The organism is Enterobacter sp. DN, from assembly GCF_046054285.1.
Taxonomy (GTDB): Bacteria; Pseudomonadota; Gammaproteobacteria; order Enterobacterales; family Enterobacteriaceae; genus Enterobacter; species Enterobacter hormaechei_C.
Genome location: NZ_JBJJTG010000005.1, coordinates 172010 through 229088 on the forward strand (window position 1 = coordinate 172010; position 57079 = coordinate 229088).

Genomic DNA, 57079 nt, shown 5'->3' on the forward strand with positions numbered 1-57079 from the left:
TGTAGCCACGCGCCGCCGCAACATAGGCCAGAGCGATACCGGTATTGCCGCTGGTGGGTTCAACCAGCTCAACACCAGGTTTCAGCACGCCACGCTTTTCAGCATCCCAAATCATATTCGCACCGATACGGCATTTAACGCTGAAGCTTGGGTTACGAGATTCGACCTTCGCCAGAATGCGTCCATTACCGATACGGTTCAGTCGAACCAGGGGCGTATGACCGATAGTCAGCGAGTTGTCTTCATAAATCTTACTCATGGCCTGTCCTTAACTGTATGAAATTGGGATACCGACCCAGCATACCTGTTGAACAGGTATGGGGAAGTAAGGAAATCGCATATCTATATGCTGCAAGGAAATAATGGGGATCAGTATGGAATAAGGGGCGGCATAAGCCACCCCTCTTTTACACATTTTTGCATTACTTCCATAACGCGTGCTTAGCACGGTAACAGTCCACCCACATCGCCGTCGCGCCGCAAACGGCAACGGGCATGATGAACAAATTCAGGAAAGGGATCATGGTGAACAGGCTGGTCAGCGCCCCAAACTGCATGTTGGCAACCTTCTGAGTGCGCAGGGCAGTGCGCATCTCTTTAAACGGCACTTTGTGGTTATCGAACGGATAATCACAGTACTGGATAGCGAGCATCCAGGCGCTGAACAGGAACCACAGCACGGGCGCGACCGTCTGGCCAATCCCGGGTACAAAATAAAGAATAAGCAGCACAATCGCCCGCGGCAGGTACCAGGCGAACTTCTGCCATTCACGCTTCATGATGCGGGGGAGATCTTTCACGATCCCCAGTACGCCCGTGTCAGGTGGCGTCGCACCGGTAAGGCGCGCTTCCAGCTGTTCGGCCAGCAGACCGTTGAACGGCGCGGCTATCCAGTTTGCTATCGTCGAAAAGAAATAACCGAAAACCAGCAGCACGGAGATAACCGCAATCGGCCAGAGCAGGTAGTCTAGCCACTGTAACCAGTCCGGCACATAGCTCATCAGGGAAGGGATCCAGCTTTCCAGTCTTGTGAATAGCCACCAGAAGGCCCCGCCCATCAGAATAATGTTGATCAGTAACGGCAAAATAACGAAGCGTCGAATGCCCGGCAGGGAGACCAGTTTCCAGCCCTGAGAAAAGTACCAGACCCCGCTGCGTGGGGCAGAAGAAGATGTTGAAACCATACCAGGCTGTACTCCTTTTTACACAACCAGTGGAATTGCCCGCCTATATTATCCAGTTACGGGCCAATGACCAGTTCGGAAATGTTCGAAAAACCAGCAAAAAGCACGATTTAGTTCATCTTTATGCTGTGAATGCTCTGCATACACTTGCACTTGACGTAAACGGCAAATACTCTTAGTGAGTAAATGTTTGCCGTGGTGGCAAGGTGTTAGAACAACAGAGAATATAATGATGCAGGATTTGCGTCTGATATTAATCATTGTTGGCGCGATCGCCATAATCGCTTTACTGGTACATGGTTTCTGGACCAGCCGTAAAGAGCGTTCCTCTATGTTTCGCGATCGTCCACTGAAGCGCATGAAGTCCAGTCGTGACGACGATGACGTTGAAGACGACATCGACGGTCCTGACGACGACGGCGTGGGTGAAGTTCGTGTTCATCGGGTCAATACTGCGCCCGGCGCAGCGCATGGAGAGCATGAAGCCCCCCGCGCTCCGCAGCACCAGTATCAACCACCGTATGCCTCTGCCCAGCCGCGCCAGCCAGCGCCGCCGCCAGTGGAAGAACCTGTTCGTCATCCGCCGCAGCAGCCTGTGCAACAGCAGCCCGTTGCGCCACAGCCTGTACAGCCGCAACCTGTGCAACAGCCTGCACAGCCAGTGCATCAGCCACAGCCTGTTCAGCAGCCGCAGCCGGTACAACAACCGCAGCCGCAGCCTGAACCGCCTGCGCCACAGCCCGCTCCGCGCGTTGAGCCAGAGCCGGCCGCAGAGCCAGAACCGGTTGTTGAAAAGCCGCAGCGTAAAGAAGCGGTGATCATCATGAACGTGGCTGCTCATCATGGCACCCATCTGAACGGTGACGTGCTGCTTAACAGCATCCAACAGGCAGGCTTCAAGTTCGGCGACATGAATATTTTCCATCGCCACCTGAGTCCTGACGGTAGCGGTCCGGCGCTGTTTAGTCTGGCCAATATGGTCAATCCAGGCACGTTTGACCCGGAAATGACCGGTGATTTCGTCACGCCGGGGGTTACGATCTTTATGCAGGTGCCGTCCTACGGTGACGAGCTGCAAAACTTTAAGCTGATGCTACAGTCCGCTCAGCACATCGCCGACGAAGTGGGCGGTGTGGTGCTCGACGATCAGCGTCGAATGATGACGCCGCAGAAACTGCGCGAGTATCAGGACCGCATCCGCGAAGTTAAGGAAGCGAACGCGTAATCGTCGCGTTAACTTCACCTCCTCCTCAACCCCCGCCTGTCGGGGGTTTTTCTCATTGATGGTGCGATATGGACTCAATCGAACAACAACTTACTGAACTGCGAACCACGCTTCGCCATCATGAATATCTCTATCATGTTATGGACGCACCGGAAGTGCCGGATGCGGAATATGACCGCCTGATGCGTGAACTGCGCGAGCTGGAAGCGCAGCACCCCGAACTGATTACGCCCGATTCCCCAACGCAGCGCGTCGGCGCGGAACCGCTGGGCGCTTTCAGCCAGGTGCGCCATGAAGTGCCGATGCTGTCGCTGGATAACGTGTTTGATGAAGAGAGTTTTCTGGCTTTCAACAAGCGTGTGCAGGATCGCCTGAAGAGCATCGACAATCTGAGCTGGTGCTGCGAGCTAAAGCTGGATGGTCTGGCCGTTAGCATTCTTTATGAGAACGGCGTGATGGTGCGTGCCGCAACGCGCGGCGACGGCACTACCGGGGAAGACATCACCACTAATGTGCGCACTATTCGTGCGATCCCGCTGAAACTGCGTGGCGATAACATTCCCGCCCGGCTGGAAGTGCGCGGGGAAGTGTTCCTTCCGCAGGCGGGCTTCGAGAAGATCAACGAAGAAGCGCGTCGTACCGGTGGGAAAGTGTTTGCAAACCCGCGTAACGCGGCGGCAGGTTCGCTGCGTCAGCTCGATCCACGAATCACCGCGAAGCGACCGCTTACTTTCTTCTGCTACGGCGTCGGGATCCTGGAAGGCGGTGACCTGCCAGATACTCACCTGGGTCGTTTAATGCAGTTCAAAGAGTGGGGGTTACCGGTTAGCAACCGCGTGCAGCTCTGCGACTCTCCGGAGGCGGTGCTGGCGTTCTATCACAAGGTTGAAGAGGATCGTCCCACGCTCGGGTTTGATATTGATGGCGTGGTGATCAAGGTTAACTCGCTGGCGTTGCAGGAACAGTTAGGATTTGTGGCCCGTGCGCCGCGCTGGGCGGTAGCCTTTAAGTTCCCGGCGCAGGAGCAGATGACCTTCGTTCGCGACGTGGAGTTTCAGGTAGGGCGTACGGGGGCGATTACGCCTGTGGCGCGTCTGGAGCCTGTGCAGGTGGCTGGCGTGCTGGTAAGTAACGCCACGCTGCATAACGCCGATGAAATTGCCCGCCTGGGCCTGCGCATTGGTGACAAAGTGGTGATTCGCCGCGCGGGCGACGTGATCCCACAGGTGGTTAACGTTGTTGAGTCTGAACGTCCTGCCGATACCCGTGCCATCGAGTTTCCAGCCCACTGTCCGGTATGTGGTTCGGACGTTGAGCGCGTGGAAGGTGAAGCGGTAACGCGCTGTACGGGCGGGTTAATCTGCGGCGCGCAGCGTAAAGAGTCCCTGAAGCACTTTGTCTCCCGCCGGGCGATGGACGTCGACGGAATGGGTGACAAGATTATCGACCAGTTAGTTGAGAAAGAGTACGTCCATACGCCAGCGGACCTCTTTACCCTGACGGCAGGTAAGCTGACCGGTCTTGATCGTATGGGGCCGAAATCTGCCCAGAACATCGTTAACGCGCTCGAGGCGGCCAAAAACACCACCTTTGCCCGTTTCCTTTACGCGCTTGGCATTCGTGAAGTCGGAGAGGCGACAGCGGCAGGGCTGGCGGCGTATTTCGGCACGCTGGACGCGCTGGAGAAAGCCACCATCGACGAGCTACAGAAAGTCCCTGATGTCGGCATTGTGGTCGCTACCCACGTTTTCAACTTCTTCGCCGAAGAGAGCAACCGTGAAGTGATCGGTAAATTATTGGAACAGGGCATTCACTGGCCTGCACCGGTAGTGGTTAATGCCGAAGAGATCGACAGCCCGTTTGCCGGTAAAACGGTGGTGCTGACCGGCAGCCTGAGCCAGCTCTCGCGCGATGACGCGAAAGCGCGCCTGGTGGCGTTGGGGGCAAAAGTGGCGGGCAGCGTATCGAAGAAAACCGACCTGGTGATTGCCGGGGAAGCGGCCGGTTCGAAGCTGGCAAAAGCGCAGGAGCTTGGCATCGAGGTAATCGACGAAGCGGAAATGATGCGCCTGTTAGGAGAGTGACGTGGAAAAAGAGCAGCTCGTTGAGATCGCCAATACGGAGATGCCGTTCGGTAAATATAAGGGTCGCAGGCTGATTGATTTACCGGAAGAGTATCTGCTGTGGTTTGCCCGTAAGGATGAGTTCCCCGCCGGGCGTCTGGGCGAGCTGATGGCTATCACGTTACTGATCAAAACAGAGGGGCTGACCCAGCTGGTTCAGCCCCTGAAACGTCCTTAAACTTTCGCGGCGCGGGTCTCTTCCTGCGCCAGCTTTTCTGTCTGCGCCTTGTAACGCCGCGCCAGTACCGCACACACCATCAGCTGGATCTGATGGAAAATCATCAGCGGTAACACCATCATCCCAATGACGGACGTCGGGAACAGAATATTGGCCATCGGGATCCCGTTGGCCAGGCTCTTTTTCGATCCGCAAAATACAATGGTGATTTCATCGGCCTTATTGAAGCCGCATTTGCGGGCCACAAAGACGTTAACCGCGATGACAATGGCCAGCAAAACGATGCTTACCACCACAATAAACAGCAGCGATCCAGCGCCCACCCTGTGCCAGATGCCGTTCACCACGGCTTCGCTGAAGGCCGTGTAAACCACCAGCAGAATTGAGCTTTGGTCCGTTTTCCCGATCCATTTTTTATGTTTTGCCACAAATGCCCCAATCCAGGGACGGGATAAGTGTCCGAGCACAAACGGCAGCAGCAGTTGCAGACAAATTTTACCCACCTGCTCCAGATTGCCTTCCGCCCCGTGCATGTTCATCAGCAGACCGACCAGTAGCGGTGAAACAAAGATCCCCAGCAGGCTGGAAGCGGAAGCAGAACAAACCGCCGCCGCGACGTTACCGCCCGCCAGCGAGGTAAAGGCAATAGCGGACTGCACGGTGGCCGGCAAAATGCACAGATAAAGGAAACCGGTATACAGCGCCGGATCGACATTCACCGGCGCCCACCAGGCGAACAGCACGCCCAAAACCGGGAAGAGGATAAAGGTGCTGCACATTACCCACAGGTGTAGTCGCCAGTGGCTACCGCCTGCAATAATGGCTTCCCGGGAGAGTTTGGCGCCATGCATAAAGAACAGCAGGGCAATGGCTGCCGTGGTCAGTCCTTCAATAACCGGAACGAAACTGCCCCGCGCCGGGAAGAACGAGGCCAGCAAGACGACACTAATCAGGGTCAGCGTAAACGGATCAAGGATACGAAAAAGTTTCATAATCACTCCTGAAAACAGATGCCGCTATTGTGCTTTCTTCCCTTTGAGAAATAAAATTGATTTATTGCATCCATTCATGAATTAAACAGATGAATTATTCGTTACGTCAGCTTCGCGTTTTCGTCACCGTCGCGCAGGCCCGCAGCTTTAGCCGGGCAGGGGAGATCATTGGCCTCAGCCAGTCGGCGGTGAGCCATAGCGTTAAGGAGCTTGAAACGCAAACGGGAGTGAAGCTGCTCGACCGTACGACGCGAGAAGTGGTACTCACCGAAGCGGGACAGCAGCTGGCAATGCGACTGGAAAGGCTGCTGGATGAACTGAACAGTACGCTCAGGGATGTTGGCCGGCTCGGACAACAGCTTTCCGGTACCGTGAGAGTGGCGGCGAGCCAGACGATTTCAGCGCATCTTATTCCCCAGTGCATCGCTGAAAGTAATCACCGCTATCCGGATATCGATTTTGTTTTGCACGACAGGCCGCAGCAGTGGGTACTGGAGAGTATCCGTCAGGGGGATGTGGATTTTGGCATCGTTATTGATCCCGGAGCGGTAAGCGACCTGGAATGTGAAGTGGTGCTCTCGGAGCCCTTTTTATTGCTCTGCCGCGATGATGATCCGCTGGCATCGCTGCCACACGTGGCCTGGCAGGCCTTGCAGGGGGCAAACCTGGTGTTACAGGATTATGCATCAGGCAGCCGTCCGCTGATAGATGCCGCTCTGGCCGCGCAGGGCGTTAAGGCAACCATTGTGCAGGAGATTGGGCATCCTGCCACGCTCTTCCCGATGGTCGAAGCGGGGATTGGCATCAGCGTTCTGCCGGCGCTGGCGCTGCCACTGCCGCAGGGGAGTCGTTTAACGGTGAAGCGTTTCGTACCCTGTGTCGAACGCCAGCTGATGCTGGTACGCCGTAAAAACAGGTCACTTTCCGGCGCGGCGCACGCCTGCTGGGATGTAGTACGTATGCAGGCCAGACGTTTGATGGAGGCCCGCACACGCGATCCACTCTTTAACGAAACCAATAATCAGATGTAGATATTAATCTGATGCTCCGCGGAGGGCTTATTGATGCCTTCCGCCACGGCCTGACCGTTTTCCTGCTTTGGCATCGCCTCTTCGGCCTGCTGACGCTGCAATTGCGCCAGCTGCGCCTGCAACATAGCCAGCTGAGATTCGAGTAATTCCTGCTGCTTTTGCTTCTCTTCTGCTGTGGCATCACCCATGGCCACTTCTTTGAGCTGCTGAGTGACTTTCGTTATCTGTTTGGTCAGACGGGTGATTTGAGAAGCAATGTCGTTTCCGCCGGAGCTGTTATCTACGCTGCCGATTTCCATCGCCGACAGAGAAACGGGCTTAAGAGTTGTCATATTGAGATCCTTTTCGCCATAAAATAGAGGTATCGGCAAAGAAGGCGTGAGCTTGAGTAAAACAAGCGGTCTGGCTGCAAGGGGGAATTGCTATATCGCAGATAGCAAAAAAGCGCCTTTAGGGCGCTTTTTTACATTGGTGGGTCGTGCAGGATTCGAACCTGCGACCAATTGATTAAAAGTCAACTGCTCTACCAACTGAGCTAACGACCCGAAATGGTGGGCGATGACGGGCTCGAACCGCCGACCCCCTCCGTGTAAAGGAGATGCTCTACCAACTGAGCTAATCGCCCATTTCGGAACTGCTGCGATAAGGTGAGAATGGTGGGCGATGACGGGCTCGAACCGCCGACCCCCTCCGTGTAAAGGAGATGCTCTACCAACTGAGCTAATCGCCCAATCTCAATGCTTATCTACACTGCGAGTCTACCGAAGTAGATGGTGGGTGATGACGGGCTCGAACCGCCGACCCCCTCCGTGTAAAGGAGATGCTCTACCAACTGAGCTAATCACCCCCGCTGTGTGGAGTCGCATTATAGGGAGAGTTGAAAATGAGTCAACGCATTTTCTAAAGTTTTTATTCGTTCGTCGTAAAATTAGTCAAAACGATCGCAAAACGGACTGTGGCGCATGATTTATAAACAAAAACAGCAATCTCGAACCGGATAAAGTGATCGACATTGAGGAATCGGCCCACAGTGATAGAATATTGCCCATTGTTTTCTTCCCGGAATTTGCCGATTACCGGCATCTTTATAACGTAAGGCCATTTCATGAAAATCAAAACTCGCTTCGCGCCGAGCCCGACAGGCTATCTGCATGTCGGTGGTGCACGTACCGCTCTCTACTCCTGGCTTTTCGCACGTCACAACAACGGTGAGTTTGTGCTGCGTATTGAAGACACCGATCTGGAGCGCTCAACGCCGGAAGCAATTGAAGCCATTATGGATGGGATGAACTGGCTGAATCTGGCGTGGGACGAAGGCCCATACTTCCAGACCAAACGTTTTGACCGCTATAACGCCGTAATTGACGAGATGCTGGTGGCAGGCACGGCCTATAAGTGCTACTGCTCCAGGGAGCGTCTGGATGCGCTGCGTGAAGAGCAAATGGCAAAAGGCGAAAAACCGCGTTATGACGGTCGTTGCCGCCATGACCACAGCGAGCATGCTGCGGATGAGCCTTGCGTAGTGCGTTTTGCTAACCCACAGGATGGCTCTGTCATCTTTGATGACCAGATCCGTGGCCCGATCGAATTCAGCAACCAGGAGCTGGATGACCTTATCATTCGTCGTACTGACGGATCGCCAACCTATAACTTCTGCGTAGTTGTGGACGACTGGGATATGGAAATCACTCACGTGATCCGTGGTGAAGACCATATCAATAACACCCCGCGTCAGATCAACATTCTGAAAGCGCTGAACGCGCCTGTACCGGTGTATGCGCACGTATCAATGATCAACGGTGACGACGGTAAAAAGCTGTCCAAACGTCATGGCGCGGTGAGCGTGATGCAGTACCGTGATGACGGCTATCTGCCGGAAGCGCTGCTGAACTACCTGGTGCGTCTGGGCTGGGCTCATGGTGACCAGGAGATCTTCAGCCGCGAAGAGATGATCGAGCTGTTCTCTCTGAACTCGGTCAGCAAATCAGCCAGCGCGTTCAACACTGATAAACTGCTGTGGCTGAACCATCACTACATCAATACCATGCAGCCAGAATATGTGGCGACTTATCTGCAATGGCACATTGAACAGGCAAACATCGATACCCGTACGGGCCCTGAACTGGCGGATCTGGTGAAGCTGCTTGGCGAGCGTTGCAAAACGCTGAAAGAAATTGCTGAAAGCTGCCGTTACTTCTATGAAGAGTTTGACGCGTTCGACGCCGACGCGGCCAAGAAACACCTGCGTCCGGTTGCGCGTCAGCCGCTGGAAGTGGTGCGTGATAAACTCGAAGCCATTACCGAATGGACTGCGGAAAATGTTCACCACGCGATTCAGGCTACCGCTGATGAGCTGGAAATTGGCATGGGTAAAGTCGGTATGCCGCTGCGCGTTGCGGTGACGGGGGCAGGCCAGTCTCCGGCGCTGGACGTGACCGTTCATGCCATCGGCAAATCACGTAGCGTTGCGCGTATCAACAAAGCGCTGGGCTTTATTGCTGAGCGTGAAAGCCAGCAGTAATACTCGTGTAATATAAAAAACGGCAGGTTACCCTGCCGTTTTTTATGCCTGTTATTCAGCAATACCAAGACGCGTGAGAAAACCCTGCAACCCTTCACGAGCGAGCAACTTGTGCAAACGTTCCTGTTCGACAGTCGTCATGTTTTCCAGCGAGTCGATAATTTGTGGAAGCAGGCTGGATGAGGTTGCCACGCCGTAGTGGGAAGGGCTTTCCGCCACATGGTAAACAGCCCGACGGTTACGAATGGCGGGAAGACTAATGATGTGCTCCTTAACGTGCGCATCAATACATATCACCCTCGCTCTTCCGCCTTTTACACCGTTGATACCCTCCGTTTTCCATCCCTTCTGTCGTATCCAGCGATTAACGGTTTGTCGGGCTACGCCCAGACTGTCCGCCAGCTCTTCCGTGGTCATTTTGCTGCGTAATCTTTTCATATCAGCGTTGGTCGCGAATCCCTAAACGTTGTAACAAGCCGGTAATCCCTTCCCGCAGTAACAGCGATGTCATCTGCTTTTGCTCTTCCGGCGTCATTTCATTCGCCAGCGTCAGAAGCAGGGCATGAAGCGAGCCCTCGTGGTACACCTTATCTGGCAGTTCCGGCGTCTCTGTTGCCCTGCGCGCGCTGCGAATAAAGTCGCGCACTTTTTCATTGACGTGTACCAGACGCGCTTTGCCACCCTGAACGCCTGGCTTTGGCGATGTAATCCAACCCTCTTTGCGTACCCATTTATTGATGGTCTGTCGGCTATAGCCAGTGAGCAGGGCTAACTCTTCTGGCGTCATTCGTTCCTTGATCATACAATTTCCTGAATATCTGTGGGGTTAATTAGTGGTTCATTTTATAGCACCGTTTTACGTGAAAACGTGACAAGCTTAACTCCTGGCTGCGAGCAGGCTCGCAAAGTGATTCATTTGCATGATTTTTCGGCGATTGAAAGGCGGAGGCTGAATTTGCCGTTGACACTCTGCGGCGGAATTCATATTATGCCGCCCGTCAACATGACAGCTTTACGACGGGGCTATAGCTCAGCTGGGAGAGCGCCTGCATGGCATGCAGGAGGTCAGCGGTTCGATCCCGCTTAGCTCCACCAAACTCTGAACCCAACAGAGTGCGGTAGGTAAAGTAACATGTGGGGCTATAGCTCAGCTGGGAGAGCGCTTGCATGGCATGCAAGAGGTCAGCGGTTCGATCCCGCTTAGCTCCACCAAAATTTAAACCCTCGTCGCAAGACGGGGGTTTTTTTATATCTTGTAAAATATTTTAGACTGTTTTTGTTGCAATTAACGTCGTTTTCTACACCTCACCTCAATCCAAATCAATAAACAAGTCTATAAATAGACCTGAACTTGATTCGTGTTATTAATAAACCTATTATCCATGCGGTCAATGAGACGATGGTAAAATAGATTATCCGGATTAATGAATAGAAAAATTTACAATAATGTAAAGATATTTATGATTGCCCTGGCGCTAAGCCTGATTGCGATTCCTTTTTCTCGTTATATCTCTCCACGGGCCATCGTCAGCGAAAATGATGTTTATCTGGCGTGGTTGCCCTTAAGCTCCATGCTCGCCATCGTGTTGTTATTTGGACGACGGGCAATCATTCCTTTGCTGTTAAGTTTTAGTATTACTAATATTTATAATCTTGATTTAGCACCACTACAATCTGCCGTATTATTATGTTGTCAGACGTTTACCGTCTTCGCCGCCTGTGGCGTCATCCGTCTGGTGCTGGGCAAGCGCTGGCGACACAGCATACCGAATAAGTACATTGGCATACGTATTTTCTGGCTCGGATTTATGGTGCCTGTGGGCATCAAATTATCGATGTATCTGGCGGGATATTTATTTGATTTCCCGGTGACAATCTCCTCCTATTTCGGCGAAGGCTCTGCAATTTATAACGTTATCGATATTCAGAGTCTGATTTGTGCCGCCCTGATTTTCACCATGATGTTCTATTATCCGTTAAGAATGATTATTAATCCTCGCTATGCCCGAACATTCTGGCGGCGAAGCGTGAAGCCCCTCTTTTGTCACAAAAAAGCGTTATTTATCGTTGTGTGGCTGATGCTGTTGATCTCGATGATCGCTATTTTATGCGCGCCTTTTGAGTCGCAGTTTATTGCGGGTTATTTGATGCCAATCGTTTTCATTCTTTTCACCCTGGGGATTGGTCGTCTGAGCTATGCGCTCATCTCTTTATTCTGGGCGGCCTCGGCGCTCATGCTGTTGACCTATAATTATAATTTTCTTAATGGCGTTGAATCGGGCCACTCGCTCTCCTTTATCCTGTCGGTGCTGATCTCTTTCGCCATCTGCCTGCTTTACATGTCGCGGATCTATCAGAAAAGTGAATGGCTGAAACAGGGGTGGCAGGAGAGGGCGCTTACCGATCCGCTCACCGGTCTGCCTAACATTCGTGCGCTGGAAGTGTTTTTACAGCACCATCCCGAGGCCAAAGTCTGCTGCCTGCGCCTGGATAATCTCGAATTCCTGAGCCGTCACTACGGCATCCTCATGCGTGTACATTGTAAAAAGATGATAACCGCGTCGCTGCAACCGTTATTGCAAAAAGACGAGAAGCTCTTCCAGTTGCCGGGCAGTGAGCTGGTAGTGGTCTTGCTGGGTCCGGGCACGGCTGAACGTCTGCAATATATGGTTGATCATCTGAACAGCCGTAAGATTATCTGGAACAAGACTGAGCTCGACATCGAGTTTGGCGCCTCCTGGGGTGAAGTGCCGGATGGAGAAAGCCTGCATCACACGCTGGGTCAGCTGAGCTGGCTCTCCGAGCAGTCCTGTGCCGGGCACAACGTCCTGGCGTTAACCAACAGTCTGGATGATGTCTCCGGTCAGACGACGGACAGAGTGCTGATGCTGGCCCGCATAAAACGCGCCCTTGATATCGGTGGGCTTCACCTTTACGCCCAGCCAATCCATAACGCGCGTGGGGAAGGGTACTTTGAAATCCTCTCAAGGCTTGAAAGCGAGGGTGAGATCATCACGCCTGATCGCTTTATTCCGCTGATTGCTCAGTTTAACCTGAGCCACCGATTTGACCTGAACGTGGTGGAAAAATTGCTGATGTGGATGCGCAGCCATCCGTCCGAACGGGCCGGAACGCGGTTCTCCGTAAATCTGATGCCGCTGACGCTGATGCAAAATGAGATTGCGGCTGAGATCATCGCGCTTTTTGAACGCTACGCCATTGCGCCGCAAGATATCGTCATTGAGATCACCGAGGAACAGGCTTTCTCTGACTCGGGAAGCAGCATCAACAATATCCAGCAGCTGCGGGATTACGGCTTCCGGATTGCTATTGATGACTTTGGTACCGGCTATGCCAACTTTGAGCGCCTGAAGCGGCTGGAGGCCGATATCATTAAGATCGATGGCTGCTTCGTGAAAGATATCTGCACCGACAGCATGGATGCGATGATCGTGCAGTCCATTTGCAACATGGCCAAAACGAAATCGCTTTGTGTGGTGGCTGAATATGTGGAATCGGCTGAACAACGCGAGATGTTGCTGCGATTTGGCGTGGACTATTTGCAGGGCTATTTGATTGGTAAACCACTGCCCCTGACGGCGCTGGAGGCATAAAAAAACCGGGAGCGAGGACTCCCGGTTTTTATTACGCGGTATGAATTACAGAACCAGTGCTGCGATAGAGGCAGACAGGACGCTCACCAGCGTTGAACCGTAAACCAGCTTCAGGCCAAAGCGAGAAACGACGTTACCTTGCTCTTCGTTCAGTCCTTTAATCGCACCAGCGATAATACCGATGGAAGAGAAGTTCGCGAAGGAGACCAGGAAGACGGACAGGATCCCTTCCGCACGAGGGGAGAGTGTGCTGGCAATCTTCTGGAGATCCATCATCGCCACGAACTCATTGGAAACCAGTTTCGTTGCCATGATACTGCCCACCTGCAACGCTTCGTGAGCGGGCACGCCCATCACCCAGGCAATCGGGTAGAAGATGTAGCCCAGAATACCCTGGAAGGAGATACCGAGTACGGCCGCAAACAGGGCGTTCAGCGCAGCGATCAGCGCGATAAAGCCAATCAGCATTGCGGCGACGATAATTGCAACCTTGAAACCCGCCAGAATGTATTCACCCAGCATTTCGAAGAAGCTCTGTCCCTCGTGCAGGTTTGACATCTGAATGTTCTCTTCGCTGGCATCCACGCGGTACGGGTTAATCAGCGAAAGCACGATAAAGGTGCTGAACATGTTCAGAACCAGCGCCGCAACTACATATTTTGGTTCCAGCATGGTCATATACGCGCCCACGATAGACATGGAAACGGTAGACATTGCGGTTGCCGCCATGGTGTACATGCGGTTACGGGACATCTTGCCGAGAATATCTTTATACGCAATGAAGTTCTCAGACTGACCCAGGATCAGCGAGCTGACTGCGTTAAAGGATTCCAGTTTGCCCATGCCGTTAACTTTCGATAACAGGAAGCCGATCGCACGGATAACCACCGGCAGAACGCGGATGTGCTGAAGGATACCGATCAGGGCAGAGATGAAGACGATAGGGCAGAGCACCTTCAGGAAGAAGAAGGCCAGACCCTGATCGTTCATGCTGCCAAAGACGAAGTTTGTCCCTTCGTTGGCAAATCCGAGCAGTTTTTCGAACATTTCGGAGAAGCCTTTCACGAAGCCCAGGCCTACGTTGGAGTTCAGGAAGAACCACGCAAGTAAAACTTCAATGACCAGCAGTTGGACAACATAGCGAATACGAATTTTTTTGCGGTCTGTGCTGACCAGCAATGCAAGTGCAGTAACGACAACGAGTGCCAGGACAAAATGAAGGACGCGGTCCATATTTGCTCCAAATATGAGGCAGGTTTAATTTCCGTGCACATTCTATGTAACAAGCACAAAGAAAACGAGATCAAGCCCACACTATAGTTACATCCTGTGACGAGTCTCAAAAATAGTGATCAACAAGACATTTTTGTTATGTTAGGTAAATGAGTGAAAAGTTAAGTTTGTGTGCTACGCTTCACAAATGTCTGCGCATTTTCACATTCTGTGACCTTGCTCCACCTGCCTGTCTATCGTTCCTGACTATCAGAGAAATCATGTTAACCGTTACAAATGAACTTGATAATCATTCTCATTTTGATAGCATAAAACATAGCAAAGGCTATATTTCCAGAGGCAGAAATGACGAATAGTCGCGTAGAGAGTAGCAGCGGCAGAGCGGCACGCAAGCTGCGGTTCGCATTAATGGGACCGGCATTCATTGCCGCGATTGGCTACATCGATCCGGGTAATTTTGCGACCAACATTCAGGCCGGGGCCAGTTTCGGCTATAAACTGCTGTGGGTTGTGGTATGGGCCAATCTGATGGCGATGCTGATTCAGATGCTCTCCGCGAAGCTGGGTATTGCTACCGGAAAAAACCTGGCGGAGCAAATCCGCGATCATTATCCACGTCCGGCAGTTTGGTTTTACTGGGTTCAGGCGGAAATTATCGCCATGGCCACCGATCTCGCCGAGTTTATCGGGGCGGCGATCGGCTTTAAGCTTATCCTGGGCGTCTCCCTGCTTCAGGGGGCGGTGCTGACCGGTATCGCCACTTTCCTGATTCTGATGCTCCAGCGGCGGGGGCAAAAACCGCTGGAGAAAGTCATCGGCGGCCTGCTGCTGTTCGTCGCTGCCGCCTATATTGTTGAGCTGATTTTCTCCCAGCCGAATCTGGCGCAGCTGACGAAAGGGATGGTGATCCCGTCGTTACCCACTTCTGAAGCCGTTTTTCTGGCTGCCGGGGTGCTGGGGGCGACCATCATGCCGCACGTCATTTATCTGCACTCTTCATTAACCCAGAATCTGCATGGCGGGACGAGTAAAGAGCGCTACTCCGCCTCGAAATGGGATGTGACTATCGCGATGACCATTGCCGGATTTGTGAATCTGGCGATGATGGCGACCGCCGCCGCTGCGTTCCACTTTAACGGGCATACCGGGGTTGCCGATCTCGACCAGGCTTACCTGACGCTGGAGCCGCTACTGAGCCATGCCGCTGCCACTATTTTTGGTTTAAGCCTGGTTGCTGCGGGTCTTTCATCTACGGTTGTGGGGACACTGGCCGGGCAGGTGGTGATGCAGGGGTTCGTACGTTTCCATATTCCGCTGTGGGTTCGCCGCTCGGTCACGATGCTGCCATCCTTTGTTGTGATCCTGATGGGGCTGGATCCGACCCGCATTCTGGTGATGAGTCAGGTATTGTTGAGTTTCGGAATTGCGCTGGCGCTGGTGCCGCTGCTGATCTTCACCAGTAATAAATCGCTGATGGGCGATCTGGTGAATTCGACGTGGGTGAAGCGCGCCGGGTGGGCCATTGTGGTCGTGGTGGTGGCGTTAAACTTGTGGTTGCTGATAGGCACAGCCGCAGGCCTGTAAAAGAAAAAGGAGCCGGAAGGCTCCTTTTTATTGTTAATGGTGATGGCCGTGACCGTGGCCTCTGCCTTTTCCGTGACCCCATCCGCCACGGCGGTCGTCACGATCGTTCCAGCCCTCGCGGTAGCCGCGTTCGTAAGCCTTACGCTTATCCCAGCCACGGTGATAGCCGTTATCGTGTTTCCACCAGCGGTTTTGACGCCATTCATAATGGCGGTGCCAGTAGTCACGGTCGCGCCAGTAGCCACCGTCCCAGTATCTGCCGTAGTCATCACGATCGCCAATTTGTAATTTAATCGATGGCAACAGGGTGATTTCGCCCGCACTGGCGACCAGCGGGGCCGAAGCCAGTAATACCGCTGCAAGAATCAGTGACCTGAACATACTCTTCTCCTTCACGATCGGGGCCGCTGTGCGACCTGTTAACGCAATTTTACGAGTTGGTAAACATTCGTTTCATCGCCTCAACTCCTAAATCATGAACGAGAGCACTTTTTGCTAAAAGTGTTTTTAATCTGAACTGGACAGGATCGTATCTATCGTCTTCAGCTCTTCTGCCGTGAACCGACAATTCTCAAGCACGCCTGCTGCATCTTCAATTTGTCCGGTCTTGCTTGCGCCGATGAGCACGGATGTCACCGCATCGTGGCGCAGGATCCAGGCCAGTGCCATTTGCGATAGCTTTTGCCCCCGGTTTTCCGCCAGCGCATTCAGCTTGCGTACCTTTTCCAGCTTTTTGTCGGTGATCTGCTCCGGGTTAAGGAACTTACTGCCGCTTGCTGCGCGAGAATCCGCCGGGATACCGTTCAGATAGCGATCGGTCAACTGTCCGCCCGCCAGGGGGGAGAAGGGGATACATCCCACCCCTTTTTGCTGCAACACGTCCAGCAACCCCTCTTCAGGCGCACGTTCAAACATGGAGTACTTCGGCTGGTGGATCAGACATGGCGTGCCCAGATCCTCCAGTATTTCAATCGCCTGCCTTGCCACTTCTGCCGGGTAGTTGGACAGACCGATGTACAGCGCCTTGCCCTGACGCACCACATGGTCAAGCGCTTTCATGGTTTCACGTAGCGGCGTTTGTGGATCCGGGCGGTGGTGATAGAAAATATCGACATACTCCAGCCCCATACGCCTGAGGCTCTGGTCCAGGCTGGCGATCAGATATTTACGTGAGCCCCAGTCGCCGTAAGGCCCGTCCCACATGGTGTAGCCCGCTTTGGTGGAGATGATTAGCTCATCGCGCCAGGGCAGGAAATCCTCCTGCAAAATGCGCCCGAAATTACGTTCGGCCGAACCAGGAGGCGGGCCGTAATTATTGGCAAGGTCAAAATGCGTAATACCCAAATCGAAAGCACGCTGTAAAAGTTGACGGCTGTTTTCGAGTAACGTCGCGTCGCCAAAATTATGCCAAAGCCCCAGCGAGATGGCGGGAAGCTTAAGGCCGCTTTGCCCACAGCGGCGATATTGCATTGTCTGATAACGATTTTTGTCAGGCTGATAACCCATTGGCGAGACCTCTGGCGCTGGAAAGAAACATCAGTGTATACGTTTACACTAACCTGAAGAAAATGAGCATAGCTCAGCTTTTTTCGTAAAGCATTCTTTCCAGACCCTGATTGTCGCCAATTCTGGACACGCTTCACGCTTATTTAATACTCAGAGTGAGGTCAACGTCAGAAGGACACTTATAATATGCGTACCCCCTATTGCGTCGCCGATTACCTGCTGGACCGACTAACAGATTGTGGTGCCGATCATCTGTTTGGCGTGCCAGGCGACTATAACCTGCAATTTCTCGATCACGTGATAGACAGCCCGGACATCTGCTGGGTGGGCTGTGCCAATGAACTGAACGCGTCTTACGCCGCAGACGGCTATGCCCGCTGTAAGGGCTTTGCCGCGCTCCTGACGACATTCGGCGTTGGGGAGTTAAGCGCCATGAACGGTGTGGCGGGCAGCTTTGCTGAACATGTTCCCGTCCTCCATATTGTGGGGGCCCCGGGTATGGCGGCGCAGCAGCGAGGAGAGTTATTGCACCATACGTTGGGCGACGGCGAGTTCCGCCATTTCTATCATATGAGCGAACCCATCACCGTTGCACAGGCGGTGCTTACCGAACAAAACGCCTGCTATGAAATTGACAGAGTCCTGACCACTATGCTGCGGGAGCGCCGTCCGGGCTACCTGATGCTGCCCGCTGATGTGGCGAAAAAAGCCGCTACGCCCCCTGTAAGCGCTCTCACTGTTAACCCCGCTCCAGCTGATTCAGCCTGCTTGCAGGCGTTCCGTGAGGCTGCCGAAAAGCGCTTGTCCACGAGCAAACGCACCGCGCTGTTAGCGGACTTCCTCGTACTCCGCCATGGTCTGCGCACGGCCCTTCAGACGTGGGTGAAAGAGGTGCCGATGGCACACGCCACCATGCTGATGGGTAAGGGCATTTTTGACGAACGACAGAGCGGTTTTTACGGCACCTACAGCGGATCGGCGAGCGCCGCGCCGGTCAAAGAGGCCATCGAGGGGGCTGATACGGTGCTGTGTATTGGCACGCGCTTTACCGATACGCTCACTGCCGGGTTTACCCACCAGCTGACGCCAGACCAGACGATAGAGGTTCAGCCACACGCGTCCCGCGTCGGCGACGTCTGGTTTACGGGTATCCCGATGAGGGAGGCCATTGAAACGCTGACAGCGCTGTGTAAAACCTATGTTCATGATACGCGAATGCCATTGGATCACAGCGGCTTTTCGTTCCCGACTATTGAAGGGGCGCTGACTCAGGAGAGCTTCTGGCGTACCCTGCAAACGTTTATCCGCCCCGGAGACATTATTCTGGCTGACCAGGGAACGTCTGCTTTCGGCGCTATCGATCTGCGTTTACCCGCGGACGTGAACTTTATCGTCCAGCCGTTGTGGGGATCGATTGGCTACACGCTGGCGGCAGCGTTTGGCGCGCAAACGGCGTGTCCGAACCGACGCGTGATTGTCCTGACGGGTGACGGCGCCGCGCAGTTGACCATTCAGGAGCTGGGATCGATGCTGCGCGACAAGCAGCGCCCGATTATTCTGGTGCTTAACAACGAAGGATACACGGTGGAAAGGGCCATCCACGGGCCGGAGCAGCGCTATAACGACATTGCCCTCTGGAACTGGACGCAGATCCCGCAGGCGCTGAGCCTGGCGCCTCAGGCAGAGTGCTGGCGCGTCAGCGAAGCGGAAGCGCTGGCGGAGGTGCTGGATAAAGTGGCACACCATGAGCGGCTTTCGCTGATCGAGGTGATGCTGCCGAAAGCCGATATTCCGCCGCTGCTGAGCGCGCTGACCAAAGCGCTGGAGGCGCGCAATAACGCCTGATTACCTGTCGTTTCGCCATCCCATCAGCATCGGTTTGCCCGCCAGCAGGAGCCAGGCGGGCAACATCACGATACAGAGCAGCGGCAGAAGCGTGGTATCCGGCACGACAACGGCCGCCATAAACAGGCTCAGCCACGCATCGCGCGTGACCACCAGTACCAGCCCCAGAATGGAACAGGAGACGGTAATCGCCGCAGGGACAGCGTCAACGTGCTCATGCAGCATCAGCCCCAGCGCGACGCCAACAAATACCGCCGGGAAGATACGACCTCCCCGGAAACCACAGGCCGCAGCGACCACCAGCGCCGCCAGTTTTACCAGCGCGAACAGCAGATAATCGGAGACGCTAAAGACCTGGCTGAAGGCCAGCTGCTGCATCTCGTCCAGACCCTTAAACAGCGTAACCGTCCCGCCGATGGCGCCTAAAACGCCCAGAATAAAACCCCCCATGCCCAGAATCAGCACCGGATGCTTCAGCCTGTGCATCAGGCGATGCAGGCGAGGGAGACACCACACCGCGACCATCCCCAGCGCAATGGCGATCGCGACGACGACGGCACCGCTGAAAATATCGGTGAGTTGCATCTGGCCGTAGTGGGGGATGGTGAGTGAAAAATGGGGATGGAAAAACAGGCTGGTGGTGAGGGCTCCCGCAGCGGCGGCCATTAGCGGCGCGAAGAGTTTATCCCACAGCGGTACTTCATGATCACTGCTGAGGGTTTGCGAAAAAATGAGCGCAGCCGCGACCGGAGTGCCAAACAGCGCCCCGATGGTGCCTGCTGACGCCAGGATCGTCCAGTCCAGCGCACCAACGCGCGGGAAAAGACGCGCCCCCAGAAAGACCGCCAGCGCGATATTAACCGCCATAATGGGATGTTCAGGCCCGAGGCTTACGCCGCCCGCAAGACCGATAATCAGCGCGATAATAAGCCCCGGCAGAGCAGAGGGAGAGACAGGGGCGCCAATCAAGGGTTCCAGTGCCGGGTCCGGCCCGGCATGACCCGGGCTATAGCGGATCACCAGCCCTACGGCAATCCCGGTCAGGGTCAGCATCATCATGATCCAGCCCGGCGAGTCAATGCTGATGCCGAGTTTTACCGGAAGCGCGGTCCATAAAATCGTTTGCAGCACCGCCGCCACTTTCATGGCGACGATGAGCACCAGGCTCGACGCCACGCCAATAATCAGCGCCGGGACAGCCAATAACAGCATGGTTCTGGCTCGCGGATGGAGCATGATGATTTCCTTGTACAAAACGGCTTAACGTTACTTTGCACAATCAGCATTGTGGCAATAGTGCAAAAGGTGCTGAAACGGTAAAGTTATAATGTGACGAAGATCGATAATCCATGGGCAGTCACCTTCTGGTCGTTGTTGTTATCACGCCTTGAATTTACAGTGTCCCAAAGATTTATTCTGACTTTAGCGGAGCAGTAGAAGAATGACAAAGTATGCTTTGGTAGGTGATGTAGGCGGCACCAACGCGCGCCTTGCCCTGTGCGATGTGAACAGCGGTGAAATTTCTCAGGCGAAAACCTATTCAGGGCTGGATTACCCAAGCCTGGAAGCGGTGGTTCGCGTCTATCTGGAAGAGCATAAAGTGAGCGTTGAAGACGGTTGTATCGCTATTGCCTGTCCGATCACCGGCGACTGGGTGGCGATGACCAACCACACGTGGGCCTTCTCAATTGCCGAAATGCGGAAAAACCTCGGCTTCTCGCACCTTGAGATTATCAATGACTTCACTGCGGTTTCCATGGCTATCCCAATGCTTAAACCAGAGCATCTGATTCAGTTCGGCGGTACGGCCCCGGTTGAAGGCAAACCGATTGCCGTTTACGGCGCGGGCACCGGTCTGGGGGTGGCGCACCTGGTTCACGTCGACAAACGCTGGGTCAGCCTGCCGGGCGAGGGCGGTCACGTGGATTTTGCGCCGAACAGCGAAGAAGAGGGCATTATTCTTGAGGAGCTACGTGCCGAGATTGGTCACGTGTCGGCCGAGCGGGTGCTTTCTGGCCCGGGCCTGGTGAACCTGTATCGGGCGATTGTAAAATCAGACGGTCGTCTGCCGGAAAATCTGCAACCTAAAGATGTGACCGAACGCGCGCTGGCCGACAGCTGTATTGACTGCCGCCGTGCTTTGTCGCTGTTCTGCGTCATCATGGGGCGTTTCGGCGGCAACCTGGCGCTGAACCTCGGCACCTTTGGCGGGGTCTATATTGCGGGCGGGATCGTGCCGCGCTTCCTCGATTTCTTTACCGCCTCCGGCTTCCGTGGCGGCTTCGAAGACAAAGGCCGCTTCAGAAGCTATGTCCAGGACATTCCTGTTTACCTGATTGTCCACGACAACCCAGGCTTACTGGGCTCCGGCGCGCATCTGCGTCAGGTACTCGGTCAGATCCTCTGATGCTCATTCCCCTCTCCTGCGGGAGAGGGAACGCGCTACAGGTGCATGAGCTGGCGGAACTCTTTCACCCTGCTGCGGCTTACCGGCACCTGGAAATCCAGATCCTTCAGCCGCAAAATATAGGTGTTATTAAACCAGGGTTCGATTTCGCGGATCTTGTTCAGGTTGACGCAGAACGATCGGTGGCAGCGGAAGAAGTGAGCGGCCGGGAGTTTATTGCAGAATTCGGTGATGTTCATCGCCATGACGTAGGATTCACGCCGCGTATAGACAAACGTCATTTTTTCATGCGCTTCGGCATAGTAAATATCGTCGACAGGCGTGACGATGATCCGTTCGTCCTTCACCAGATTAATCGTGTCGTTTTCCCGCGCTACCGGGCTGGCACTGGCGGGTAATGCTTGCTGCTGCCACGCGGCTTCCAGCTTATGCAGCATGCTGATAATACGCGACTCCTGGTACGGCTTGAGAATATAGTCAAACGCCTCAAGCTCGAAGGCCTCCACGGCATGCTCTTTCCACGCGGTGACAAACACAATAAACGGCTTGTGGGCGAACTGATTGATATTTTGCGCCAGCAGGACGCCGTCCAGCGACGGAATATTAATATCGAGGAATATCGCGTCGACCCGGTTATGCTGTAAAAATTTCAGCACGTCCAGACCATCCTCAAAACAGCCAACAATCTCCATCTGGCTGTGGGTTTTGATAAGCCAGCTCAACTCCTGTTGAGCCAGAATTTCATCTTCTACGATGATGACTTTCATCTGTTACTCCGGCCTACGGCAACAAGGATATGGGGGCATTCACGGGCGTTCGCTCATTCGGAACATAAAAGGCAATTTCGGTGCCCGGCTCAAGACGGTGAATATGCAGCCCGTCACCGTACAGCAGTTTGACCCGGTGATGCACATTCAGCAGTCCGATCTTGTTGCCCGGCATTTCGTTTGATTTGACGCGCTCGATGACTTTAGGATCGATGCCGTGCCCGGTATCGCGCACGGCGATACGCACGCGGTTACCGCTTTCCGTCACGCTAATCGTTACTACGCCTTTGCCTTTACACGGCTGAATACCGTGAACAATGGCGTTTTCCACCAGAGGCTGGATCAGCAGACTTGGGATCACGCAGCTGACCTCTTCATCAATATCGTAAATGACCGTGAGCTTATCGCCAAAGCGAGCCTGCTCGATGGCGATGTAATCCTTGATTTGATACAGCTCTTTTTTGATGTCGATCTGCTCGTCGTCTTTTAGCTCAATGTTGTAGCGCAGATAGCGCGACAGATTAAAGATCAGCTGCCGCGCGGTGTCCGGATTAAGTCGGATGGAAGAGGAGATAGCGTTCAGCGCGTTAAACAGGAAATGGGGATTGATCTTGCTTTGCAGGGCGCGCAGCTCTGCCTTATTTGCCATCTCGCGCAGCTGCTCTGCACGCGAAACCTCAAGTTGAGTGGAGATAATCTGCGACAGGCCAATCGCCATCTCCTGGAGCGAGGAGGTGATTTGGTGCGCATGGCAGTAGTAAATTTTCAGCGTCCCCGTGACCACGCCTTTTTCCCACAGCGGGATCACCAGCATTGAGTGGATCTCTGGCGTCCGGTGGGCTTCATCATTGTTTTTAATGATGATTTTTCCGTAGTTAATCGCCTGTCTGGTGGTCGGGCTGATGTTATCGTCGCTGTCGCGATAATTGTGCTCCCCGACGCCAACGTAAGCCAGCACGTGGTCAATATTGGTGATGGCGACCGCATCGGCGTGAATATCACGGCGGATGATATCGCAAACCTGACGTAAAGATTCGGCGTTAACGTGTCGGAAAAGCGGCAGCGTCTTGTTGGCGATATCCAGCGCCAGCTTGGCCTGACGCGCGGCGCTGGCCTCTTTTTCGCCCTCCACGCTTTGCACCAGCAGCACGATAAAACCGATACAGACGCTCCCGAGGATCATAGGAATACCGATCTTCGAGACGATATCCAGACCCAGCGCAACGGTTGGCGCCCAGACGATGACCAGGATCATGGTCAGCGTTTCGCAGACCATCCCCGCGATAATCCCTGCACGCCAGTGCTGCTTTTTCGGGATTTTGCGGTTAATCCAGCCCGAGAGCAGCCCGGCAATAATGCTGGTGATAAAGCAGGGGACTGCCGTCACGCCGCCAATATCAATCAGGTATCGATGGGTGCCGGCGATGATGCCTGTGATAATCCCAACCCAGGGACCAAAGAGGATCCCGCCCGACATGACGGCGATAATGCGCACGTTCACCAGCGAGCCTTCTACCGGCACGCCGGACCAGGTGCTGAACAGGGCAAACATCGAAAAGATAAACGTGACGGCCAGCAGCTCTTTTGGCGAATGGGCAGATTTATGCAACAGTTCGCGGAACAAGCGGATGCGGATAAGGAAAAAAAGACAGATCAGCATTAATGCCGCGCGGTCGAACACCGCCAGGAGCATATTGAAGATTTCGTGCACGGTCAGGCCTGGGAAAACGGGAAAAATCTATGATAGAAAACATAGGGCCTGATGACCAGCTATCCATCAGATTTATCAAATGGGGAAAAACCATAATTCTCAAAGGGGATTGCTGGCTTTTGACTGAAAGCCGGTGCTTTTCCGTTTGGGGAGAAACGTCAGGTAACGATACTGAAAATATTGTGTTAAATCGTAGCGCTTAAAACTGCCTGTTCGCGATAAGAGTTCCGCTTTTCACTGCAATCACATTCCCGTTTTAGCGCAAAATATTGTTTTGCCGTTATCCTCTCGACAGCGTCTTTTTCTTCAGGTTATTTTCTAAGCACGCCACACGGGTGGCAGCGTCGCTCGGACGGTCCGGGCGCTAACGTGACTCTGAGGAATCTATGGCTGAATTCAGTCCTGAACGCCGTTTTACGCGTATCGATCGTCTCCCCCCTTATGTTTTCAATATCACTGCTGAACTGAAAATGGCTGCGCGTCGGCGCGGCGAAGACATTATCGATTTCAGTATGGGTAACCCTGACGGCCCAACGCCGCCGCATATCGTTGAGAAACTCTGCACGGTTGCGCAGCGTCCTGATACCCATGGGTATTCCACCTCACGCGGCATTCCACGCTTACGTCGGGCGATCTCCCGCTGGTATCAGGATCGTTATCAGGTCGATATCGATCCTGAAAGTGAAGCGATTGTGACCATTGGCTCCAAAGAGGGGCTGGCCCACCTGATGCTGGCGACGCTGGATCACGGCGATACCGTACTGGTGCCGAATCCGAGCTACCCCATTCACATCTATGGGGCGGTGATTGCCGGCGCGCAGGTGCGTTCTGTCCCGCTGGTGGAAGGCGTCGACTTCTTTAACGAGCTGGAACGGGCGATTCGTGAAAGCTATCCGAAGCCGAAAATGATGATCCTCGGTTTCCCGTCAAACCCAACGGCACAATGCGTTGAACTCGAATTCTTCGAGAAAGTGGTCGCGCTGGCTAAGCGTTACGACGTGCTGGTGGTACACGATCTCGCCTACGCCGATATCGTTTATGATGGCTGGAAAGCGCCGTCAATTATGCAGGTACCGGGTGCCCGTGATGTGGCGGTTGAGTTTTTCACCCTGTCGAAAAGCTACAACATGGCGGGCTGGCGAATTGGTTTTATGGTGGGAAACAAAACGCTGGTGAGCGCCCTGGCGCGTATTAAAAGCTACCATGACTATGGCACCTTTACGCCGTTACAGGTCGCGGCCATCGCGGCGCTGGAAGGGGATCAGCAATGCGTGCTCGATATTGCCGCTCAGTATAAACGCCGCCGAGATGTGCTGGTAAAAGGGCTTCATGAAGCAGGCTGGATGGTGGAAATGCCTAAAGCCTCTATGTACGTCTGGGCGAAAATTCCTGAGCCGTATGCTGCGATGGGTTCTCTGGAATTTGCCAAAAAACTGCTTCAGGACGCGAAGGTTTGCGTCTCTCCAGGCATTGGCTTTGGTGACTACGGTGACACGCACGTGCGTTTCGCGCTGATTGAAAACAGCGACCGTATCCGTCAGGCAGTGCGGGGCATTAAAAGCATGTTCCGCGCGGATGGCCTGCTTGCAGCGAAGAGCGTTGCGGAACAACCCGAGTCGTAACGGACAACAAAAAAAACAGGCGCCAACGGCGCCTGTTTTTTTGACTGCATTTTCTTAACTAGATCATCAGAGCAAACGTTCCGGCCCAAACTAAAACAATAACCGAAATGCCCATAAAGAAATATTTCACGTTTCATCGCTCCGCGTATCTTCCGGTACGCATTAAAAAAACAGAGTCCAACTGAGTATAGAGAGTTGAAATCATGCGAAAGGGGAAATCGGAATTATCCCGTGACGTCGCTAACTTCAGCTCTGAATTCTGTGCTTTCCTGTCGCCAGACGGCGCTAATGTACGCCTAAATTTCAGGAGTGACAAGAGGCATTTTTTTAAATAATTTCCTACACTTACGAGTGTCGTGGAACGGCGACAGTTTGATTTCGGTACGCAATAAATGCCTGTTGAGCGACGGTCGAAAAAAGCCGTTACGCACTGCGATTACAGGTGTTTGAAAAGGTTAGTTTCTTAGCGAAACTAACCTTCGACAGGGGTCAGATATAGAGTGAGGCTTCGCCCAGGGGACGGGTTTTAAAGCGGCGGTGCATCCACAGATACTGCTCAGGTGCACGCATAATCTCAAACTCAATCACCTTATTGATAAAGGTCGCGGCTTCACTCTCATCTTCAGGATAGTTCGCCATCTCTGGGGAGATATGCAGACGATAGCCTGACTTATCCGCTTTTCTGACCATGGTCACCGTCAACATCGCGGCGCCTGAGAGACGTGAAATCACAAAGGTACCGTTCGTCGTAGCGACATCTTTAACCGCAAAGAAAGGGGCAAAACTGCTGCCTTTAGGACCGTAGTCCTGGTCCGGGGCAAACCAGACGGCTTCCCCTTTTTTCAGGGCGCCAACCATACCGCGCAGATTGTTACGGCTGATCATCGCCTTATTTGAACGCATGCGGCCCCGCGTTTGTACCCATTCCATCAGCGCGCTGTTATGCGGGCGATAGGTTGCCATCATTGGCTGACAAAGACCCATAACGCGGCCGCCCAGCTCAAGCGACATAAAATGCACACCCACAACCATCACGCCGCGGTTTTGCATCTGGGCACGTTTCAGGTTATCCAGGCCTTCCACGTCAAACCATTTACGGACACGCTCGTCTGGCCAGAACCAGGCCATACCGGTTTCAAGCAGCGCCATACCGATAGATTTAAAGTTTTCCGCAATCAGCGTTTCGCGCTGCTGGGCATTGTAATGCGGAAAGCAAAGTTCGAGATTTTTTCGGGCAATGGATTCACGACGCTTAAGAAAGTAACGCGATGCGCTGCCGAGCTTAGAACCCAGGAAACGGATCACGGGATATGGAAGTTGAACCAGCAGCCAAAGCACGCCAAGGCCGAACCATGTAAACCAGTAGCGCGGGTGCAGAAACGCCCGCTGAAATTTGGATTGAGACAAAATAGTGGAACCTATGTGAAGCCTGTGAAGGTAGCGCAGACTTCGCGATACCACGTGCCATTGAGACCGTAGGACGAGGTCATGGTTGCAGGCTTTACCGTTCTTTACGACGTTGCCTGGCCATTGCTGACTTGGGTGGGCGGCATAATGTAGCACCGTTATACATTATGAGCTATCACTCGTTTTTGTTTAAAAAAGCGGCAATTGCGGAGTGGTTTGATTTTGCTATTGTTAAATCTGCGTTCCCGCATGTCTCCTGAAGGTGCAGACCATGGAAACCTACCTGCAAACGGTGAAAGAAGAGTGGGTGAAGCTGATTAATGAAACCGATCCCGATGTGCATCGGCTTGCGACTGAGCTTGCCAGGGATAATGCAATGCCACTGGTCGCTGAATTCTATCGTGTTGTGCTGGCAGATCCGTCGGCAGCTGAATTCCTGACCACCGAACAGGTGGAGAGGCAGCTTCAGGAGGCGCTTCGTCGCTGGCTTATTGATGTGCTCTCATGCCGTGTGGAGCAGGTTGAAGAGCTGATGCGGGCGCAGCAGCGCGCTGCGGATGTTCATGCCCGTATTGGTATTTCGGTTGATTTAGTCGAAATGGGCTTCCGCGTTCTGAAAAAGCTGCTGTTGCCTGTCATTACTGCCAGCGCCCATTCGCCTGAGGTGAAGCTGCATATTTATCACTACGCGATAAACAGTATCGATCTGGCCATGGAAGTGATGTCGCGGGCCTATGTATTTAGCGAGAACAATGCGGCGAAAGAGGACGAAAATTATCGCATCTTTTCCTTAATGGAGAACGCAGAAGAGGAGAAGGAGAGACAGACCGCGGCGCTGCTGTCATGGGAAATGGTGCTTCTGTATAAGATCACGCTTAATTCCAGTATCGGCAACAGTCTGCCGCTGGGGCAGTCTGAATTTGGACTGTGGTTTAGCCATAAAGGTCGGCACTATTTCAGCGGCATCGCTGAGGCCGGTCATATCTCTCGTCTGATTCAGGAATTCGATGACCTTTTTAACGAGGTCCGTCTTACAGGGCAGGGTCTGAGTGATAAAGCGCAGCGGGATAAATTCTTGCAGCGAATGCGTAATACCCTCTCGCAAATCATCACGCTTTTGCGCGAACTGTTTGACGAAGTGTCGCGACACGAGGTGGGGGTTGATGTCCTGACCCGCCTGTTGAATCGCCGTTTCCTGCCAACCATCTTCAAACGCGAAATCCTGCACGCCACCCGGGCGGGAACAAAGCTCTCGACGCTGCTGATTGACGTCGACAAATTTAAACAAATCAACGATACCTGGGGGCACAATACCGGGGACGAGATCCTGCGAAAAGTCTCCGGCGCGTTCTACGACAACGTGCGAACCTGTGATTACGTTTTTCGCTACGGCGGCGATGAATTTCTGATTGTACTAACGGAAATCTCAGAGGTGGACGCGCTGCGAATTGCCGAGCGTATCCGCAGGCGGGTGGAAAAAATCAAGGTTAACTCCCCAACCGGCGATATTATCCCGCTCTCCCTCTCGATAGGCGTTGCGATGTTCAACGGGCATCCCGATTACGAGCGATTGATTCAGGCGGCGGATGAAGCCTTATACGGCGCGAAACGGCGTGGCCGAAACTGCGTGGAGCTTTGGAAGGGGGCGTAAGGAAAGACAGAAGTGTCCCCTGCAGGAATCGAACCTGCAACTAGCCCTTAGGAGGGGCTCGTTATATCCATTTAACTAAGGGGACGAAGCGGCAAGAGTATAGCGTTATTTACACTTTTCGTTAAGCGCATTGCCGCCTGACTGGTCAAAGAGTCACCGTTCACGCCGATTTTTCGGCAGTTTTATCCTTTTTTTCCTGAGCCTTAAGCTCGGCCTTACGCTTGTTGGACATGTCGTTACGGATTTGCGCATGGCTCAGCAGCGCAAAGATAAAGGTCCCGCCACAAATGTTGCCTGCGAGGGTTGGCAGGGCGAACGGCCAGAAAAAGTCGCTCCAGTGGAGTGTGCCGTTAAATACCAGATAAAGGATCTCCACGGTTCCGACAACAATGTGCGTGGTATCGGCGAGTGCGATAAGCCAGGTCATCAGGATAATTACCACGATTTTCGCGCTACCCGCTGACGGGAACATCCAGACCATAGTGGCGATGATCCAGCCGGAAATTATGGCATTAGAGAACATTTCAACCGGCGTGTTTTTCATCACATCCATGCCAATTTTCACAAATGCGTCGCGGGTCGGTTCATCAAATATTGGCATATACTCGAATGCCCAGGCGGCTATGCCCGTACCGATCAGGTTCCCCAGCAGCACGACGCTCCACAGGCGCATCAGTAAACCGAAATTACCGAGGGTCGGATTTTGCATGACGGGCAGTACGGCAGTGACGGTATTCTCCGTAAAAAGCTGCTGTCGCGCCATAATGACGATAATAAAGCCGAACGTGTAGCCTAAATTTTCCAGCAAAAACCCGCCCGGTACGCCTTCCAGCTGAACGTGAAATATCCCTTTGGCGAGCAGAGAGGCGCCCATCGACAGACCGGCTGCAATGGCTGACCACAGCAGGGCCATCGCGTCGCGCTCCATCTCTTTTTCCCCGTCCTGGCGAATATGCTCATGAATAGCCATGGCGCGCGACGGCAGGCGATCTTCATCGACTTCTATCTCTTCTCCCCGGTCTTTCTCCTCGCTTTCAATCTCATGTTCCTCTTTGCTTTCACCAATTTTCTCTTCGCTAATGTCTTTCATAACAGCTCCTTCGGGGTAATTGCTCATTTAAGCGTAGCGGCTTTTAGCGCTTTCCCCGTGGGGATGCTCTTAAATTGCTGAAAATGGCAATAAAGGTGAGACATCTCTTTCAAAGCCAATATAAAATTGCCAGCGAAACGAATTCCGAAAGACAGGCTATGCTGAAATTAGCGTGATGACGCGAGCGGGTCGTCATTGTCCTCGTAGACATCGGTAAGCGTGCTGTTACAATCACTTGCACGTTTCAGGCGGAGCATCTCAGGCTCCGTCACAGATGGCATTCAACGATAGCCATATTGAACAGGGAGAAATTTATGAAGCTTCGGCTGTCGGCGCTTGCGCTGGGCGTAACAATGCTTGTGGGCTGCGCCAGCTCTGGCGAGCAAACGGGACGCTCCGATCCTCTCGAAGGATTTAACCGTTCAATGTACAGCTTTAACTATAATGTGCTGGATCCATATCTGGTTCGTCCGGTTGCCGTGGCATGGCGTGACTATGTTCCGCAGCCGGCGCGTAACGGGCTGAGCAACTTTACCAGTAACCTGGAAGAGCCAGCGGTTATGGTCAACTACTTCCTTCAGGGCGACCCGTATCAGGGGATGGTGCATTTCACCCGCTTCTTCCTGAACTCCCTGCTGGGTATGGGCGGCTTAATTGATGTCGCAGGCATGGCGAACCCGAAATTACAGCGTGAACAGCCGCACCGTTTCGGCAGCACGCTGGGTCATTATGGCGTAGGTTATGGTCCGTATGTGCACCTGCCATTCTACGGCAGCTTTACCGTGCGTGATGATGGCGGCGACATGGTGGATACGCTGTATCCTGTACTGTCATGGCTCACCTGGCCGCTGTCGATTGGTAAATGGACCGTGGAAGGAATTGAAACGCGTGCGCAACTGCTGGATTCTGATGGTCTGCTGCGTCAGTCTTCCGATCCGTACATCATGGTCCGCGAGGCCTACTTCCAGAACCATGATTTTATTGCCAACGGCGGTAAGCTGAAGCCGGAAGATAATCCGAACGCGAAAGCCATCGAGAACGAATTAAAAGATATCGATTCGGAATAAATAAAAAAGGTGAGCAATGCTCACCTTTTTTAATCGTGTTGGGATTAGAACGCGTAGTTGAAGTTGGTACCAAACAGCCAGGCTTTACCTTCAGAGGAAAACTCGTACGGGCCTTCCTGGAAGGTCACCTTCTGGCCATGCATGTACGACACGCCCGCGTCGATAGAGGCATTCTCGTTGAACGCGTAGGTTGCCCCCGCACTCACCCAGAAACGGTCCTGATCCGGAATGGAGATAGAACGTTTATCGGCCGGTACCGGGCTGTCATCAAATGCCACGCCGGTACGGAACGTCCAGTTGTCATCCATATAATAGGTCGTACCAAGCGCGATACGGTAAGCATCGTGGAAGCTTTCGTCTTTATAGAACAGCGTCTGGCCGTTGCTGCCGGTGGCTTTAAGCTCCTCGAACTGGCTCCAGCTGGTATACGCGAGGCTGTAGTGAATTGCCCACTGCGGCGCAACGCGGTTATAACCTGACACTTCCCACATTTCTGGCAGATGCAGCGACAGTGAACCCGGTACGGTTTGATTCGAGGTACCCCATGGAATGGTGGTGCCCGCGCCTGGGACCATACCGTTGACTGGGCTCAGGATGCCGCTTTTGTAATCGCCATCGAAATCAATTTTCACTTCTGAGCGATAGGTCAGACCCCAGCGGTTGTTTTTATCCAGTTCATACAGGATACCGGCGTTCCAGCCGTAACCCCATTCATCACCTTTCAGGCTGGCAATTTTATTGCTGTTTTTCGGCAGTGCAGCAGTTTGCTCCCCGGAGTAACGCTCGATTTTTGCATCGGCGTAGACAGCATCAAAGCCCAGACCAAAGCTCCAGTTATCGTTCAGACGATATGCGCCGCTCAGGTTGAGGTTCAGGGTCGTCAGATCGGTTTTACCGCCGTATTCCCCGGCCGGATAGTTGTTATTGAACTCCGTTGCCAGGCCATAGTTAGAGGTGACAGAGGCACCCCAACCAAACTGTTCATTGATTGGCGCAACAAAGTGCAGGTTAGGCACCCACGCGGTCGGCGCAATGTTATCCGCCTTCAGATCTGCGCCGGTGAACTGAGATTTGCCAGAAATATTGACATCAGGATCGATGTAAACCGCACCGGCAGAGAAGGTAGGGCGATCAAACATCATGATCAGTGCCGGGTTACGACTCGCGTTGCCTGCGTCATCGGCAATCGCACCTTCCCCGGAATACGCACGGCCAAGGCCAGAGGAAGAAAATTCGTTTAACTGGAAGCCCGCTGACCAGGCGGACGTTGAGACGATTGCCACTGCAACTGCTAAAGCAGTTTGTTTGAACAGGGTTTTCTGGCTCATGACCATAACCTCATTGAGTTATTTTTATTCAATAATTGTTACATACCGTAACAGGAGCGCGAAGTGTAGGGTCTGAGGTATGACTTACAAATCAGACCAGTGGCGAGAGTATAGGTCTGACCAGCTGGGATGTTGCAAGTTTGTTTATTAATATTTTCAGATATGTTTCTTGAAACGAGATCTGGTTGGCAAAATTGTGACCAGTGCGATTCCTCTGAAAAGGGGAATTTTGTTTTAGATCATTTTTTAGTGTGATATTGCTCACTTATCCGATTTTGCGCCATTAACGGCTGGAGGGGGCTCGTTCGGGGGCGTAAAATAGACGCATCGTGTTTATCTCGCGCCCTGCGCGAATACAGAGGAAATTGAGCTATGAGTAAATGCAGTGCTGATGAAACCCCGGTTTGCTGCTGTATGGATGTTGGCACCATTATGGACAACACCGATTGCACCGCCTCTTACAGCCGCGTATTCCCTAACCGCGCTGAAGCGGAAGAGACGCTGGCCGCGCTGAGCCAGCGCGCGCGTGAAGTCGAATCCGATCCGTGTGAAATCAAATCCACCTTCACGGAAGTGGAAGGCGGCGTGCGGCTGGATATCGACTTTGTGTTCGCCTGCGAAGCAGAAACGCTGATCTTCCAGCTGGGCCTGCGTTAATACTTTTTGCACGGGCCTATGATCGTGTAGGCCGGTTAAGGCAACGCCGCAACCCGGCAACAAATCTCACAAATGCCTCTGCCATGCAGGGGCATTTTCTTTTTCTTCTCTGTGCCTTAGCTCGCAATTTTTCGCTTCCCCGATTGGCTCAATGTAAAAAAATAGTTAAGACTATTATCAGGTCAGACCACTTAATGTGTGCGCAAAATTTTTTTACAGGGGAGTGTTATGAGTCAGGCATTACCGCTTATCACCCGACACGGTGACCGCATTGCCATTGTCAGCGGGTTACGTACGCCGTTTGCGCGTCAGGCAACCGCGTTTCACGGTATACCGGCTGTCGATCTGGGAAAAATGGTGGTGGGGGAGATGCTGGCTCGCAGCGAGATCCCGCCACAGGTTATTGAGCAACTGGTTTTCGGCCAGGTGGTGCAAATGCCGGAAGCGCCCAATATCGCACGTGAAATCGTGCTGGGCACCGGCATGAATGTTCACACCGACGCATACAGCGTCAGCCGCGCCTGCGCCACCAGTTTCCAGGCGGTGGCGAACGTGGCGGAAAGCCTGATGGCGGGGACCATTCGCGCGGGGATCGCCGGCGGCGCGGATTCCTCATCCGTGCTGCCCATCGGTGTTAGCAAACAGCTGGCCCGCATCCTCGTGGATGCCAACAAAGCCCGGACCACCGGTGCGAAGCTCAAACTCTTCTCGCGTTTACGTCTGCGCGACCTCATGCCCGTGCCACCTGCCGTTGCTGAATACTCCACCGGCCTGCGTATGGGCGACACTGCCGAGCAGATGGCAAAAACCTACGGTATTACCCGCGAACAGCAGGATGCACTGGCGCATCGCTCGCATCAGCTCGCTGCGAAGGCGTGGTCGGAAGGCAAACTTGCCGACGAGGTGATGACGGCTTACATCCCGCCTTTCCGCGAACCGCTGGTGGAAGATAACAATATCCGTGGCACCTCGACGCTGGAGGATTACGCAAAACTGCGCCCGGCGTTTGATCGTAAACATGGCACCGTTACGGCGGCGAACAGTACGCCACTGACGGACGGTGCCGCCGCCGTGATCCTGATGACGGAATCCCGGGCGAAAGAGCTTGGCATAACACCGCTGGGCTATTTGCGTAGCTACGCCTTTACCGCCATTGATGTCTGGCAGGACATGCTGCTCGGTCCGGCCTGGTCCACGCCGCTGGCGCTGGAGCGTGCGGGGTTGACGCTGGCTGACTTAACCCTGATCGATATGCACGAAGCCTTTGCCGCACAAACCCTGGCAAACATTCAGCTGCTGGCAAGCGAGCGCTTCGCGCGCGATGTACTGGGCCGCGCCCACGCGACCGGCGAAGTGGATCAGAGTAAGTTTAACGTGCTTGGCGGATCCATCGCCTACGGCCATCCATTTGCGGCGACCGGCGCGAGAATGATAACCCAGACTTTGCACGAGCTGCGTCGCCGCGGCGGCGGTTTTGGTCTCGTTACCGCCTGTGCGGCGGGCGGCCTGGGTGCAGCAATGGTTCTGGAGGCTGAATAATGGAAACGACATCTGCATTTAATCTGGCTGTTCGCCTTGATAACGTGGCTGTTATCACCATTGATGTACCCGACGAAAAGATGAACACCCTGAAGGCCGAGTTCGGCGTTCAGGTGCGTGCGATGCTCAGACAGATCCGCGAAAACAAAGCGATACGTGGCCTGGTATTTATCTCGGCAAAGCCGCATAACTTTATTGCCGGGGCCGATATCAACATGATTGCCCGGGCGAAAAGCGCTCAGGAAGCAGAAGACCTGGCCCGTCAGGGGCAGCAGGTAATGGCGGAGATCCATGCGCTGTCGATACCCGTTGTCGCTGCGATCCACGGGGCCTGCCTGGGCGGTGGGCTTGAGCTGGCGCTGGCCTGTCACAGCCGAATTTGTACCGACGATGCGAAAACCGTACTCGGACTGCCGGAGGTACAGCTTGGATTGCTGCCCGGTTCAGGTGGCACGCAGCGCCTGCCGCGTCTGGTGGGCGTCAGTACGGCGCTGGAGATGATTTTAACCGGTAAACAGCTGCGCGCCCGTCAGGCGTTAAAGGCGGGTCTGGTTGATGAGGTCGTTCCGCACGCCATCTTGCTTGAGGCCGCCGTTGAGCGGGCGCTGAAAGGTCGTCAGGCGAAACGCCCTCTGCCGGTGCGCGAGCGTATCCTCGCCGGGCCGCTGGGGCGCACGCTGCTGTTCAATATGGTGGGTAAAAAAACCGAGCAAAAAACCAAAGGGAACTATCCGGCAGCGACGCGCATTCTGAAGGTGATTGAAACCGGTTTATCGCAGGGCAGCAGCAGCGGTTATGCTGCGGAAGCGAAAGCCTTTGGCGAGCTGGCGATGACGCCGCAGTCGCAGGCGCTGCGCGGCATTTTCTTTGCCAGCACGGAGGTTAAAAAAGATCCGGGCAGTGAAGCTGAACCGGCTCCGCTGCGTGCCGTTGGCGTTCTGGGTGGTGGGCTGATGGGCGGCGGCATCGCATTTGTCACCGCCAGCAAAGGCAAATTGCCCGTACGTATCAAAGATATCAACCCTAGGGGTATCAACCACGCGTTGCAGTACAGCTGGCAGAACCTTGATCGCAAAGTGAAGCGCCGCCATATCAAGGCCAGTGAGCGTGATAAAACCCTCTCGATGATCACTGGCGCCACCGACTACAGTGGGTTTGCACACCGCGATCTGGTGATTGAAGCCGTGTTCGAAGATCTCGCCCTTAAGCAGCAGATGGTGGCGGACGTTGAACAGCATTGCGCGCCGCACACTATTTTCGCGTCAAACACCTCGTCTTTGCCGATCGGCGACATCGCGGCGAAAGCCGTGCGCCCGGAGCAGGTGATAGGGCTGCACTATTTCAGCCCTGTCGAAAAAATGCCGCTGGTGGAGGTTATCCCGCATGCCACAACCAGCCCGCAAACTATTGCCACCGTGGTGAAACTGGCGAAAAAACAGGGCAAAACCCCGATTGTGGTCGCGGACAAAGCCGGCTTCTACGTCAACCGCATTCTGGCGCCGTACATTAACGAAGCGATGCGGTTGCTGACGGAAGGGGAGAAAATTGAGCACGTCGATGACGCCCTGGTGAAGTTTGGCTTCCCCGTCGGCCCAATCCAACTTTTGGATGAGGTAGGAATTGATACGGGGACTAAAATTATCCCTGTGCTGGAAGCGGCTTATGGCGATCGTTTTGCGCCGCCTGCAAACTTTGTTTCCGCAATTTTGAAGGACGATCGCAAAGGCAGAAAAAATGAACGCGGTTTCTATCTTTACGCCGCGAAAGGGCGTAAAAGCAAGAAACAGGTCGACCCTTCGGTTTATGCGCTTATTCCTGTCACGGGTCAGGGAAAACTGTCGGCGGTTCAGTGTGCTGAGCGCTGCGTGATGATGATGCTCAATGAAGCGGCGCGCTGCTTTGGTGAGCAGGTGATCAAAAGCGCGCGCGACGGCGATATCGGCGCCGTGTTTGGTATCGGTTTTCCGCCATTTCTTGGCGGTCCGTTCCGGTATATGGATACCCTCGGGGCGGGTGAAGTGGTTGCGATCCTGCAACGTCTGGCCTCGCAATATGGTCCACGGTTTACACCTTGTGACGAATTATTGCAGATGGCGGAACGGGGTCAGACATTCTGGCCCGCAAGGGAAACTGATTGCGTAAACTGAAGTCAAAGAAGGGTAAATCCTGAGGTGATGGAACCTGTTCTGGCGAAATTGTAAACAGAGATTGACTATACTTACGCCATTGAGGTAAAAAACAGCGTTTCATTCACCGAATGGATCAGGCACAATGCCCGGCCATCGGGTTTTCTACCTCAGAGCATTAATCGCGGGTAGTTAACGCCGGTGATTCTGGTTAACAAAAGCGGTGCAATATGCAAGTTTTTATCATGCGTCACGGCGACGCGGCACTCGATGCCGCCAGTGACTCAGTACGTCCTTTAACCGTCTGTGGCTGCGACGAATCCCGTCAGATGGCGACATGGCTTAAAGGTCAAAAAGTGGACATTGAACGCGTTCTGGTGAGTCCGTTCCTGCGGGCAGAACAGACGCTGGATGTGGTAGGGGAGTGTATGAACCTGCCATCCAGTGTGGATGTTCTCCCTGAACTCACGCCGTGTGGCGATGTTGGCCTTGTCAGTGCTTACCTTCAGGCGCTGTGCAATGAAGGTGTCGCTTCCGCACTGGTCATTTCCCACCTGCCGCTGGTCGGCTATCTGGTATCTGAGCTGTGCCCGGGCGAAACGCCACCGATGTTCACAACGTCCGCCATTGCCAACGTCACCCTCGACGAAACCGGCAAAGGGGTCTTTAACTGGCAAATGAGTCCGTGCAACCTGAAGATGGCAAAAGCCATCTGACGTGACGTGCGATATGGCGGGGTGCAGCGTGCCTCCCGCCATCCTGTCAGGGCAATTCTGGCGGCTGCCACTCCTCGACCTCAATCAATACCAGCAATGCGGCATCTCCGCCGTACTCTTTTGGCGCTTGATGAAAAGCCATCACGTGTGGATGCTGAGCCAGCCACAGCGGTGTCTGTTGCTTAAGAATATGTTTGCCGTGGCCGTGCATCACGCAGGCGCAAAAAACATGCTCGCGACGACATGCCGCGATCAACGCCCCCAGCTCCTGTTTCGCCTGCATCTGGGTCAACCCATGCAGATCGAGGAACAGCTCCGGCGAGTAATCTCCCCGGCGTAATTTTTTCAGTTCAAAATGGCTGACGTCTTCGCGCACGTATTTCACCGCACCCTGCGTATTTAGCAGCGGCTGAAACTCATCTGAAAAATAGTGGCTGTTATCGGCCTGCTCCTGGAGCAACCGTTTGACCGGTACCTCGCTGACTTTTTTACGCTGCGGGCGATGGACAATGGTGTCGTGCGTGATTTGACGCGTCCCGGTCATCAGCTGGCGGAATAGAGCCTGATCCTCCTCGCTGAGCGATGTTTTCTTTTTCATTCGTCATTCTCATCTCGTATTTCCGATAGTGTACCCGACTAAACGCATTTTTTAACCTCAAGCGGTACGCGTCATTGCTGATTTATCGCCGTCTTCATGGCAAACTAGCCGCCGAAAATTATGCGAGCATGCCCTGGAGGAAAGAGTGGATAAAATTTTTGTCGATGAAGCAGTAAACGAGCTGCATACCATACAGGACATGTTGCGCTGGTCGGTTAGCCGCTTCAGCGCCGCCAATATCTGGTACGGACACGGTACCGACAATCCGTGGGATGAGGCCGTGCAGCTGGTGCTGCCGTCTCTCTACCTGCCGCTGGATATTCCGGAAGACATGCGCACCGCGCGCCTGACCTCCAGTGAAAAACACCGCATCGTTGAGCGCGTGATCCGTCGCGTAAACGAGCGCATTCCGGTGGCTTACCTGACCAACAAAGCCTGGTTCTGCGGCCACGAATTCTACGTTGATGAGCGCGTGCTGGTGCCGCGTTCGCCGATTGGCGAGCTGATCAACAACCATTTTGACGGCCTGATTAACCATCAGCCGCAGCACATTCTTGATATGTGCACCGGCAGCGGCTGCATCGCCATTGCCTGCGCGTACGCCTTCCCGGAAGCGGAAGTGGACGCCGTCGATATCTCCACCGACGCGCTGGCCGTCACCGAACACAACATTGAAGAGCACGGGCTGATTCATCACGTCACGCCTATCCGCTCTGACCTGTTCCGCGACCTGCCGACGCTGCAATACGACCTGATCGTCACCAATCCGCCGTACGTGGATGCAGAAGATATGTCCGATCTGCCGAACGAGTATCGTCACGAGCCGGAGCTGGGCCTGGCGTCAGGTTCTGACGGGCTGAAGCTGACCCGCCGCATCCTGGCCTGCGCGCCGGATTATCTGACCGACGACGGCGTTCTGATTTGTGAAGTAGGCAACAGCATGGTACATCTGATAGAGCAGTACCCGGATGTGCCGTTCACCTGGCTTGAGTTCGACAACGGCGGTGACGGCGTCTTTATGCTGACTAAAGCGCAACTGCTTGATGCACGTGAATACTTCAGCATTTACAAAGATTAATCCAGCGGGCTTCGGCCCGTTTCACAACGCTCAAACACAAACAACAACATCGGAGCCGTGATGGCAGGAAACAGTATTGGACAGGTATTCCGTGTGACCACCTTTGGCGAGTCGCACGGTCTGGCACTGGGTTGTATCGTTGATGGCGTCCCGCCAGGCATCGAACTGACCGAAGCCGATTTACAGCATGACCTTGACCGTCGTCGTCCGGGTACCTCTCGCTACACCACGCAGCGTCGCGAGCCGGACCAGGTCAAAATTCTCTCCGGCGTATTTGAAGGCCGTACCACAGGAACCAGCATTGGCCTGCTGATTGAAAACACCGATCAGCGTTCTCAGGACTACGGCGCGATTAAGGACGTTTTCCGTCCTGGTCACGCCGACTATACCTACGAACAAAAATATGGCTTTCGCGACTATCGCGGCGGTGGACGTTCTTCCGCGCGTGAAACCGCGATGCGCGTGGCGGCAGGCGCAATTGCCAAAAAATATCTCCAGCAGAAATTCGGCATCGTTATCCGCGGCTGTCTGTCCCAGATGGGCGACATTCCGCTGGCAATCAAAGACTGGGATCAGGTAGAGCTCAACCCGTTCTTCTGCGCCGATGCCGACAAGCTGGACGCGCTGGATGAGCTGATGCGTGGCCTGAAAAAAGAGGGCGACTCCATTGGTGCGAAAGTCACCGTGGTGGCCGACGGCGTGCCGGCTGGCTGGGGCGAGCCGGTATTTGACCGCCTTGACGCCGACATCGCCCACGCGCTGATGAGCATCAACGCGGTGAAAGGCGTTGAAATCGGCGACGGTTTTGACGTGGTCAAGCTTCGCGGCAGCCAGAACCGCGACGAAATCACGAAGGCGGGTTTCCAGAGCAACCATGCGGGCGGCATTCTGGGCGGCATCAGCAGCGGGCAGCAAATTATTGCCAATATCGCGCTGAAACCAACATCCAGCATTACCGTCCCGGGCCACACGATTAACCGCGCTGGCGATGAAGTTGAGATGATCACCAAAGGGCGTCACGATCCGTGCGTGGGGATCCGCGCGGTGCCGATCGCAGAAGCGATGCTGGCGATCGTGCTGATGGATCACTTCCTGCGCCAGCGCGCGCAGAATGCGGATGTGACGACCACCATTCCACGCTGGTAACTATGAAAAAAACCGCAATCGCTCTGCTGGCGCTGCTGGCCAGTGGAGCAAGCCTGGCCGCTACGCCGTGGCAGAAAATCACCCACCCGGTAGCGGGGAGCGCGCAGTCCATTGGCGCTTTTTCCAACGGGTGTATCGTCGGTGCGCAGGCGCTGCCGTTGCAGTCGGATACTTATCAGGTGATGCGTACCGATCAGCGCCGTTATTTCGGCCATCCTGACCTGCTGCTGTTTATTCAGCGTCTTGGCAACCAGGTGCATAACCTGGGGCTGGGGACGGTGCTGATTGGCGATATGGGGATGCCTGCCGGTGGTCGCTTCAACGGCGGTCACGCCAGCCACCAGACCGGACTGGATGTGGATATCTTCCTGCAATTGCCGAAAACGCGCTGGAGCTCAGCGCAGCTGCTGAAACCGCAGGCGCTGGATCTGGTCTCGGCCGACGGTAAACGGGTCGTCGCCTCGCGCTGGTCGCCGGAAATTTCCAGCATGATTAAGCTGGCGGCAGAGGATAACGACGTCACGCGGATCTTTGTTAATCCGGCCATCAAGCAGCAGCTTTGCCTGGATGCGGGAACGGATCGCGACTGGTTGCGTAAAGTGCGCCCGTGGTTCCAGCACCGGGCGCATATGCATGTTCGCCTGCGCTGTCCGGCGAACAGCCTGGAATGTGAAGATCAGCCGCTGCCACCGCCTGGCGATGGTTGTGGTTACGAACTGCAAAGCTGGTTTGAACCAGCCAAGCCTGGAACCTCTAAGCCTGAGAAGAAGACACCGCCTCCGTTGCCGCCTTCCTGCCAGGCGCTACTGGATGAGCATGTACTTTAATGGATAATTTCGTCGATCTGTTCATGGTGTCACCGCTGCTGCTGGCGGTGCTCTTTTTTGTTGCGATGTTAGCCGGATTTATCGATGCCCTGGCAGGCGGCGGCGGGTTGCTCACCGTTCCGGCGCTGCTGGCGGCAGGCATGAGCCCTGCCCAAGCGCTTGCCACCAACAAACTCCAGGCATGCGGCGGTTCGCTCTCCTCGTCGCTCTATTTCATCCGGCGCAAAGTGGTGAATCTCGCCGATCAGAAGCTCAATATCCTGATGACGTTTATTGGCTCAACGGCGGGTGCGCTGCTGGTCCAGCACGTACAGTCCGACATTCTGCGCCAGATCCTGCCGCTGCTGGTTATCTGTATCGGCCTCTATTTCCTGCTGATGCCAAAGCTCGGGGAAGAAGATCGACAGCGTCGTCTTCACGGCCTGCCGTTTGCGCTGATTGCCGGTGGCTGCGTCGGTTTTTACGATGGCTTCTTTGGCCCGGGGGCAGGTTCGTTTTATGCGCTGGCATTCGTGACGCTGGCCGGATTCAACCTCGCCAAATCCACCGCCCACGCCAAAGTCCTCAACGCGACCTCCAACGTTGGCGGTCTGCTGCTGTTTATCATTGGCGGCAAGGTTATCTGGGCAACCGGGTTTGTGATGATGGCAGGGCAGTTTTTGGGCGCGCGCGCAGGCTCGCGTCTGGTATTAAGCAAAGGACAAAAGCTGATCCGCCCGATGATTGTTGTCGTCTCGGCGGTGATGAGCGCCAAACTTCTTTATGACAGCCATGGACAGGAGATCCTCACCTGGTTGGGGATGAACTAATGAACAGTACGCATAACTACGAACAGCTGATTGAGATCTTCGATGGCTGTTTTGCTGATGATTTTAATACCCGTCTGATTAAAGGCGACGACGAACCGATCTATCTTCCTGCTGATGACGAGGTTCCGTATAACCGCATCACCTTTGCCCACGGCTTTTACGCCAGCGGTTTGCACGAAATTTCGCACTGGTGTATCGCCGGGAAAGCGCGTCGCGAGCTGGTGGACTTTGGTTACTGGTACTGCCCGGACGGGCGCGACGCCGCCACCCAGGGGCAGTTCGAAGATGTGGAGGTGAAACCTCAGGCGCTCGAATGGCTGTTCTGCGTAGCGGCGGGTTTCCCGTTCAACGTAAGTTGTGACAACCTCGAAGGCGACTTCGAGCCAGACCGTATCGTCTTCCAGCGCCGCGTTCATGCGCAGGTGATGGAATATCTTGAGAAAGGCATCCCGGCACGTCCGGCACGCTTGATCGAGGCTTTACAGAATTATTACCACACGCCGGAGATCACGGCGGAATGCTTCCCTTGGCCGGAAGATCTTTAACAGAGGAAAGAAGATGATCGCAGAATTTGAATCACGCATTCTGGCGTTAATTGATGACATGGTGGAACACGCCAGTGATGATGAGCTGTTCGCCAGCGGTTATCTGCGTGGTCACCTGACGCTGGCGGTAGCCGCGCTGGAAGCCGGGGACGATCACTCTGCCGACGCCGTTCACGCGGAAGTCACTCGCAGCCTGGAAAAAGCCATTCTGGCCGGGGAACTCTCTCCGCGCGACCAGTCTTTAGTGCTGGGCATGTGGGACAATTTGTTCCAGCAGGCGAAAGCGAAGTAAGTGTATCACCGCCCTCTCCCACAGGGAGAGGGCGGGGGTGAGGGCACCAGACCGCACCCTACTTGACCATTTTCCCCTTCAGCAATTTCCGCACCCACAGTCGGTTTGGATTCAGCCCCGCGAGCGTAACCCTGTCCAGCGGAACCGGCTCGTCGCTCATTTGCGCGGCTAACGCTTCAGCCAGCAGCGGCGCGGAGCATAATCCCCGCGAGCCTAAGCCACCCAGCATAAACAGCTCGGGGTGAACGGGAGCACTTACCGCCGTTTCTTTGTTGTCAGCAAGATCCTGATAGACTTCAAGCGTGGCGTCATAGTCCGGCACGTTTCCCGCCATCGGCAGGTGATCGCGGGTCGCGCAGCGTACGCCGCAGCGCGCCTGACCCTCACTGACATCCACCTCTTTTGCCCACGACGCATCCGGGAAACAGTCGAGCAGGCGCTGGCGGTTTTGCTGCTGATCCGCTTCGCTGTACTGCATATCTGTTTCACCGCGATGGTAGCTGGCACCGATGCAGTGATGGCCGTTGGACGGATTTTGCGGCGTCAGGTAGCCGTCGTAACACAGCACCTGACGCAGTTTGCTCAGTTGGGGGGCGGCAGGAATATGGCTCACCTGGCCGCCGACCGGATAAACCGGCAATGATGCTGTCTGGGTAAACTTGCTGATATGATGCCCGTTGGCCAGCACAACGCTGGCATGCTGGGCCTCTTTGCCGTCAGCGAAACGCAGTTTCCAGTGCGCAGTGCGGCTTAGCGATTGAACCTTATGGGCATAATGCACTGTCAACCCACACGACTGCCCGAGGGCTATCGCCGCAGAAGTCAGTTCAGCCGGACACAGCCAGCCGCCGAGTGGATACTGAATACCCCCGCAGCCGGTGTCGACGCCAGTGGTCTCTGCAACCTGCTGTGCCGTCACTGCATGGGCGATGGCCTCCGGCAGACCCAGCGACAGCATTTGTGTGATTTTCTGCTGGCTCTTCTCGTCCCAGCCGAGCTGCGTCACGCCGCACCAGTTGTGGTCGAACGCAACCGGCAGGCTATCGTAAAGGCGGCGAGCAAACGTAAACGCCGCCGGGAAGAACTGGAACAGTGCCGGATCGTGTGAACTTAATAAGGGATAAAGCGCGCCCTGACGGTTGCCTGATGCGCCCGTCGCCGGCGCCTCGTCAGCGCAGTAGAGCGTCACCTGCCAGCCACGGTGCAGCAGCGCCAGCGAGAGCAGGGCGCTGGCGATACCCCCGCCCACAATGGCGACCTCACGCGAGGTGCTGGCGCGACGGGCAAACCAGGGGGCCTGCGCCGGGATCGCCAGATCCTGTTCCATCACCCCGACCAGCATGTCGCGTTTGCGGCCAAAGCCTTTGGTTTTCCGCATGGTAAACCCCGCCTCCTGCAACCCACGACGGACAAAGCCCGCCGAGGTGAAGGTGGCAAGCGTCGCGCCCGGGCGCGCCAGACGTGCCATGGCGCTGAACAGGTGCGGGCTCCACATGTCCGGGTTTTTGGCGGGCGCAAAACCGTCCAGGAACCAGGCGTCCACCTTCTGATTCATTGAGTCATCAAGCTTATCGGTCAGGTCATTAATGTCGCCAAGCCACAGGTCGAGCGTGACGCGTCCGTCGTCCAGAATCAGACGATGACAGCCACCGATAGCCGGAGGCCACTGGGCCTGAAGCTGTTCCGCCCAGTGGGTAAGCTCCGGCCAGCGCTGATGGGCAAGCCGCAGATCGTGCGCGGTAAGCGGAAATTTTTCGAAACTGATGAAATGTAATCTTTGTAAGGTAGCCTCGGGGTGTGCAGTGCGAAACTGGTCGAACGCCTGCCAGAGGGTCAGAAAATTCAGCCCGGTGCCGAAACCGCTCTCCGCTACGACAAACAGGCTGCGCGGATGCTCAGGGAAGCGGGTGCTGAGATGATTTCCTTCGAGGAAGACATAGCGCGTCTCTTCCAGTCCGTTATCATTAGAAAAGTAGACGTCATCAAAATCTCGGGAAACAGGTGTACCCTCAGCGTTGAATTCGAGGTTGGCAGGTTGTATGGCGTTTTGTTTCACGTAAGTTACTCGTCCGACAGGCAGTGGCACGATCTTAGCGATGTGAGCCCATCGGTGCAAATTTCCACAGAAAATGGCTGATCGGACTTGTTCGGCGTACAAGTGTACGCTATTGTGCGACTCGAAACTTTTTATAGTGCGACTTACAGAGGTATTGAATGAAACGTGCAGTGATTACTGGCCTGGGCATCGTTTCCAGCATCGGTAATAACCAGCAGGAAGTCCTGGCATCTCTGCGTGAAGGACGCTCCGGGATCACTTTCTCTGAAGAGTTTAAAGATTCTGGAATGCGTAGCCACGTATGGGGTAACGTTAAACTGGACACCACCGGTTTAATTGACCGTAAAGTGGTTCGTTTCATGAACGATGCCTCTATCTACGCCTATCTTTCCATGCAGGAAGCGATCAAGGATTCTGGTCTGAGCGAAGACGCTTACCAGAACAACCCACGCGTGGGCCTGATTGCAGGCTCCGGCGGTTCCTCTAAAGCTCAGGTGTTCGGTGCTGACGCCATGCGCAGCCCGCGCGGCCTGAAAGCGGTCGGTCCATATGTTGTGACCAAAGCCATGGGTTCAGCGGTTTCCGCGTGCCTGGCAACGCCGTTCAAAATCCACGGTGTGAACTACTCCATCAGCTCCGCATGTGCGACCTCCGCACACTGTATCGGTAATGCGGTTGAGCAGATCCAGCTGGGCAAACAGGACATCGTATTTGCTGGCGGCGGCGAAGAGCTGGGCTGGGAAATGGCCTGTGAGTTTGACGCAATGGGCGCACTGTCCACCAAATACAACGAAACGCCAGACAAAGCGTCCCGTACTTATGACGCACACCGCGACGGTTTTGTTATCGCTGGCGGCGGCGGTATGGTTGTGGTTGAAGAGCTGGAACACGCGCTGGCGCGTGGCGCGCACATCTATGCTGAGATCGTGGGCTACGGCGCAACGTCTGACGGCGCTGACATGGTTGCTCCATCTGGTGAAGGCGCGGTGCGCTGCATGAAGATGGCGATGCACGGTGTTGATACTCCAATCGACTACCTGAACTCCCACGGCACCTCAACGCCGGTAGGCGACGTGAAAGAGCTGGGTGCGATCCGTGAAGTGTTCGGCGACAACAGCCCGGCTATCTCTGCAACCAAAGCCATGACCGGTCACTCTCTGGGAGCGGCGGGCGTGCAGGAAGCGATCTACTCTCTGCTGATGCTGGAAAACGGCTTTATCGCGCCAAGCATCAACATCGAAGAGATGGACGAGCAGGCGGCTGGCCTGAACATCGTGACCGAAACCACCGAACGTGAGCTGACGACCGTTATGTCCAACAGCTTCGGTTTCGGCGGCACCAACGCCACGCTGGTGATGCGTAAGCTGAAAGCGTAAGCGTTTGAAGGTATAGTAGAAGGGAGCCGCGCGGCTCCCTTTTTTATGCCTGAACACGGAGTTATGCATGAAGGCTGTTACCCCTGAGAAGAGCGCTCCTTCCGGGAACCTTTCCCTTTTCCGCATCGCCTTTGCGGTGTTTCTGACCTATATGACCGTTGGCCTGCCGCTGCCGGTGATCCCCTTGTTCGTTCACCAGGAGCTGGGCTATGGCAACACCATGGTCGGCATTGCGGTGGGCATTCAGTTTTTAGCGACGGTATTAACCCGGGGCTACGCCGGTCGCCTGGCGGATCAGCACGGCGCAAAACGCTCGGCGTTGCAGGGCATGTTTGCCTGCGGGCTGGCGGGGGGAGCCTGGCTGCTGGCGGCGCTGTTGCCGATAGATGCAGCGTATAAATTCGCGCTGCTGGTGGCAGGGCGTCTGATCCTCGGCTTTGGCGAAAGCCAGCTGCTGACCGGCACCCTTACCTGGGGAATGGGGCTGGTGGGGCCTGCGCGTTCCGGAAAAGTGATGTCCTGGAACGGGATGGCGATTTACGGCGCGCTGGCGGCAGGCGCACCGCTGGGGCTGCTGATCCACAGCCAGTTTGGTTTTGCGGCGCTGGCAGGCACCACCATGGTATTGCCGCTGCTGGCGTGGGCGTTTAACGGTTCGGTGCGTAAGGTGCCCGCCCATAAAGGCGAGCGTCCTTCGCTGTGGAGCGTGGTGGGGCAAATCTGGCAGCCGGGGCTTGGGCTGGCGCTTCAGGGGGTGGGCTTCGCGGTTATTGGTACCTTTGTCTCCCTCTATTTCATGAGCCGCGGCTGGGCGATGGCGGGCTTTACGCTGACGGCCTTTGGCGGCGCGTTTGTATTGATGCGCGTGCTGTTTGGCTGGATGCCGGATCGCTTTGGCGGCGTGAAGGTGGCCGTGGCGTCACTTGTCATTGAGACCGTGGGTCTGGTACTGCTCTGGCAGGCGCCCTCTGCATCCGTTGCGCTGCTGGGTGCGGCGTTAACCGGCTGCGGCTGCTCGCTGATCTTCCCGGCGCTGGGCGTTGAAGTGGTGAAGCGCGTGGCTCCGCAGGTGCGCGGCACGGCGCTGGGCGGCTATGCGGCGTTTCAGGATATCTCATACGGGGTCACCGGGCCGCTGGCGGGGCTGCTTGCAACGTCGTTTGGCTATCCTTCCGTCTTCCTGGCCGGTGCGGTGTCAGCGGTGGTGGGAATTGTGGTGACGCTGGTGGCGTTTCGCAAGCGGTAGTATGTTGCAGGGTGGCGGCTTCGCCTTACCCGGCCTACTGTTCGAGCCGTTGTAGGCCCGGTAAGCGAAGCGCCACCGGGCAAATCCTCACGCAACCAGCCAGAAAATCGCCAGCGCAATCACCAACGCGATAAACATCAATCCCGGACGGGCAGAAAGCGTTTTGAACGTATCAACTACGGGGGCAAACAGCGGGCTGTAGATCGGCTGAATGTTTCTTACCTCCGGCACGCCGCCTTCCCGCTCGGCGCGGCGAACGAAGATCTGATTGAGCACATCCTGCACCTGCGCGGTGGTCAGCACCGTTTGCGGCGTAGCCTGCCAGTTCTGCTGGGCGTAATCCCGAATCATATCGAACTCGTGTGGTTCCAGCGGTTGCTTCAGCGCCGCCTGTACGCTGTGCAGGGTCGGGGCGCTCTGGGTGCTGAGCGTCTGACGCGCCTGGAGCCAGGTGACCAGATGGGTAAACTGTTTTGCCGGGATCATCTCGCCCGCTTTCACACCGGAAAGTTCCAGCATGGATTGCCAGATAAGCTTTGTGGGTTCGCCGGTAGCGGCAGCCAGTTTAGTGACCATCTGCTTGAGCGTATTATGCTCCGCAGGCTGCAATGGCCGTTCTGTAGACGGGCGCTGTTGCGGCTGCGGGATAGAAAGCTGATTGCTTTGTAGCAGGGTCAACACGGTTTTCAGCTGTTCTTGCGAAAGCTGGCTCAGGGCGGTATGACCGTACTGTTGACGGATAAAATCACTCACCGCCTGGCGATTATTCCCCTGGCCCAATAGCTCGGTCAGCTGCGAGATAATCTGGCGGGTAGTATGTTGCTGCTGTGCGCTGGTAAGACGCTGGTTAAGGTTTTGTTCGGCGGCAGGGAAATGGCGCGACTGTAGCGGCGCATCGTTTCTGACGCCCAAATCGTGCTTAACGCCGGCCCATACCTCTGCGTTTTGCTGTGAGGTTAACGCAATAAGACGCGTGATCAGACGCTCCAGTACGGTGCGTTGCTGCGTGGAGAGCGGTTGTTCGCCTGGCGTGTTGGGCGTTACGGGGCCTTCACCCGGAGGGCGCGGAGGCGTACCTGAAATGGGCTGCATCGTCAAAAATCCTTAAAGTCAAACTCTGCGTAACCGGGCGGAGATATATGCCCGGCGGCGAGATTATGGCACACTTGGCAGGTTTACTTCCTCTCAAACAGGTACTCAGACGTGAAAATCCTCGTTGATGAAAATATGCCTTACGCCCGTGAGCTGTTCAGCCGCCTGGGTGAGGTTAAGGCTGTCCCTGGTCGCCCGATTCCGGTCAGCGAACTGGACGATGCAGACGCCCTGATGGTGCGCTCGGTGACCAAAGTAAATGAGGCACTGCTCACCGGCAAAGGGGTTAAATTTGTCGGGACGGCAACGGCCGGGACCGATCATGTGGATGACCAGTGGCTTAAGCAGGCGGGGATTGGTTTTTCCGCGGCGCCAGGCTGTAACGCCATTGCCGTCGTGGAATATGTTTTCTCCTCGCTATTGATGCTGGCCGAGCGCGATGGTTTTGCGCTGAAAGACCGCACCGTCGGGATTGTGGGGGTGGGCAACGTGGGCGGACGTCTGCAAAAGCGTCTGGAAGCCTGGGGCATCCACACCCTGCTGTGCGATCCGCCGCGTAAGGATAACGGCGATGAAGGCGACTTCCGCACGCTGGATGAGCTGGTCGACGAGTGCGACGTCATCACCTTCCATACGCCGCTCTTTAAAGAGGGGCCGTACAAGACTCTGCACCTGGCCGACGAAAAGCTGATCCGCCGTCTGAAGGCTGGCACTATTCTGATAAATGCCTGCCGGGGACCGGTGGTGGATAACGCGGCGCTGCTGGCATGTCTCGACGAAGGACAAGAGCTTAGCGTGGTGCTGGACGTCTGGGAACCAGAGCCGGATCTCAACGTCGCCTTGCTGAATAAGGTGGACGTGGGTACCGCGCATATCGCGGGTTATACCCTTGAAGGCAAAGCGCGTGGCACAACCCAGGTGTTTGAGGCTTACAGCGCCTTTATCGGCCATCCGCAGCAGGTGGCGCTGGATACGCTGCTGCCCGCCCCGGAATTTGGCCGCATTACCCTTCATGGCCCGCTGGATGAGGCAACGCTGAAAAGACTGGTGCATTTGGTGTATGATGTGCGCCGCGATGACGCGCTGCTGCGTAAAGTGGCGGGTATTCCGGGTGAGTTTGACAAGCTGCGCAAAAATTACCTTGAGCGCCGCGAGTGGTCTTCCCTGTATGTCATGTGCGATGACGCGTCAGCGGCGGGGCTGCTGCATAAACTGGGATTTAACGCCGTTCACCACCCGGCACGTTAATGTCTTCTTAATGCTCCCTGTCGGATATTCCGGCAGGGACGCTTTTTATTTCTGGAGTAAACCACCATGTCTGAAGGCTGGAACATTGCCATTTTGGGTGCCACTGGCGCCGTGGGCGAAGCCCTGCTTGAAACCCTTGCTGAGCGTCAGTTCCCGGTGGGTGAGATTTACGCACTGGCGCGTACCGACAGCGCAGGAGAACATCTGCGTTTCGGCGGCAAATCCGTGATGGTGCAGGATGCCGCCGCGTTTGACTGGACGCAGGCTCAGCTGGCGTTTTTTGCCGCAGGTGCGGAAGCCACGGCGTCTTACATTGAAGAAGCGACAAATTCAGGCTGTCTGGTGATCGACCTGAGCGGCCTGTTCTCCCTGGAGCCGGATGTGCCGCTGGTGGTGCCGGACGTCAACCCGTTTGTGCTGGCTGACTACCGCAACCGCAACATCATTGCAGTACCGAACAGCCTCACCAGCCAGCTACTGACCGCGCTGAAGCCGCTGATCGACGACAGTGGCCTGTCGCGTATTTCCGTGACCAGCCTGCTTTCAGCCTCCGCTAACGGTAAAAAAGCCGTAGACGCACTGGCAGGGCAGAGCGCGAAGCTGCTGAACGGTATCCCGATCGACGAAGATGATTTCTTTGGCCGCCAGCTGGCGTTCAACATGCTGCCGCTGCTGCCGGATCGTGAAGGTTCGGTGCGGGAAGAGCGTCGTATCGTCGATGAAGCACGCAAAATTTTGCAGGATGACGGGCTGATGATCTCCGCGAATGTCGTGCAGTCTCCGGTCTTTTACGGCCACGCGCAGATGGTCGGGTTTGAAGCCCTGCGTCCGCTGGCGGCTGAAGAAGCCCGCGACGCGTTTGGCCGCGGTGAGGACATTGTCCTGTCCGAAGAGAGCGAATTCCCGACGCAGGTGGGCGACGCCACCGGCAGCGCGCATCTCTCTGTGGGCTGCGTGCGTAACGATTACGGTATGCCGGAGCAGGTGCAGTTCTGGTCCGTTGCCGACAACGTGCGTTTTGGCGGCGCGCTGATGGCGGTCAAAATCGCGGAAAAACTGGTGCAGGAGTATCTGTACTGATGTCAGATGTGGAACAAAAGCCGGTCCACAGAATTGCCCTCGGCATTGAATACGATGGCAGTAAATACTATGGCTGGCAGCGGCAGAATGAGGTGCGCAGCGTCCAGGAGAAGCTGGAGAAAGCGCTCTCTCAGGTGGCGAACGAACCGATAAGCGTCTTCTGTGCGGGCCGCACCGATGCCGGCGTTCACGGCACGGGGCAGGTGGTGCATTTTGACACCACCGCCGTGCGCAAAGACGCGGCCTGGACGCTGGGTGTAAATGCGAATTTGCCTGGTGACATTGCCGTACGTTGGGTGAAAGCTGTGCCGGATGATTTTCACGCGCGTTTCAGCGCGACGGCGCGGCGCTACCGTTATGTCATCTATAACCAGCGCCTGCGCCCGGCGGTGTTAAGCCAGGGCGTGACGCATTTTTATGAACCGCTGGATGCAGAACGTATGCAGCGTGCGGCGCAGTATCTGATTGGAGAGAATGATTTTACGTCGTTTCGTGCGGTGCAGTGTCAGTCCCGTACGCCGTGGCGTAACGTCATGCACATTAACGTCAGTCGTTATGGCGCGTATGTGGTGGTGGATATCAAAGCCAATGCCTTTGTACATCATATGGTGCGGAATATTGTAGGCAGCCTGATGGAAGTGGGCGCCGGACACCAGCCGGAGAGCTGGATTGCAGAACTGCTGGCAGCGAAGGACAGAACGCTTGCGGCAGCAACGGCGAAAGCGGAAGGGCTGTATCTGGTTTCGGTGGATTATCCGGACCGGTTCGACCTGCCAAAACCGCCAATGGGCCCGCTGTTTTTAGCGGACTAAACAAAGGTGCAATTAAGGCTTAGACAATATGGACGTAATACGTTTTCTGATTGATTTCATCCTGCATATTGATGTTCACCTGGCGGAGCTGGTCGCGCAGTACGGCGTCTGGGTGTACGCCATTCTGTTCCTCATTCTGTTCTGTGAAACCGGCCTTGTGGTTACCCCGTTCCTGCCGGGAGATTCACTGCTGTTCGTGGCGGGCGCGTTATCCGCACTGCCAACGAATGACCTGAATGTCCATCTGATGGTGGTCCTGATGATCATCGCCGCGATTGTTGGTGATGCGGTCAACTACACCATCGGGCGGGTGTTTGGCGAGCGGTTGTTCAGTAATCCGGACTCGAAGATTTTCCGCCGCAGTTATTTAGATAAGACCCATGCGTTCTATGAGCGCCATGGCGGTAAGACCATTATCCTTGCCCGTTTTGTGCCTATTGTACGTACATTTGCACCGTTTGTGGCGGGAATGGGTCACATGTCCTATCGTCATTTTGCCATGTATAACGTGGTGGGCGCGCTGCTGTGGGTGCTGCTGTTCACCTATGCAGGCTACCTGTTTGGCGATCTGCCGGTGGTTCAGGAAAACCTTAAGTTACTGATTGTAGCGATTATTGTGCTTTCCGTACTGCCTGGCGTCATCGAAATTATCCGTCACAAACGCGCGGCGGCAAAGCAAGCGAAGTAAATGCACGCTGGCGGTTCGACCACTTTTTTATCCAAAGTTTCGGGCTGTTATGTTTTAATGTGCAACATTCATGGTCTGTTGGAGGCAAAAATGGCATTATTCGCCTCTTACAGCAAAACTGGCATACGACCAGGTTCAGGCAGAAAGGTTATCAATGAGCTGGATTGAACGAATTAAAAGCAACATTACCCCAACGCGTAAAGCGAGCATTCCTGAAGGGGTATGGACGAAGTGTGATAGCTGCGGCCAGGTTCTGTATCGCGCAGAGCTGGAACGCAATCTTGAGGTGTGTCCGAAGTGTGACCACCATATGCGTATGTCGGCGCGCAACCGCCTGCATAGCCTGCTGGACGAAGGTTCTCTGGTAGAACTGGGCAGCGAACTGGAGCCAAAAGATGTGCTTAAGTTCCGCGACTCCAAAAAATACAAAGATCGTCTGGCCTCTGCGCAGAAAGAGACCGGCGAGAAAGACGCGCTGATCGTCATGAAAGGCACCCTGCACGAGATGCCGGTGGTTGCCGCCGCGTTTGAGTTCTCCTTTATGGGCGGCTCAATGGGCTCTGTGGTTGGCGCGCGCTTCGTGCGTGCCGTTGAGCAGGCGCTGGAAGACAACTGCCCGCTGATCTGCTTCTCCGCCTCCGGTGGCGCACGTATGCAGGAAGCGCTGATGTCCCTGATGCAGATGGCGAAAACCTCTGCGGCGCTGGCGAAAATGCAGGAGCGCGGTCTGCCGTACATCTCGGTACTGACCGATCCAACCATGGGCGGCGTTTCTGCAAGCTTCGCGATGCTGGGCGACCTGAACATCGCTGAGCCAAAAGCGCTGATCGGCTTTGCGGGTCCTCGCGTTATCGAGCAGACCGTACGTGAGAAACTGCCGCCGGGCTTCCAGCGCAGTGAGTTCCTCATTGAGAAGGGCGCCATCGACATGATCGTCCGCCGTCCGGAAATGCGCCTGAAACTGGCAAGCGTCCTGGCGAAGCTGATGAATCTGCCGGCGCCGAACCCGGACGAGCCGCGCGAAGACGTGGTGGTACCGGATCAGGAACCCGAGGCCTGATAACTGAAAAGGGCAGGGCCGAATGGCGCTGCCCTTTTGCTTTCTAAACCGTTAATGACAACCGGGCATCATGGAAAATAAAAGCATTCCTCAAGCCACGTCGCCCCTGGCCGCGTGGCTTTCTTATCTGGAAAACCTGCACAGTAAAACTATCGACATGGGCCTTGAGCGCGTAAGCCAGGTTGCCGCGCGTCTTGACGTGTTGAAACCCGCGCCTTTCGTATTTACCGTGGCCGGCACTAACGGTAAAGGCACCACCTGCCGCACGCTGGAATCTGTCCTGATGGCGGCGGGGTACAAGGTTGGCGTTTACAGCTCGCCGCATCTGGTGCGCTATACCGAGCGCGTGCGCGTGCAAAACACCGAGCTGGCGGAATCCGCCCATACGGCGTCGTTTGCCGCTATCGAAGCTGCGCGCGGCGAAACCTCATTAACCTATTTCGAATACGGCACCCTGTCGGCGCTGTGGCTGTTTAAGCAGGCGCAACTGGACGTGGTGATCCTGGAAGTGGGGTTGGGCGGGCGTCTGGATGCCACCAATATGGTGGATGCGGATGTCGCCGTCGTCACCAGCATCGCGCTGGATCACACCGACTGGCTGGGCCCGGACCGCGAGAGCATTGGCCGTGAGAAGGCCGGTATTTTCCGGGCCAATAAGCCTGCCGTGGTAGGCGAACCGGACATGCCGCACACCATTGCTGAGGTAGCGAAAGAGAAGGGCGCTCGTCTGCTGCGTCGCGGCGTGGACTGGCAGTATGAGGTGCAGGACAAAGGCTGGCGCTTCAGCGATGCGCAGGGCGTGCTGGAGAATCTGCCGCTGCCGCAGGTGCCACAGCCTAACGCGGCGACTGCGCTGGCAGCCCTGCGCGCCAGCGGATTAGCGGTAAGCGAGCAGGCGATCCGCGACGGCATTCAGAACGCACTGTTACCGGGACGTTTTCAGATTGTGAGTGAGTCGCCGCGTCTGATTCTGGATGTTGCACATAATCCGCATGCGGCGGCGTACCTCGCAGGACGTCTCAAATCGTTACCAAAAACCGGGCGCGTGCTGGCGGTTATCGGTATGCTTCATGATAAAGATATCGGCGGCACGCTGGCCTGCATGGAGAGTGTGGTCGATAGCTGGTATTGTGCTCCTCTGGAAGGGCCGCGCGGCGCGACTGCTGAGCAGTTGATGGAACATCTCGGCAAAGGCGAAATCTACAGCAGTGTGGTTTCGGCCTGGCGTGCCGCGATGGCGGAGGCTAAACCAGAAGATACCGTGCTGGTGTGTGGGTCATTCCACACGGTGGCACATGTCATGGAAGTGATGGACGCGGGGAGAACCGGTGGCGAGTAAGTTTCAGAACCGTTTAACAGGAACCATTGTGCTGGTCGCGCTCGGGGTGATTATTCTCCCGGGACTGCTCGACGGGCAAAAAAAGCATTACCAGGATGAATTTGCGGCCATTCCGCTGGTACCCAAACCGGGCGATCGCGACGAGCCCGATATGCTGCCAGCGGCAACGCAGGCGCTGCCTGCCCAGCCGCCAGAAGGCGCAGCGGAAGAGGTGCGCGCAGGTGATGCAGCCGCGCCGTCGCTCGATCCTTCGCGTCTGGCGACGAACAATAACATCGAGATTGATCCGGTGCCGGTAGAACAGCCTAAGCCTGTTGAGAAGCCGAAACCGGTGGAGAAGCCGCAGCCGAAACCGCAGCGGGATAAAGCGGCCGAGCAACTGGCAGCCGCCTCAGAAACGCCACCGCCGGCAAAACAGGACGCAGCCCCTACGGGTAAAGCCTATGTCGTTCAGCTCGGTGCGTTGAAAAATGCAGATAAGGTCAATGAGATCGTGAGTAAACTGCGCGGCGCGGGATACCGTGTTTATACTTCACCCACCACGCCGGTACAGGGTAAAATTACCCGTATCCTCGTGGGGCCGGATGCGTCTAAAGATAAGCTCAAAGGTTCGCTTGGCGAGCTGAAGCAAATCTCCGGCCTGAGCGGTGTGGTGATGAACTACAGCGCCAACTGATAGAAATTATCCCTTCACCCTAACCCTCTCCCCAAAGGGGCGAGGGGACGGTTTGCTCCCTCTCCCTTGAGGGAGAGGGCGGGGATGAGGGGGAGGCAGACGTTCACAGAAACGTCAAAGGTGCGGGGGCGTTGAGCATTTTTTCAGCGCCTTTTTTATTTACGCGTGGGAAGGAAATCCCTACGCAAACGTTTTCTTTTTCTGTTAGAATTCGCCCCGAACTGGATGACAGGGCGTTTAATCGTGGGACACATATGGTCTGGATTGATTACGCCATCATTGCGGTGATTGGTTTTTCCTGTCTGGTTAGCCTGATCCGTGGCTTTGTTCGTGAAGCGTTATCGCTGGTAACCTGGGGTTGTGCTTTCTTTGTTGCCAGTCATTACTACACTTACCTGTCTGTCTGGTTCACGGGCTTTGAAGATGAACTGGTCCGAAACGGAATCGCCATCGCGGTGCTGTTTATCGCGACGCTGATTGTCGGCGCTATCGTCAATTACGTGATAGGTCAGCTGGTCGAGAAAACCGGTCTGTCAGGAACGGACAGGGTACTCGGCATCTGTTTCGGCGCGTTGCGAGGCGTGCTCATTGTGGCCGCGATCCTGTTCTTCCTGGATACCTTTACCGGGTTCTCCAAAAGTGAAGACTGGCAAAAATCGCAGCTCATTCCGGAGTTCAGCTTCATCATCAGATGGTTCTTTGACTATCTGCAAAGCTCGTCGAGTTTCTTGCCCAGGGCATAAACCCTGAGATGTGGCTTAACGAGGAAAAGACGAATGTGCGGTATTGTCGGTATCGCCGGTTTCATGCCGGTAAACCAGTCGATTTATGACGCGTTAACGGTGCTTCAGCACCGTGGGCAGGATGCTGCGGGTATCATCACCATTGATGCAAACAACTGCTTCCGTTTACGTAAGGCGAATGGCCTGGTAAACGATGTGTTTGAAGCCCGCCATATGCAGCGTCTGCAAGGTAATATGGGGATCGGTCACGTTCGTTATCCTACTGCTGGCAGTTCCAGCGCCTCTGAGGCTCAGCCTTTTTACGTTAACTCCCCGTATGGCATCACGCTTGCCCACAATGGCAATCTGACCAATGCCCACGAGCTGCGTAAAAAGCTGTTCGAAGAGAAACGTCGCCACATTAACACCACCTCTGATTCTGAAATCCTGCTCAATATCTTTGCCAGCGAACTGGATAACTTCCGCCATTATCCGCTGGAAGCAGACAACATTTTTGCCGCCGTTGCCGCGACTAACCGCCTGATCCGTGGCGCGTATGCTTGCGTGGCGATGATCATCGGTCACGGCATGGTGGCCTTCCGCGATCCAAACGGCATTCGCCCGCTGGTGCTTGGCAAACGTGACCTCGGCGATGGCCGTTCCGAGTACATGGTTGCCTCCGAAAGCGTGGCGCTGGACACTCTGGGCTTCGAATTCCTGCGTGATGTCGCGCCAGGCGAAGCGGTCTACATCACTGAGAAGGGCCAGCTGTTTACCCGTCAGTGCGCCGACAACCCGGTGAGCAACCCGTGCCTGTTCGAATACGTTTACTTCGCGCGTCCGGACTCGTTCATCGACAAGATTTCCGTTTACAGCGCGCGCGTCAACATGGGGACGAAGCTGGGTGAGAAGATTGCCCGCGAGTGGGACGATCTCGACATCGACGTCGTCATCCCAATCCCTGAAACCTCCTGTGATATCGCGCTGGAAATTGCCCGTATTCTGGACAAGCCGTACCGTCAGGGCTTCGTGAAAAACCGCTACGTGGGCCGCACCTTTATCATGCCGGGCCAGCAGCTGCGTCGTAAGTCCGTACGTCGTAAGCTGAACGCTAACCGTGCCGAGTTCCGCGACAAGAACGTGCTGCTGGTGGACGACTCCATTGTGCGCGGCACGACGTCTGAGCAGATCATCGAGATGGCGCGTGAGGCCGGGGCGAAGAAAGTGTATCTCGCCTCCGCAGCGCCGGAAATTCGCTTCCCGAA

At 55.2% G+C, this 57079-nt stretch carries 52 protein-coding genes and 7 tRNA genes (2 of these 59 cut by a window edge); 35 read left to right on the forward strand and 24 right to left on the reverse strand.

All coding sequences use genetic code 11. The features are described from left to right. On the reverse strand, window positions 1-259 hold the 5' portion of the coding sequence (cysK, locus tag ACJTMZ_RS13945) for a cysteine synthase A (RefSeq protein WP_006811453.1). It extends 713 nt beyond the left edge of the window; only the first 259 of its 972 coding nucleotides appear in the window; its start codon is at window positions 257-259; the stop codon falls past the left edge of the window. 163 nt (window positions 260-422) lie between these two features. Then, window positions 423-1184 carry a sulfate transporter CysZ gene (cysZ, locus tag ACJTMZ_RS13950; protein ID WP_006811452.1) on the reverse strand — a complete coding sequence of 254 codons (762 nt, stop codon included), beginning with the start codon at window positions 1182-1184 and terminating at the stop codon, window positions 423-425. 229 nt (window positions 1185-1413) lie between these two features. Between cysZ and zipA the strand changes: the two genes are divergently transcribed. The 3 genes from zipA to ACJTMZ_RS13965 all read left to right on the forward strand — a co-directional run bounded on the left by zipA (window position 1414) and on the right by ACJTMZ_RS13965 (window position 4710). Further along, on the forward strand, window positions 1414-2409 hold the full coding sequence (gene zipA, locus ACJTMZ_RS13955; RefSeq protein ID WP_063136607.1) for a cell division protein ZipA: 996 nt from the start codon (window positions 1414-1416) through the stop codon (window positions 2407-2409). A gap of 68 nt (window positions 2410-2477) precedes the next feature. Continuing rightward, window positions 2478-4493, forward strand: coding sequence for an NAD-dependent DNA ligase LigA (ligA, locus tag ACJTMZ_RS13960; RefSeq protein WP_017383473.1), 2016 nt, complete (start codon window positions 2478-2480; stop codon window positions 4491-4493). A 1-nt stretch (window position 4494) separates the two neighbouring features. Beyond that, a complete protein-coding gene (locus tag ACJTMZ_RS13965) occupies window positions 4495-4710 on the forward strand; it encodes a DUF3820 family protein (protein ID WP_003861328.1) in 216 nt (71 codons plus the stop codon). Here ACJTMZ_RS13965 and ACJTMZ_RS13970 read toward each other — a convergent pair. Beyond that, window positions 4707-5702, reverse strand: coding sequence for a bile acid:sodium symporter family protein (locus ACJTMZ_RS13970; RefSeq protein WP_023304176.1), 996 nt, complete (start codon window positions 5700-5702; stop codon window positions 4707-4709). The genes ACJTMZ_RS13965 and ACJTMZ_RS13970 overlap by 4 nt on opposite strands. 89 nt (window positions 5703-5791) lie before the next feature. On the opposite strand from ACJTMZ_RS13970, the gene ACJTMZ_RS13975 reads away from it, so the two are divergent. Beyond that, window positions 5792-6733 (forward strand): LysR family transcriptional regulator, encoded by a 942-nt coding sequence (locus tag ACJTMZ_RS13975; protein WP_100134791.1) that lies wholly within the window; start codon window positions 5792-5794, stop codon window positions 6731-6733. Here ACJTMZ_RS13975 and ACJTMZ_RS13980 read toward each other — a convergent pair. The 5 genes from ACJTMZ_RS13980 to ACJTMZ_RS14000 form a co-directional block, all read right to left on the reverse strand. Beyond that, a complete protein-coding gene (locus ACJTMZ_RS13980; protein ID WP_023304174.1) occupies window positions 6724-7065 on the reverse strand; it encodes a FlxA-like family protein in 342 nt (113 codons plus the stop codon). The genes ACJTMZ_RS13975 and ACJTMZ_RS13980 overlap by 10 nt on opposite strands. 137 nt (window positions 7066-7202) lie before the next feature. Beyond that, window positions 7203-7278: transfer RNA gene (locus ACJTMZ_RS13985), tRNA-Lys, on the reverse strand. Window positions 7279-7282: 4 nt separating this feature from the next. Then, a tRNA-Val gene (locus ACJTMZ_RS13990) sits at window positions 7283-7358 on the reverse strand. A 29-nt stretch (window positions 7359-7387) separates the two neighbouring features. Next, a tRNA-Val gene (locus tag ACJTMZ_RS13995) sits at window positions 7388-7463 on the reverse strand. A 41-nt stretch (window positions 7464-7504) separates the two neighbouring features. Further along, window positions 7505-7580, reverse strand: a tRNA-Val gene (locus ACJTMZ_RS14000). Window positions 7581-7838: 258 nt separating this feature from the next. On the opposite strand from ACJTMZ_RS14000, the gene gltX reads away from it, so the two are divergent. After that, window positions 7839-9254 (forward strand): glutamate--tRNA ligase, encoded by a 1416-nt coding sequence (gltX, locus tag ACJTMZ_RS14005; protein ID WP_015572231.1) that lies wholly within the window; start codon window positions 7839-7841, stop codon window positions 9252-9254. Between the two features lie 51 nt (window positions 9255-9305). On the opposite strand, the gene ACJTMZ_RS14010 is transcribed toward gltX, so the two are convergent. Together ACJTMZ_RS14010 and ACJTMZ_RS14015 are read right to left on the reverse strand one after the other, a co-directional pair. Then, a complete protein-coding gene (locus tag ACJTMZ_RS14010; protein WP_017383469.1) occupies window positions 9306-9692 on the reverse strand; it encodes a YfeC-like transcriptional regulator in 387 nt (128 codons plus the stop codon). Between the two features lies 1 nt (window position 9693). Then, window positions 9694-10056: a YfeC-like transcriptional regulator gene (locus ACJTMZ_RS14015; RefSeq protein WP_108394069.1), complete on the reverse strand. Its 363-nt coding sequence runs from the start codon at window positions 10054-10056 to the stop codon at window positions 9694-9696. A 217-nt stretch (window positions 10057-10273) separates the two neighbouring features. On the opposite strand from ACJTMZ_RS14015, the gene ACJTMZ_RS14020 reads away from it, so the two are divergent. The 3 genes from ACJTMZ_RS14020 to ACJTMZ_RS14030 all read left to right on the forward strand — a co-directional run bounded on the left by ACJTMZ_RS14020 (window position 10274) and on the right by ACJTMZ_RS14030 (window position 12868). Beyond that, window positions 10274-10349, forward strand: a tRNA-Ala gene (locus ACJTMZ_RS14020). A gap of 41 nt (window positions 10350-10390) precedes the next feature. After that, window positions 10391-10466: transfer RNA gene (locus ACJTMZ_RS14025), tRNA-Ala, on the forward strand. 212 nt (window positions 10467-10678) lie between these two features. Then, the gene (locus tag ACJTMZ_RS14030) at window positions 10679-12868 is read left to right on the forward strand and encodes an EAL domain-containing protein (RefSeq protein WP_252010721.1); all 2190 of its coding nucleotides are present in this window, start codon (window positions 10679-10681) and stop codon (window positions 12866-12868) included. 45 nt (window positions 12869-12913) lie between these two features. Here the strand turns inward: ACJTMZ_RS14030 and nupC are convergent, their stop codons facing one another. Continuing rightward, window positions 12914-14101, reverse strand: coding sequence for a nucleoside permease NupC (nupC, locus tag ACJTMZ_RS14035; RefSeq protein ID WP_006811440.1), 1188 nt, complete (start codon window positions 14099-14101; stop codon window positions 12914-12916). 345 nt (window positions 14102-14446) lie between these two features. Here nupC and ACJTMZ_RS14040 point away from each other — a divergent pair, with 345 nt between their 5' ends. Continuing rightward, window positions 14447-15685, forward strand: coding sequence for an Nramp family divalent metal transporter (locus tag ACJTMZ_RS14040; RefSeq protein WP_017383466.1), 1239 nt, complete (start codon window positions 14447-14449; stop codon window positions 15683-15685). Window positions 15686-15718: 33 nt separating this feature from the next. On the opposite strand, the gene ACJTMZ_RS14045 is transcribed toward ACJTMZ_RS14040, so the two are convergent. Then, the gene (locus ACJTMZ_RS14045; protein ID WP_015572233.1) at window positions 15719-16066 is read right to left on the reverse strand and encodes a DUF2502 domain-containing protein; all 348 of its coding nucleotides are present in this window, start codon (window positions 16064-16066) and stop codon (window positions 15719-15721) included. 126 nt (window positions 16067-16192) lie between these two features. Then, window positions 16193-17191 carry an L-glyceraldehyde 3-phosphate reductase gene (gene mgrA / locus ACJTMZ_RS14050; protein WP_252010720.1) on the reverse strand — a complete coding sequence of 333 codons (999 nt, stop codon included), beginning with the start codon at window positions 17189-17191 and terminating at the stop codon, window positions 16193-16195. Between the two features lie 186 nt (window positions 17192-17377). Here mgrA and ipdC point away from each other — a divergent pair, with 186 nt between their 5' ends. Continuing rightward, entirely contained in the window at window positions 17378-19036 is a 1659-nt protein-coding gene (gene ipdC, locus ACJTMZ_RS14055; protein WP_252010719.1) for an indolepyruvate decarboxylase, read from the forward strand. On the opposite strand, the gene ACJTMZ_RS14060 is transcribed toward ipdC, so the two are convergent. Further along, window positions 19037-20272 (reverse strand): ion channel protein, encoded by a 1236-nt coding sequence (locus ACJTMZ_RS14060; RefSeq protein ID WP_408626937.1) that lies wholly within the window; start codon window positions 20270-20272, stop codon window positions 19037-19039. Window positions 20273-20477: 205 nt separating this feature from the next. On the opposite strand from ACJTMZ_RS14060, the gene glk reads away from it, so the two are divergent. After that, window positions 20478-21443: a glucokinase gene (gene glk / locus ACJTMZ_RS14065; RefSeq protein ID WP_003861352.1), complete on the forward strand. Its 966-nt coding sequence runs from the start codon at window positions 20478-20480 to the stop codon at window positions 21441-21443. 35 nt (window positions 21444-21478) lie between these two features. Here the strand turns inward: glk and ACJTMZ_RS14070 are convergent, their stop codons facing one another. Together ACJTMZ_RS14070 and ACJTMZ_RS14075 are read right to left on the reverse strand one after the other, a co-directional pair. After that, window positions 21479-22210 (reverse strand): LytTR family DNA-binding domain-containing protein, encoded by a 732-nt coding sequence (locus ACJTMZ_RS14070; RefSeq protein WP_017383462.1) that lies wholly within the window; start codon window positions 22208-22210, stop codon window positions 21479-21481. Window positions 22211-22223: 13 nt separating this feature from the next. After that, entirely contained in the window at window positions 22224-23921 is a 1698-nt protein-coding gene (locus tag ACJTMZ_RS14075; protein ID WP_252010717.1) for a LytS/YhcK type 5TM receptor domain-containing protein, read from the reverse strand. A gap of 386 nt (window positions 23922-24307) precedes the next feature. On the opposite strand from ACJTMZ_RS14075, the gene alaC reads away from it, so the two are divergent. Continuing rightward, on the forward strand, window positions 24308-25543 hold the full coding sequence (gene alaC, locus ACJTMZ_RS14080) for an alanine transaminase (protein ID WP_017383460.1): 1236 nt from the start codon (window positions 24308-24310) through the stop codon (window positions 25541-25543). Between the two features lie 58 nt (window positions 25544-25601). Here alaC and ypdK read toward each other — a convergent pair whose 3' ends face one another. Both ypdK and lpxP read right to left on the reverse strand, forming a co-directional pair. After that, window positions 25602-25673, reverse strand: a complete 72-nt coding sequence (ypdK, locus tag ACJTMZ_RS14085) for a membrane protein YpdK (protein WP_099458937.1) — start codon at window positions 25671-25673, stop codon at window positions 25602-25604. Window positions 25674-26032: 359 nt separating this feature from the next. Then, a complete protein-coding gene (lpxP, locus tag ACJTMZ_RS14090; RefSeq protein ID WP_026080619.1) occupies window positions 26033-26953 on the reverse strand; it encodes a kdo(2)-lipid IV(A) palmitoleoyltransferase in 921 nt (306 codons plus the stop codon). Between the two features lie 268 nt (window positions 26954-27221). Between lpxP and ACJTMZ_RS14095 the strand changes: the two genes are divergently transcribed. Then, window positions 27222-28601 carry a diguanylate cyclase gene (locus ACJTMZ_RS14095; RefSeq protein WP_063932368.1) on the forward strand — a complete coding sequence of 460 codons (1380 nt, stop codon included), beginning with the start codon at window positions 27222-27224 and terminating at the stop codon, window positions 28599-28601. 13 nt (window positions 28602-28614) lie between these two features. Here ACJTMZ_RS14095 and ACJTMZ_RS14100 read toward each other — a convergent pair. Beyond that, window positions 28615-28686 (reverse strand) — tRNA-Arg (locus ACJTMZ_RS14100). 75 nt (window positions 28687-28761) lie between these two features. After that, window positions 28762-29691, reverse strand: coding sequence for a formate/nitrite transporter family protein (locus ACJTMZ_RS14105; protein ID WP_017383457.1), 930 nt, complete (start codon window positions 29689-29691; stop codon window positions 28762-28764). 314 nt (window positions 29692-30005) lie between these two features. Here ACJTMZ_RS14105 and mlaA point away from each other — a divergent pair, with 314 nt between their 5' ends. Then, a complete protein-coding gene (mlaA, locus tag ACJTMZ_RS14110; protein WP_003861365.1) occupies window positions 30006-30758 on the forward strand; it encodes a phospholipid-binding lipoprotein MlaA in 753 nt (250 codons plus the stop codon). 44 nt (window positions 30759-30802) lie between these two features. Here the strand turns inward: mlaA and fadL are convergent, their stop codons facing one another. After that, window positions 30803-32086 (reverse strand): long-chain fatty acid transporter FadL, encoded by a 1284-nt coding sequence (fadL, locus tag ACJTMZ_RS14115; RefSeq protein ID WP_017383456.1) that lies wholly within the window; start codon window positions 32084-32086, stop codon window positions 30803-30805. A gap of 372 nt (window positions 32087-32458) precedes the next feature. Here fadL and ACJTMZ_RS14120 point away from each other — a divergent pair, with 372 nt between their 5' ends. The 4 genes from ACJTMZ_RS14120 to sixA all read left to right on the forward strand — a co-directional run bounded on the left by ACJTMZ_RS14120 (window position 32459) and on the right by sixA (window position 37124). Next, on the forward strand, window positions 32459-32743 hold the full coding sequence (locus tag ACJTMZ_RS14120) for a YfcZ/YiiS family protein (protein ID WP_017383455.1): 285 nt from the start codon (window positions 32459-32461) through the stop codon (window positions 32741-32743). Window positions 32744-32971: 228 nt separating this feature from the next. Continuing rightward, the gene (fadI, locus tag ACJTMZ_RS14125; protein WP_047719294.1) at window positions 32972-34282 is read left to right on the forward strand and encodes an acetyl-CoA C-acyltransferase FadI; all 1311 of its coding nucleotides are present in this window, start codon (window positions 32972-32974) and stop codon (window positions 34280-34282) included. Further along, the gene (fadJ, locus tag ACJTMZ_RS14130; protein WP_252010716.1) at window positions 34282-36429 is read left to right on the forward strand and encodes a fatty acid oxidation complex subunit alpha FadJ; all 2148 of its coding nucleotides are present in this window, start codon (window positions 34282-34284) and stop codon (window positions 36427-36429) included. Before fadI ends, fadJ begins: the two co-directional genes overlap by 1 nt. Before the next feature lie 209 nt (window positions 36430-36638). Further along, window positions 36639-37124, forward strand: a complete 486-nt coding sequence (gene sixA / locus ACJTMZ_RS14135; RefSeq protein WP_003861375.1) for a phosphohistidine phosphatase SixA — start codon at window positions 36639-36641, stop codon at window positions 37122-37124. Between the two features lie 46 nt (window positions 37125-37170). Here sixA and smrB read toward each other — a convergent pair whose 3' ends face one another. Continuing rightward, entirely contained in the window at window positions 37171-37722 is a 552-nt protein-coding gene (gene smrB, locus ACJTMZ_RS14140; protein WP_015572246.1) for an endonuclease SmrB, read from the reverse strand. Window positions 37723-37867: 145 nt separating this feature from the next. On the opposite strand from smrB, the gene prmB reads away from it, so the two are divergent. The 6 genes from prmB to ACJTMZ_RS14170 are packed head-to-tail and all read left to right on the forward strand — an operon-like array spanning window position 37868 to window position 42419. Then, the gene (gene prmB, locus ACJTMZ_RS14145; protein ID WP_003861381.1) at window positions 37868-38800 is read left to right on the forward strand and encodes a 50S ribosomal protein L3 N(5)-glutamine methyltransferase; all 933 of its coding nucleotides are present in this window, start codon (window positions 37868-37870) and stop codon (window positions 38798-38800) included. Window positions 38801-38860: 60 nt separating this feature from the next. Beyond that, window positions 38861-39946 carry a chorismate synthase gene (gene aroC / locus ACJTMZ_RS14150; RefSeq protein ID WP_015572247.1) on the forward strand — a complete coding sequence of 362 codons (1086 nt, stop codon included), beginning with the start codon at window positions 38861-38863 and terminating at the stop codon, window positions 39944-39946. 2 nt (window positions 39947-39948) lie between these two features. Next, window positions 39949-40773, forward strand: coding sequence for a penicillin-insensitive murein endopeptidase (gene mepA, locus ACJTMZ_RS14155; protein ID WP_015572248.1), 825 nt, complete (start codon window positions 39949-39951; stop codon window positions 40771-40773). Continuing rightward, window positions 40773-41582 carry a sulfite exporter TauE/SafE family protein gene (locus ACJTMZ_RS14160; protein ID WP_003861386.1) on the forward strand — a complete coding sequence of 270 codons (810 nt, stop codon included), beginning with the start codon at window positions 40773-40775 and terminating at the stop codon, window positions 41580-41582. Before mepA ends, ACJTMZ_RS14160 begins: the two co-directional genes overlap by 1 nt. Further along, window positions 41582-42127, forward strand: a complete 546-nt coding sequence (locus tag ACJTMZ_RS14165; RefSeq protein WP_252010715.1) for an elongation factor P hydroxylase — start codon at window positions 41582-41584, stop codon at window positions 42125-42127. Before ACJTMZ_RS14160 ends, ACJTMZ_RS14165 begins: the two co-directional genes overlap by 1 nt. 13 nt (window positions 42128-42140) lie before the next feature. Next, window positions 42141-42419 (forward strand): YfcL family protein, encoded by a 279-nt coding sequence (locus ACJTMZ_RS14170; protein WP_017383451.1) that lies wholly within the window; start codon window positions 42141-42143, stop codon window positions 42417-42419. A gap of 58 nt (window positions 42420-42477) precedes the next feature. Here ACJTMZ_RS14170 and mnmC read toward each other — a convergent pair whose 3' ends face one another. Then, on the reverse strand, window positions 42478-44475 hold the full coding sequence (gene mnmC / locus ACJTMZ_RS14175; RefSeq protein WP_252010714.1) for a bifunctional tRNA (5-methylaminomethyl-2-thiouridine)(34)-methyltransferase MnmD/FAD-dependent 5-carboxymethylaminomethyl-2-thiouridine(34) oxidoreductase MnmC: 1998 nt from the start codon (window positions 44473-44475) through the stop codon (window positions 42478-42480). Between the two features lie 158 nt (window positions 44476-44633). Here mnmC and fabB point away from each other — a divergent pair, with 158 nt between their 5' ends. Both fabB and ACJTMZ_RS14185 read left to right on the forward strand, forming a co-directional pair. After that, window positions 44634-45851, forward strand: coding sequence for a beta-ketoacyl-ACP synthase I (gene fabB / locus ACJTMZ_RS14180; RefSeq protein WP_017383449.1), 1218 nt, complete (start codon window positions 44634-44636; stop codon window positions 45849-45851). A gap of 67 nt (window positions 45852-45918) precedes the next feature. Next, complete coding sequence (locus tag ACJTMZ_RS14185) at window positions 45919-47097, forward strand: MFS transporter (protein WP_045349110.1); 1179 nt, start codon at window positions 45919-45921, stop codon at window positions 47095-47097. Between the two features lie 87 nt (window positions 47098-47184). Here ACJTMZ_RS14185 and flk read toward each other — a convergent pair whose 3' ends face one another. Then, window positions 47185-48189: a flagella biosynthesis regulator Flk gene (gene flk / locus ACJTMZ_RS14190; protein ID WP_214595918.1), complete on the reverse strand. Its 1005-nt coding sequence runs from the start codon at window positions 48187-48189 to the stop codon at window positions 47185-47187. Between the two features lie 111 nt (window positions 48190-48300). Here flk and pdxB point away from each other — a divergent pair, with 111 nt between their 5' ends. From pdxB to purF, 9 genes are all read left to right on the forward strand, one after another. Beyond that, entirely contained in the window at window positions 48301-49437 is a 1137-nt protein-coding gene (gene pdxB / locus ACJTMZ_RS14195; protein WP_047057273.1) for a 4-phosphoerythronate dehydrogenase PdxB, read from the forward strand. Between the two features lie 66 nt (window positions 49438-49503). Beyond that, window positions 49504-50517, forward strand: a complete 1014-nt coding sequence (locus ACJTMZ_RS14200) for an aspartate-semialdehyde dehydrogenase (protein ID WP_408626938.1) — start codon at window positions 49504-49506, stop codon at window positions 50515-50517. Beyond that, window positions 50517-51329 (forward strand): tRNA pseudouridine(38-40) synthase TruA, encoded by an 813-nt coding sequence (gene truA, locus ACJTMZ_RS14205; RefSeq protein ID WP_048247051.1) that lies wholly within the window; start codon window positions 50517-50519, stop codon window positions 51327-51329. Before ACJTMZ_RS14200 ends, truA begins: the two co-directional genes overlap by 1 nt. Before the next feature lie 28 nt (window positions 51330-51357). Further along, window positions 51358-52017 carry a DedA family protein gene (locus ACJTMZ_RS14210; RefSeq protein WP_003861406.1) on the forward strand — a complete coding sequence of 220 codons (660 nt, stop codon included), beginning with the start codon at window positions 51358-51360 and terminating at the stop codon, window positions 52015-52017. 154 nt (window positions 52018-52171) lie between these two features. Further along, window positions 52172-53077 carry an acetyl-CoA carboxylase, carboxyltransferase subunit beta gene (gene accD / locus ACJTMZ_RS14215; RefSeq protein WP_408626939.1) on the forward strand — a complete coding sequence of 302 codons (906 nt, stop codon included), beginning with the start codon at window positions 52172-52174 and terminating at the stop codon, window positions 53075-53077. Between the two features lie 70 nt (window positions 53078-53147). After that, the gene (gene folC / locus ACJTMZ_RS14220) at window positions 53148-54416 is read left to right on the forward strand and encodes a bifunctional tetrahydrofolate synthase/dihydrofolate synthase (protein WP_023295092.1); all 1269 of its coding nucleotides are present in this window, start codon (window positions 53148-53150) and stop codon (window positions 54414-54416) included. Continuing rightward, complete coding sequence (gene dedD, locus ACJTMZ_RS14225; protein ID WP_023300639.1) at window positions 54406-55092, forward strand: cell division protein DedD; 687 nt, start codon at window positions 54406-54408, stop codon at window positions 55090-55092. Before folC ends, dedD begins: the two co-directional genes overlap by 11 nt. A 254-nt stretch (window positions 55093-55346) precedes the next feature. Continuing rightward, complete coding sequence (gene cvpA / locus ACJTMZ_RS14230) at window positions 55347-55835, forward strand: colicin V production protein (protein WP_000262116.1); 489 nt, start codon at window positions 55347-55349, stop codon at window positions 55833-55835. 33 nt (window positions 55836-55868) lie between these two features. Then, on the forward strand, window positions 55869-57079 hold the 5' portion of the coding sequence (gene purF, locus ACJTMZ_RS14235) for an amidophosphoribosyltransferase (RefSeq protein ID WP_006811407.1). The gene runs 307 nt beyond the window's last position; the window shows 1211 of its 1518 coding nt (coding positions 1-1211); it begins with the start codon at window positions 55869-55871; the stop codon falls past the right edge of the window.

Bases quoted from the DNA above. Each gene is read 5' to 3' on its own strand.
- ACJTMZ_RS14185 (WP_045349110.1), top strand. From the start codon at position 45,919: ATGAAGGCTGTTACCCCTGAGAAGAGCGCTCCTTCCGGGAACCTTTCC.
- ACJTMZ_RS14105 (WP_017383457.1), bottom strand. From the start codon at position 29,691: ATGAAAGACATTAGCGAAGAGAAAATTGGTGAAAGCAAAGAGGAACAT.
- mgrA (WP_252010720.1), bottom strand. From the start codon at position 17,191: ATGGGTTATCAGCCTGACAAAAATCGTTATCAGACAATGCAATATCGC.
- sixA (WP_003861375.1), top strand. From the start codon at position 36,639: ATGCAAGTTTTTATCATGCGTCACGGCGACGCGGCACTCGATGCCGCC.
- ACJTMZ_RS14060 (WP_408626937.1), bottom strand. From the start codon at position 20,272: ATGCTCCATCCGCGAGCCAGAACCATGCTGTTATTGGCTGTCCCGGCG.
- ACJTMZ_RS14070 (WP_017383462.1), bottom strand. From the start codon at position 22,210: ATGAAAGTCATCATCGTAGAAGATGAAATTCTGGCTCAACAGGAGTTG.
- cvpA (WP_000262116.1), top strand. From the start codon at position 55,347: ATGGTCTGGATTGATTACGCCATCATTGCGGTGATTGGTTTTTCCTGT.
- ACJTMZ_RS14095 (WP_063932368.1), top strand. From the start codon at position 27,222: ATGGAAACCTACCTGCAAACGGTGAAAGAAGAGTGGGTGAAGCTGATT.
- fadL (WP_017383456.1), bottom strand. From the start codon at position 32,086: ATGAGCCAGAAAACCCTGTTCAAACAAACTGCTTTAGCAGTTGCAGTG.
- fabB (WP_017383449.1), top strand. From the start codon at position 44,634: ATGAAACGTGCAGTGATTACTGGCCTGGGCATCGTTTCCAGCATCGGT.
- truA (WP_048247051.1), top strand. From the start codon at position 50,517: ATGTCAGATGTGGAACAAAAGCCGGTCCACAGAATTGCCCTCGGCATT.
- ACJTMZ_RS13970 (WP_023304176.1), bottom strand. From the start codon at position 5,702: ATGAAACTTTTTCGTATCCTTGATCCGTTTACGCTGACCCTGATTAGT.
- ACJTMZ_RS14120 (WP_017383455.1), top strand. From the start codon at position 32,459: ATGAGTAAATGCAGTGCTGATGAAACCCCGGTTTGCTGCTGTATGGAT.
- ACJTMZ_RS13980 (WP_023304174.1), bottom strand. From the start codon at position 7,065: ATGACAACTCTTAAGCCCGTTTCTCTGTCGGCGATGGAAATCGGCAGC.
- ACJTMZ_RS14015 (WP_108394069.1), bottom strand. From the start codon at position 10,056: ATGATCAAGGAACGAATGACGCCAGAAGAGTTAGCCCTGCTCACTGGC.
- ACJTMZ_RS14210 (WP_003861406.1), top strand. From the start codon at position 51,358: ATGGACGTAATACGTTTTCTGATTGATTTCATCCTGCATATTGATGTT.
- fadJ (WP_252010716.1), top strand. From the start codon at position 34,282: ATGGAAACGACATCTGCATTTAATCTGGCTGTTCGCCTTGATAACGTG.
- folC (WP_023295092.1), top strand. From the start codon at position 53,148: ATGGAAAATAAAAGCATTCCTCAAGCCACGTCGCCCCTGGCCGCGTGG.
- flk (WP_214595918.1), bottom strand. From the start codon at position 48,189: ATGCAGCCCATTTCAGGTACGCCTCCGCGCCCTCCGGGTGAAGGCCCC.
- mlaA (WP_003861365.1), top strand. From the start codon at position 30,006: ATGAAGCTTCGGCTGTCGGCGCTTGCGCTGGGCGTAACAATGCTTGTG.
- zipA (WP_063136607.1), top strand. From the start codon at position 1,414: ATGATGCAGGATTTGCGTCTGATATTAATCATTGTTGGCGCGATCGCC.
- ACJTMZ_RS14200 (WP_408626938.1), top strand. From the start codon at position 49,504: ATGTCTGAAGGCTGGAACATTGCCATTTTGGGTGCCACTGGCGCCGTG.
- ACJTMZ_RS13975 (WP_100134791.1), top strand. From the start codon at position 5,792: ATGAATTATTCGTTACGTCAGCTTCGCGTTTTCGTCACCGTCGCGCAG.
- mepA (WP_015572248.1), top strand. From the start codon at position 39,949: ATGAAAAAAACCGCAATCGCTCTGCTGGCGCTGCTGGCCAGTGGAGCA.
- aroC (WP_015572247.1), top strand. From the start codon at position 38,861: ATGGCAGGAAACAGTATTGGACAGGTATTCCGTGTGACCACCTTTGGC.
- ligA (WP_017383473.1), top strand. From the start codon at position 2,478: ATGGACTCAATCGAACAACAACTTACTGAACTGCGAACCACGCTTCGC.
- ACJTMZ_RS14010 (WP_017383469.1), bottom strand. From the start codon at position 9,692: ATGAAAAGATTACGCAGCAAAATGACCACGGAAGAGCTGGCGGACAGT.
- fadI (WP_047719294.1), top strand. From the start codon at position 32,972: ATGAGTCAGGCATTACCGCTTATCACCCGACACGGTGACCGCATTGCC.
- cysZ (WP_006811452.1), bottom strand. From the start codon at position 1,184: ATGGTTTCAACATCTTCTTCTGCCCCACGCAGCGGGGTCTGGTACTTT.
- accD (WP_408626939.1), top strand. From the start codon at position 52,172: ATGAGCTGGATTGAACGAATTAAAAGCAACATTACCCCAACGCGTAAA.
- smrB (WP_015572246.1), bottom strand. From the start codon at position 37,722: ATGAAAAAGAAAACATCGCTCAGCGAGGAGGATCAGGCTCTATTCCGC.
- ACJTMZ_RS14170 (WP_017383451.1), top strand. From the start codon at position 42,141: ATGATCGCAGAATTTGAATCACGCATTCTGGCGTTAATTGATGACATG.
- glk (WP_003861352.1), top strand. From the start codon at position 20,478: ATGACAAAGTATGCTTTGGTAGGTGATGTAGGCGGCACCAACGCGCGC.
- ACJTMZ_RS14030 (WP_252010721.1), top strand. From the start codon at position 10,679: ATGAATAGAAAAATTTACAATAATGTAAAGATATTTATGATTGCCCTG.
- gltX (WP_015572231.1), top strand. From the start codon at position 7,839: ATGAAAATCAAAACTCGCTTCGCGCCGAGCCCGACAGGCTATCTGCAT.
- ACJTMZ_RS14160 (WP_003861386.1), top strand. From the start codon at position 40,773: ATGGATAATTTCGTCGATCTGTTCATGGTGTCACCGCTGCTGCTGGCG.
- ACJTMZ_RS14165 (WP_252010715.1), top strand. From the start codon at position 41,582: ATGAACAGTACGCATAACTACGAACAGCTGATTGAGATCTTCGATGGC.
- nupC (WP_006811440.1), bottom strand. From the start codon at position 14,101: ATGGACCGCGTCCTTCATTTTGTCCTGGCACTCGTTGTCGTTACTGCA.
- ACJTMZ_RS14040 (WP_017383466.1), top strand. From the start codon at position 14,447: ATGACGAATAGTCGCGTAGAGAGTAGCAGCGGCAGAGCGGCACGCAAG.
- alaC (WP_017383460.1), top strand. From the start codon at position 24,308: ATGGCTGAATTCAGTCCTGAACGCCGTTTTACGCGTATCGATCGTCTC.
- ipdC (WP_252010719.1), top strand. From the start codon at position 17,378: ATGCGTACCCCCTATTGCGTCGCCGATTACCTGCTGGACCGACTAACA.
- ACJTMZ_RS14045 (WP_015572233.1), bottom strand. From the start codon at position 16,066: ATGTTCAGGTCACTGATTCTTGCAGCGGTATTACTGGCTTCGGCCCCG.